Origin of the sequence: Latilactobacillus fuchuensis (assembly GCF_900258455.1) — a bacterium.
GTDB lineage: Bacteria > Bacillota > Bacilli > Lactobacillales > Lactobacillaceae > Latilactobacillus > Latilactobacillus fuchuensis.
In genome coordinates this window covers 633053-690723 of the sequence record NZ_LT984417.1, presented here as the reverse complement: position 1 = coordinate 690723, position 57671 = coordinate 633053, and the positions used below count along the sequence as shown (strand labels likewise).

60 protein-coding genes (2 of these 60 running past the window's edge) are annotated in these 57671 nt (G+C 41.6%); 26 read left to right on the top strand and 34 right to left on the bottom strand.

The genetic code is table 11. From position 1 onward, the window contains the following. Nucleotides 1–194: the 5' end (the start) of a peptidylprolyl isomerase gene (locus LFUMFP_RS03200; protein ID WP_025083483.1), read on the bottom strand. The gene continues 391 nt to the left of window position 1, outside the view; the window shows 194 of its 585 coding nt (coding positions 1–194); it begins with the start codon at nt 192–194; its stop codon lies off the left edge, out of view. 153 nt (nt 195–347) lie between these two features. Between LFUMFP_RS03200 and LFUMFP_RS03195 the strand changes: the two genes are divergently transcribed. Then, nucleotides 348–1334, top strand: a complete 987-nt coding sequence (locus tag LFUMFP_RS03195; protein ID WP_106483053.1) for an NAD(P)/FAD-dependent oxidoreductase — start codon at nt 348–350, stop codon at nt 1332–1334. Between the two features lie 314 nt (nt 1335–1648). On the opposite strand, the gene LFUMFP_RS03190 is transcribed toward LFUMFP_RS03195, so the two are convergent. The 7 genes from LFUMFP_RS03190 to LFUMFP_RS03160 all read right to left on the bottom strand — a co-directional run bounded on the left by LFUMFP_RS03190 (nt 1649) and on the right by LFUMFP_RS03160 (nt 6807). Further along, the gene (locus tag LFUMFP_RS03190) at nt 1649–2302 is read right to left on the bottom strand and encodes a VTT domain-containing protein (protein WP_106483052.1); all 654 of its coding nucleotides are present in this window, start codon (nt 2300–2302) and stop codon (nt 1649–1651) included. Between the two features lie 104 nt (nt 2303–2406). Next, on the bottom strand, nt 2407–3042 hold the full coding sequence (locus LFUMFP_RS03185) for a TIGR01906 family membrane protein (protein ID WP_106483051.1): 636 nt from the start codon (nt 3040–3042) through the stop codon (nt 2407–2409). Beyond that, a complete protein-coding gene (locus LFUMFP_RS03180) occupies nt 3030–3815 on the bottom strand; it encodes a TIGR01457 family HAD-type hydrolase (RefSeq protein ID WP_106483050.1) in 786 nt (261 codons plus the stop codon). Before LFUMFP_RS03180 ends, LFUMFP_RS03185 begins: the two co-directional genes overlap by 13 nt. A 20-nt stretch (nt 3816–3835) precedes the next feature. Further along, on the bottom strand, nt 3836–4453 hold the full coding sequence (locus tag LFUMFP_RS03175; protein WP_106483049.1) for a YutD family protein: 618 nt from the start codon (nt 4451–4453) through the stop codon (nt 3836–3838). Beyond that, the gene (locus LFUMFP_RS03170; protein WP_106483048.1) at nt 4428–5849 is read right to left on the bottom strand and encodes a bifunctional metallophosphatase/5'-nucleotidase; all 1422 of its coding nucleotides are present in this window, start codon (nt 5847–5849) and stop codon (nt 4428–4430) included. Before LFUMFP_RS03170 ends, LFUMFP_RS03175 begins: the two co-directional genes overlap by 26 nt. A 19-nt stretch (nt 5850–5868) precedes the next feature. Beyond that, the gene (locus LFUMFP_RS03165) at nt 5869–6480 is read right to left on the bottom strand and encodes a metallophosphoesterase (RefSeq protein WP_106483047.1); all 612 of its coding nucleotides are present in this window, start codon (nt 6478–6480) and stop codon (nt 5869–5871) included. Between the two features lie 12 nt (nt 6481–6492). Beyond that, entirely contained in the window at nt 6493–6807 is a 315-nt protein-coding gene (locus tag LFUMFP_RS03160; RefSeq protein WP_106483046.1) for a hypothetical protein, read from the bottom strand. A gap of 285 nt (nt 6808–7092) precedes the next feature. Here LFUMFP_RS03160 and LFUMFP_RS03155 point away from each other — a divergent pair, with 285 nt between their 5' ends. From LFUMFP_RS03155 to pepV, 4 genes are all read left to right on the top strand, one after another. Further along, nucleotides 7093–8496: a glycerophosphodiester phosphodiesterase gene (locus LFUMFP_RS03155; protein WP_106483045.1), complete on the top strand. Its 1404-nt coding sequence runs from the start codon at nt 7093–7095 to the stop codon at nt 8494–8496. A gap of 14 nt (nt 8497–8510) precedes the next feature. Then, nucleotides 8511–8843, top strand: a complete 333-nt coding sequence (locus LFUMFP_RS03150) for an ArsR/SmtB family transcription factor (protein ID WP_106483044.1) — start codon at nt 8511–8513, stop codon at nt 8841–8843. Nucleotides 8844–9056: 213 nt separating this feature from the next. Then, nucleotides 9057–11135, top strand: coding sequence for a heavy metal translocating P-type ATPase (locus tag LFUMFP_RS03145; protein ID WP_106483043.1), 2079 nt, complete (start codon nt 9057–9059; stop codon nt 11133–11135). A 151-nt stretch (nt 11136–11286) separates the two neighbouring features. After that, on the top strand, nt 11287–12690 hold the full coding sequence (pepV, locus tag LFUMFP_RS03140) for a dipeptidase PepV (RefSeq protein WP_056950250.1): 1404 nt from the start codon (nt 11287–11289) through the stop codon (nt 12688–12690). A 199-nt stretch (nt 12691–12889) separates the two neighbouring features. On the opposite strand, the gene LFUMFP_RS03135 is transcribed toward pepV, so the two are convergent. Together LFUMFP_RS03135 and LFUMFP_RS03130 are read right to left on the bottom strand one after the other, a co-directional pair. Beyond that, a complete protein-coding gene (locus LFUMFP_RS03135) occupies nt 12890–14314 on the bottom strand; it encodes a hypothetical protein (RefSeq protein ID WP_106483042.1) in 1425 nt (474 codons plus the stop codon). 167 nt (nt 14315–14481) lie between these two features. After that, nucleotides 14482–14919, bottom strand: a complete 438-nt coding sequence (locus tag LFUMFP_RS03130; RefSeq protein WP_025083473.1) for a MerR family transcriptional regulator — start codon at nt 14917–14919, stop codon at nt 14482–14484. A gap of 151 nt (nt 14920–15070) precedes the next feature. On the opposite strand from LFUMFP_RS03130, the gene LFUMFP_RS03125 reads away from it, so the two are divergent. Both LFUMFP_RS03125 and LFUMFP_RS03120 read left to right on the top strand, forming a co-directional pair. Next, nucleotides 15071–16546, top strand: a complete 1476-nt coding sequence (locus tag LFUMFP_RS03125; RefSeq protein WP_025083472.1) for an MDR family MFS transporter — start codon at nt 15071–15073, stop codon at nt 16544–16546. Then, entirely contained in the window at nt 16543–17250 is a 708-nt protein-coding gene (locus LFUMFP_RS03120) for a DUF4811 domain-containing protein (RefSeq protein ID WP_025083471.1), read from the top strand. The genes LFUMFP_RS03125 and LFUMFP_RS03120 overlap by 4 nt, the downstream gene beginning before the upstream one ends. Before the next feature lie 266 nt (nt 17251–17516). Here the strand turns inward: LFUMFP_RS03120 and LFUMFP_RS03115 are convergent, their stop codons facing one another. Next, nucleotides 17517–19229 carry a glycosyltransferase family 8 protein gene (locus LFUMFP_RS03115; RefSeq protein WP_233210616.1) on the bottom strand — a complete coding sequence of 571 codons (1713 nt, stop codon included), beginning with the start codon at nt 19227–19229 and terminating at the stop codon, nt 17517–17519. Between the two features lie 490 nt (nt 19230–19719). Continuing rightward, complete coding sequence (locus LFUMFP_RS03110) at nt 19720–20427, bottom strand: glucosamine-6-phosphate deaminase (RefSeq protein WP_025083469.1); 708 nt, start codon at nt 20425–20427, stop codon at nt 19720–19722. Nucleotides 20428–20697: 270 nt separating this feature from the next. On the opposite strand from LFUMFP_RS03110, the gene LFUMFP_RS03105 reads away from it, so the two are divergent. After that, nucleotides 20698–23289 carry a transglycosylase domain-containing protein gene (locus LFUMFP_RS03105; protein WP_082603731.1) on the top strand — a complete coding sequence of 864 codons (2592 nt, stop codon included), beginning with the start codon at nt 20698–20700 and terminating at the stop codon, nt 23287–23289. A gap of 58 nt (nt 23290–23347) precedes the next feature. On the opposite strand, the gene ccpA is transcribed toward LFUMFP_RS03105, so the two are convergent. Further along, entirely contained in the window at nt 23348–24352 is a 1005-nt protein-coding gene (gene ccpA / locus LFUMFP_RS03100) for a catabolite control protein A (RefSeq protein WP_025083468.1), read from the bottom strand. A gap of 217 nt (nt 24353–24569) precedes the next feature. Here ccpA and LFUMFP_RS03095 point away from each other — a divergent pair, with 217 nt between their 5' ends. Beyond that, nucleotides 24570–25667, top strand: a complete 1098-nt coding sequence (locus LFUMFP_RS03095; protein ID WP_106483041.1) for a M24 family metallopeptidase — start codon at nt 24570–24572, stop codon at nt 25665–25667. A 393-nt stretch (nt 25668–26060) separates the two neighbouring features. On the opposite strand, the gene LFUMFP_RS03090 is transcribed toward LFUMFP_RS03095, so the two are convergent. Further along, nucleotides 26061–26546: a YtxH domain-containing protein gene (locus LFUMFP_RS03090; protein WP_106483040.1), complete on the bottom strand. Its 486-nt coding sequence runs from the start codon at nt 26544–26546 to the stop codon at nt 26061–26063. Nucleotides 26547–26548: 2 nt separating this feature from the next. Then, nucleotides 26549–26986, bottom strand: coding sequence for a DUF948 domain-containing protein (locus tag LFUMFP_RS03085; RefSeq protein WP_025083465.1), 438 nt, complete (start codon nt 26984–26986; stop codon nt 26549–26551). 158 nt (nt 26987–27144) lie between these two features. Here LFUMFP_RS03085 and LFUMFP_RS03080 point away from each other — a divergent pair, with 158 nt between their 5' ends. From LFUMFP_RS03080 to LFUMFP_RS03045, 8 genes are all read left to right on the top strand, one after another. Further along, the gene (locus tag LFUMFP_RS03080; protein WP_025083464.1) at nt 27145–28032 is read left to right on the top strand and encodes a mechanosensitive ion channel family protein; all 888 of its coding nucleotides are present in this window, start codon (nt 27145–27147) and stop codon (nt 28030–28032) included. Nucleotides 28033–28062: 30 nt separating this feature from the next. After that, nucleotides 28063–28953, top strand: coding sequence for a DUF368 domain-containing protein (locus tag LFUMFP_RS03075; protein ID WP_025083463.1), 891 nt, complete (start codon nt 28063–28065; stop codon nt 28951–28953). 204 nt (nt 28954–29157) lie between these two features. After that, nucleotides 29158–29958 (top strand): phosphonoacetaldehyde hydrolase, encoded by an 801-nt coding sequence (gene phnX / locus LFUMFP_RS03070; RefSeq protein WP_056950252.1) that lies wholly within the window; start codon nt 29158–29160, stop codon nt 29956–29958. 1 nt (nt 29959) lies between these two features. After that, the gene (gene phnW, locus LFUMFP_RS03065) at nt 29960–31066 is read left to right on the top strand and encodes a 2-aminoethylphosphonate--pyruvate transaminase (protein ID WP_056950255.1); all 1107 of its coding nucleotides are present in this window, start codon (nt 29960–29962) and stop codon (nt 31064–31066) included. A gap of 12 nt (nt 31067–31078) precedes the next feature. Next, entirely contained in the window at nt 31079–32107 is a 1029-nt protein-coding gene (locus LFUMFP_RS03060) for a phosphate/phosphite/phosphonate ABC transporter substrate-binding protein (RefSeq protein ID WP_025083462.1), read from the top strand. A gap of 19 nt (nt 32108–32126) precedes the next feature. Next, nucleotides 32127–32882: a phosphonate ABC transporter ATP-binding protein gene (phnC, locus tag LFUMFP_RS03055; protein WP_056950260.1), complete on the top strand. Its 756-nt coding sequence runs from the start codon at nt 32127–32129 to the stop codon at nt 32880–32882. Further along, nucleotides 32879–33667, top strand: coding sequence for an ABC transporter permease subunit (locus LFUMFP_RS03050; RefSeq protein ID WP_106483038.1), 789 nt, complete (start codon nt 32879–32881; stop codon nt 33665–33667). Before phnC ends, LFUMFP_RS03050 begins: the two co-directional genes overlap by 4 nt. Further along, on the top strand, nt 33664–34506 hold the full coding sequence (locus tag LFUMFP_RS03045) for a PhnE/PtxC family ABC transporter permease (protein ID WP_025083460.1): 843 nt from the start codon (nt 33664–33666) through the stop codon (nt 34504–34506). Before LFUMFP_RS03050 ends, LFUMFP_RS03045 begins: the two co-directional genes overlap by 4 nt. A gap of 397 nt (nt 34507–34903) precedes the next feature. On the opposite strand, the gene cbpB is transcribed toward LFUMFP_RS03045, so the two are convergent. From cbpB to murI, 4 genes are all read right to left on the bottom strand, one after another. Beyond that, complete coding sequence (gene cbpB, locus LFUMFP_RS03040; RefSeq protein WP_025083459.1) at nt 34904–35368, bottom strand: cyclic-di-AMP-binding protein CbpB; 465 nt, start codon at nt 35366–35368, stop codon at nt 34904–34906. Between the two features lie 96 nt (nt 35369–35464). Continuing rightward, nucleotides 35465–35983 carry a metallophosphoesterase gene (locus LFUMFP_RS03035; RefSeq protein WP_025083458.1) on the bottom strand — a complete coding sequence of 173 codons (519 nt, stop codon included), beginning with the start codon at nt 35981–35983 and terminating at the stop codon, nt 35465–35467. 17 nt (nt 35984–36000) lie between these two features. Continuing rightward, nucleotides 36001–37239 (bottom strand): XTP/dITP diphosphatase, encoded by a 1239-nt coding sequence (locus LFUMFP_RS03030; RefSeq protein ID WP_025083457.1) that lies wholly within the window; start codon nt 37237–37239, stop codon nt 36001–36003. Further along, nucleotides 37226–38050, bottom strand: coding sequence for a glutamate racemase (murI, locus tag LFUMFP_RS03025; protein ID WP_025083456.1), 825 nt, complete (start codon nt 38048–38050; stop codon nt 37226–37228). Before murI ends, LFUMFP_RS03030 begins: the two co-directional genes overlap by 14 nt. A gap of 162 nt (nt 38051–38212) precedes the next feature. On the opposite strand from murI, the gene LFUMFP_RS03020 reads away from it, so the two are divergent. After that, complete coding sequence (locus LFUMFP_RS03020; RefSeq protein ID WP_025083455.1) at nt 38213–38878, top strand: YslB family protein; 666 nt, start codon at nt 38213–38215, stop codon at nt 38876–38878. Between the two features lie 110 nt (nt 38879–38988). Here the strand turns inward: LFUMFP_RS03020 and LFUMFP_RS03015 are convergent, their stop codons facing one another. Further along, nucleotides 38989–39663 carry a CPBP family intramembrane glutamic endopeptidase gene (locus LFUMFP_RS03015; RefSeq protein ID WP_025083454.1) on the bottom strand — a complete coding sequence of 225 codons (675 nt, stop codon included), beginning with the start codon at nt 39661–39663 and terminating at the stop codon, nt 38989–38991. Nucleotides 39664–40574: 911 nt separating this feature from the next. On the opposite strand from LFUMFP_RS03015, the gene LFUMFP_RS03010 reads away from it, so the two are divergent. Next, complete coding sequence (locus LFUMFP_RS03010) at nt 40575–40769, top strand: hypothetical protein (RefSeq protein ID WP_025083453.1); 195 nt, start codon at nt 40575–40577, stop codon at nt 40767–40769. Nucleotides 40770–40839: 70 nt separating this feature from the next. Here the strand turns inward: LFUMFP_RS03010 and LFUMFP_RS03005 are convergent, their stop codons facing one another. The 3 genes from LFUMFP_RS03005 to LFUMFP_RS02995 are packed head-to-tail and all read right to left on the bottom strand — an operon-like array spanning nt 40840 to nt 43092. Then, nucleotides 40840–41583, bottom strand: coding sequence for a response regulator transcription factor (locus LFUMFP_RS03005; RefSeq protein WP_106483037.1), 744 nt, complete (start codon nt 41581–41583; stop codon nt 40840–40842). A gap of 10 nt (nt 41584–41593) precedes the next feature. Continuing rightward, nucleotides 41594–42883: a sensor histidine kinase gene (locus tag LFUMFP_RS03000; protein ID WP_158697718.1), complete on the bottom strand. Its 1290-nt coding sequence runs from the start codon at nt 42881–42883 to the stop codon at nt 41594–41596. Nucleotides 42884–42939: 56 nt separating this feature from the next. Further along, entirely contained in the window at nt 42940–43092 is a 153-nt protein-coding gene (locus tag LFUMFP_RS02995) for an EntF family bacteriocin induction factor (RefSeq protein ID WP_106483035.1), read from the bottom strand. A 226-nt stretch (nt 43093–43318) separates the two neighbouring features. Between LFUMFP_RS02995 and LFUMFP_RS02990 the strand changes: the two genes are divergently transcribed. The 5 genes from LFUMFP_RS02990 (at nt 43319) to LFUMFP_RS02970 (ending at nt 45800) form a co-directional block, all read left to right on the top strand. Further along, the gene (locus LFUMFP_RS02990; protein ID WP_106483034.1) at nt 43319–43513 is read left to right on the top strand and encodes a Blp family class II bacteriocin; all 195 of its coding nucleotides are present in this window, start codon (nt 43319–43321) and stop codon (nt 43511–43513) included. 472 nt (nt 43514–43985) lie between these two features. Continuing rightward, nucleotides 43986–44354, top strand: coding sequence for a bacteriocin immunity protein (locus tag LFUMFP_RS02985; protein WP_199190551.1), 369 nt, complete (start codon nt 43986–43988; stop codon nt 44352–44354). 473 nt (nt 44355–44827) lie between these two features. Further along, on the top strand, nt 44828–45139 hold the full coding sequence (locus LFUMFP_RS02980) for a hypothetical protein (protein WP_106483033.1): 312 nt from the start codon (nt 44828–44830) through the stop codon (nt 45137–45139). Between the two features lie 25 nt (nt 45140–45164). Continuing rightward, entirely contained in the window at nt 45165–45461 is a 297-nt protein-coding gene (locus tag LFUMFP_RS02975) for a bacteriocin immunity family protein (RefSeq protein ID WP_106483032.1), read from the top strand. 18 nt (nt 45462–45479) lie between these two features. After that, on the top strand, nt 45480–45800 hold the full coding sequence (locus LFUMFP_RS02970; RefSeq protein WP_106483031.1) for a bacteriocin immunity family protein: 321 nt from the start codon (nt 45480–45482) through the stop codon (nt 45798–45800). 346 nt (nt 45801–46146) lie between these two features. Here the strand turns inward: LFUMFP_RS02970 and rfbB are convergent, their stop codons facing one another. From rfbB to LFUMFP_RS02945, 5 genes are read right to left on the bottom strand one after another with little or no spacing between them, the layout of a single operon-like run. Further along, nucleotides 46147–47175, bottom strand: coding sequence for a dTDP-glucose 4,6-dehydratase (rfbB, locus tag LFUMFP_RS02965; protein WP_106483030.1), 1029 nt, complete (start codon nt 47173–47175; stop codon nt 46147–46149). Between the two features lie 3 nt (nt 47176–47178). Continuing rightward, on the bottom strand, nt 47179–47949 hold the full coding sequence (locus LFUMFP_RS02960; RefSeq protein WP_106483029.1) for a DUF4931 domain-containing protein: 771 nt from the start codon (nt 47947–47949) through the stop codon (nt 47179–47181). A 12-nt stretch (nt 47950–47961) separates the two neighbouring features. Then, entirely contained in the window at nt 47962–48333 is a 372-nt protein-coding gene (locus tag LFUMFP_RS02955) for a methylglyoxal synthase (protein ID WP_106483028.1), read from the bottom strand. After that, complete coding sequence (galE, locus tag LFUMFP_RS02950) at nt 48330–49322, bottom strand: UDP-glucose 4-epimerase GalE (protein ID WP_106483027.1); 993 nt, start codon at nt 49320–49322, stop codon at nt 48330–48332. The genes LFUMFP_RS02955 and galE overlap by 4 nt, the downstream gene beginning before the upstream one ends. Nucleotides 49323–49337: 15 nt before the next feature. Next, nucleotides 49338–49895 (bottom strand): NAD(P)H-dependent oxidoreductase, encoded by a 558-nt coding sequence (locus LFUMFP_RS02945; protein WP_106483026.1) that lies wholly within the window; start codon nt 49893–49895, stop codon nt 49338–49340. A gap of 106 nt (nt 49896–50001) precedes the next feature. Between LFUMFP_RS02945 and LFUMFP_RS02940 the strand changes: the two genes are divergently transcribed. Beyond that, a complete protein-coding gene (locus LFUMFP_RS02940) occupies nt 50002–50952 on the top strand; it encodes a helix-turn-helix domain-containing protein (protein WP_106483025.1) in 951 nt (316 codons plus the stop codon). Between the two features lie 641 nt (nt 50953–51593). Here LFUMFP_RS02940 and LFUMFP_RS09800 read toward each other — a convergent pair. Genes LFUMFP_RS09800 through LFUMFP_RS02920 form a run of 5 tightly spaced genes read right to left on the bottom strand, consistent with a single transcriptional unit; the run spans nt 51594 to nt 55529 of the window. Next, entirely contained in the window at nt 51594–51749 is a 156-nt protein-coding gene (locus tag LFUMFP_RS09800) for a hypothetical protein (protein WP_158697717.1), read from the bottom strand. Between the two features lie 20 nt (nt 51750–51769). Beyond that, a complete protein-coding gene (locus LFUMFP_RS02935) occupies nt 51770–52732 on the bottom strand; it encodes an NAD(P)/FAD-dependent oxidoreductase (protein ID WP_106483024.1) in 963 nt (320 codons plus the stop codon). An 11-nt stretch (nt 52733–52743) separates the two neighbouring features. After that, a complete protein-coding gene (locus LFUMFP_RS02930) occupies nt 52744–53751 on the bottom strand; it encodes a FecCD family ABC transporter permease (RefSeq protein WP_106483023.1) in 1008 nt (335 codons plus the stop codon). Beyond that, nucleotides 53744–54739, bottom strand: coding sequence for a FecCD family ABC transporter permease (locus LFUMFP_RS02925; protein WP_106483022.1), 996 nt, complete (start codon nt 54737–54739; stop codon nt 53744–53746). Before LFUMFP_RS02925 ends, LFUMFP_RS02930 begins: the two co-directional genes overlap by 8 nt. After that, nucleotides 54732–55529, bottom strand: a complete 798-nt coding sequence (locus tag LFUMFP_RS02920; RefSeq protein WP_025083964.1) for an ABC transporter ATP-binding protein — start codon at nt 55527–55529, stop codon at nt 54732–54734. Before LFUMFP_RS02920 ends, LFUMFP_RS02925 begins: the two co-directional genes overlap by 8 nt. A 186-nt stretch (nt 55530–55715) precedes the next feature. On the opposite strand from LFUMFP_RS02920, the gene LFUMFP_RS02915 reads away from it, so the two are divergent. Continuing rightward, nucleotides 55716–56645, top strand: a complete 930-nt coding sequence (locus LFUMFP_RS02915; RefSeq protein WP_025083965.1) for an ABC transporter substrate-binding protein — start codon at nt 55716–55718, stop codon at nt 56643–56645. A gap of 474 nt (nt 56646–57119) precedes the next feature. Here LFUMFP_RS02915 and dltD read toward each other — a convergent pair whose 3' ends face one another. Next, nucleotides 57120–57671, bottom strand: the 3' portion of a protein-coding gene (dltD, locus tag LFUMFP_RS02910) for a D-alanyl-lipoteichoic acid biosynthesis protein DltD (protein ID WP_025083966.1). The gene runs 717 nt beyond the window's last position; only the last 552 of its 1269 coding nucleotides appear in the window; its start codon lies off the right edge, out of view; the stop codon is at nt 57120–57122.

Genomic DNA, 57671 nt, shown 5'->3' with positions numbered 1-57671 from the left:
TGAATCATGAAATCATTGATGACCCGGTGAAAAACAATGCCGTCGTAATAATCTTTTTCAGCTAAACCGATAAAGTTTTCAACGGTTTTAGGCGCTTGTTCTGGGAATAATGCGACTGTAAATTCACCGTGGTTAGTATCAAAAGTTGCTGTTGGACCTGCAAAGTTTTCTAAATCTAATTGTGGATATGCCATGTAATCTACCTCCAATTTTTTAATTCAATTTATATCATAGCGAATTGTGTCTTAAATTACTATTAATATTTATTGCTTTTATTGTGCTTTCCTAATTTCTTTTTAGTATACTAGCTTAGGAAGTCTACTATATAAGAGTAAGGAAGTAATGAAATGCTCGATTCAAACCATTTATTTGATATCACCATCATCGGTGGCGGCCCTGTCGGAATCTTTGCCGCTTACTACGCCGGCATGCGCAAAGCCGATGTCCAAATTATTGAAAGTCTCCCAGAATTGGGGGGGCAAGTCGCAACCCTGTATCCGGAAAAACAAATTTTCGACGTCGCTGGTTTCACCGGCATCACCGGTGCCCAACTCACCGCTAATTTAATCGAGCAATTAAACCTGTTCAAACCCACAATTCAACTATCAACTGCCGTCAAAAATATTCAGCCCCAAGCTGATGGCACTTTTATCCTTGAAACCACTAACGGCAAGACGCACACTCGCGGTGTGATTGTCGCCATCGGTAACGGCGCCTTCACTCCACGCAAACTGGCAGTCGACTATAACCCTAATTGGGATAATCATTATGTCCACTATTTCGCCAAACAGATGGACCAATTCAAAGACCAAGTCGTTGCCGTTGCTGGTGGTGGTGATTCCGCGATTGAATGGGCCTTAATGCTCGAAAAAGTCGCAAAGCAAGTCTATTTAGTCCATCGACGTGATCAGTTTCGCGGTTTAGAAAGCAGTGTCGACGCCCTCAAAACCTCATCAATTAAGATTAAAACCCCATTTTTAATTGATGCTTTAACCGAAACTGAGCAACAATTAACGTTAAATCTTAAAAAGATGAAATCAACTGACCAAGAAACCTTGACCGTTGATAAGCTACTCGTCAACTACGGCTTCATCTCCGACACTAAAATTCTACGTGATTGGAACTTAACCTTGGACCACCATCAAGTCAGCGTTAACCAACAGATGGCGACTAACATCCCGAACATCTATGCAATTGGCGACATTGTCACTTATCCTGGTAAAGTTAAACTAATCGCCAGCGGTTTTGGTGAAGCCCCAATTGCAGTCACCGAATTATTAACCAGTCTGTTCCCTGAAAAGCGTCAACCGTTGCACAGTACGTCAATCATGTAATTTAAACAAGCTGTGACAGAAATTGATGTCTTCTGGTGCGCGTCAAAGAAGTACACGCTTTTCTGAAACGTGCTTTTGAACTAGCCTCTTCCGTCTAGCTACGATTAGCAAACTATGCCCAAAATCCGGTCATAATTCACTAATCTAGGCTATACTCAGAAGCTGACCAGTTCAGTCAACACTCTTTTCTGAAACGTGCTTTTGAGTCGCAATAATCTCCGCTTAACCTAAAATCCCCCAGTTATCTTAAAATCAAGATAATTGGGGGATTTTCTGTTAATGCTCGGTTGCTACCCGCAACTCAACGCACTTATTTAAGAATTCACTTTTCTTTTATTCAGTTGCCCTTTAACGGCCGTGACAACCATCGGAATCAATGACACTGCGATAATCCCGAGCACGACTAATGAAAAATGTTCCTTAACGACTGCGATATTACCAAAGAAGTAACCCGCGCCGCAACAGAGCACTACCCAGAGCACACTACCCATTACATCGTAACGGAAGAACCGTTTAAATGGCATTTGACTCCCACCGGCCACAAACGGGACAAACGTTCTGATAATCGGCATAAACCGACCAATCGTAATCGTCTTACCACCGTATTTGTCGAAGAAGACCTGGGCCTCTGCAATTTTCTCAGTATTGATAAATTTACCAAAGAACCGATTTTTCGTAGCGGCCAGTCCTAAACGTTGACCGATTTGTTCATTTAATGAATCGCCCGCAATCGCCGCAATTAAGAATAACGCGGCAAACAACCAAATATTCAAATCATTATCGGTCCGCGCCGCTAATGCTGCTGCGGCAAATAATAATGAATCGCCCGGTAGAAACGGCAAAATGACCGCCCCGGTTTCAATGAAGATAATGGCAAACAAAATGACATATGTCCAATTGCCAAATTGGTTGACGATATTGACCAGATGCGCATCAATATGTAAAACAAAATCAATTAACTGCGTCATGTTGACACTCCTATACTCTTTTTCATTTAACACTAACTTCTCTAGCATACCGAATCGGCCAGCCAAAGCAATCTTTTTTAGGCTTTCTTAATAAAAAAGTTGGTTTAACGCAACGACCGTTTGCCCCGCCATAATAACCAGCCAAAGCTACCTTCAATCAGGATAAAAAACAGCCCAAAACAGATGGCAAAATAGCTCGCGGGTAACACGAGGATGATCGGGTCGACCGCCGGATCAAACTGCCAATCCAAATTACGGAATAGCAATTGATGAAAGGCAATAAAAAAGCGTTCAAAATTCATACTCGCGATAAAGCCGAGTACGAGTGGTAACACTAACGCGATTTGCATCGGTGCGATGTATTGCCATAATTTTGCCTGTTGTTGTCGCCGTCGCCATTGCCAAATCGCTGGCCAAAACGTTACGAGACAAACGACTTCCGCCAATAAAAAGAGCCGTTTCACCTCAACAAAATGTTGGTATCCATTGGCTGACATCGGAAAATCGGGTAGTCGCAACTGACCACCCGGTAATAATAGATAACGCATTAATTGATTAAAGTTTTTGAGTAATTGTGGTTGGCTAAGCTGTTGATTGGCCGCTAAATGACCACTACTACTGATTAGCGGATAAATCAGCCAACTCAACAAACACGTTAAGACAACCGCCCCACTCAGTAGCGCTAACCACGTCACGAGCCAACCGCTCAACGAAACAACGCACCGTTTTAAGCCTGCCATTCAGCTAGACTATTAATAATGTGCGTCGGTTGGTCTGCTTCTTTGGCCACATCGGCTGGTGTTGAAACCCCCGTGTAAACCAATAAGGTGGCCATCCCTGAATTAAGGCCGGCTTTAATATCCGTATTATAGTTATCGCCGACCATCACGACTTGTTCTTTGGTTAAGCCGAACTGTTCTAACGCCATATCCATAATAATCGTTTCGGGTTTACCAATGTATAAGGCTGAACGTTGTGTCGAACGTTCCACTAAGGCAATCACTGAACCAGCGCCTGGCACTAAACCGCGTTCATTCGGTAAATTGGTATCAGCATTGGTCCCGATGAAAAGTGCGCCGCGTTTAATCGCTAGTGTCGCTAATTCAAACTTATGGTAGGTCACGTCATAGTCTAAGCCAACAATCACATAGTCAGGATCGTATTCATTGGTTCTAAACCCAGCATCTAAAATCGCTTGTTTCAACCCAATTTCACCAATCACATACGCTGTTTTGCCGTTAGCTTGACCGCCGTTTAAGTTCAATAAATAGCGGGCAGTCGCTAACGATGGTGTGTAAACTTGGTCAGCGGTTGCGTGAATATCGTGGTTGTCTGCCAAATTTTGAACGACTGCTTCTGGTGACTTAGTCGTGTTATTGGTTAAGAACATAAAATCTAAATGCTTCGCCTGCAATTGTTCAATAAAGGCCTTCGCTTCTGGAATCCGTTCTTTGCCACGGTACATCGTGCCATCTAAATCAATTAAATAACCTGCATATTTATTATCTGTCATCTGTTTTTAAACGCTCCAATTTACTTTTTAGTGTCACTTTCTAGTGGTCGAATCTTAAAATGGCGCTTATTAACGGATTTTTTATTCGTGGTGACGGCCTTTTTAGGTTCTTCTTTAACCACCTTTTGGCTGTCAACGACTTGGCGTTCCGTGAAAGCTGGTTTCTGTTGACGCCGCCGCTTTTGTGAATTCCGTTGGCGGTTGTTGTGGCGCCGGTTTTCATTTTTAATGATTGGTTTACCTTGGCGTTCAATGACGAAGTAGGGACAGCCAAAATTACAATATTCATAAAGATAGTCTTCCAACGTATCAATCAATTGATCTTTATTAGCCCGCCGGTTTGTTGTCTTATAGAATCCGCGTAACCGGAGTTGTTCAAAACCCCAATCAGCCACAATATAATCATATTTGGCTAACACATCGTTATAGCGTTCATTTAATTTATCTGGTTGGTAACCGTCGCGGTAATCAACCACCACTTCATAGGCGCATTTATCAATTTCTAACGTCGTTTCACTTTTAACCACGACATGTTGTGGGACTTCTGGTTGTTTTTCGACTGGCGCACTTTCCGTTTCCTTGGCCAACGCTTGTGTGACTTTTTTAGTCAATTTAGGATTTGGTTTGGTTTCTGTCACCTTGGTCCTCCTTTTCCCGTTGTACGGGGTATTCTTGTGCTAAATAATGAGCAACTGCGTTTCTTAAAAAATCAGGAAAGACAAATTCAGTTTCGCCGACAATCTCAATCGTCGGGAAAAACGGAATGAATAAATAGTGATCGACCGTTGCAAACGTGTACGTCTGATCGGGTTGCACTTCTTGACCGTGCCAAAAGACCCGGCGTAAATTCAGATCAACTGCAATCCCGTCATAAACAACGTCTCCAAAGATTTTACCACGAAAACTCATCCCTTTAATCGGAAACTTACGTAAAAACAACCGATTCTTTTCCATTTCGAGCACCATTCGCCATAAATCATAACCTTTGAGCGTGACTTTAATCAGGTGCATCGGATGGGGCAACTGCGTTTGGACGTCATCTTTGGTGATGACGCCCGCCGGCAAATCCGTTAAAAATAACCCGGTGTTTAAGATGGCCGTATCCGTCTCGGTCGCTGTTTCCAACGCTTTAAGTCCAGTCGTCATCATCGGCGATTCCCCGACCGCTTTGATCGGTAAAATTTCTGGTAAATCAGCCACTGTCTGGGCCTTCAGCAACGCATGGCCCCGCCTCAGATAACCTTCGATTTCAGCTTTATCAGTCTTTTCAACTGGTAAATCCGCGGTTAAAACGGTGCGGGCCACTTGGTCGATAATCCGATGGTCTTCTAGCGTCAACGTAATGTCGCCGATGTAATGGCCGTACTTTTCAGCCGCAGTTAACAAAGTCTGATTGACCACCAAGCCGTCTTTCAATAGATGATGGGTGTGTGCGCCACAAATGACGTCGATTTCTGGAAACTGTTGGGCTAACCAATTATCCGTCGTAATCCCTAAATGCGACAATAAAATCAAGATATCATATTGGCCTTCTAAAGTCGCCAATAACTTGGGCATTTCTTCACTAATCGTCACGGGATCCCAACCGTTCGGCCGATACGTTAAGAAAAACGGTGCGGTCAGCCCAATCACGGCCACTCGCGTCCCAGCTTCCGTCGTCATAATTTGATATGGTTGCGCAAATTCAGCTAATTGTTCATCGGATTGTTCGAATAAATTAGCCAACAAGACTGGAAAGTTTGCGTGATCATACAGATGTTCTAAATCAGCATGACTGTTGCCAATGCCTTCGTTATTACCGATGGTGACCCCATCGTAACCAATCTGATTCAACAATTCGGTATTGATTTGACCATTAGTCGCTTCCGTTAAAGGATGACTGCGATCCATCGCATCCCCAATATCAAACGTATAGACAGTCTCGTTTTGTTGACGATAGGTTTGTTGCTTTTCTAATAGGAAACGGCGCATTCTCGGCCAGTTTTCAAAATGTGAATGTAAATCATTCGTGTGTAGAATATGAATTGTTTCCATCTGATTACCCTCTTAGTGTTTAACGCTGCTCGTCTTGTGCTAATACCGCTTGTTTCCGTTCAAAAATCAATTCAATCTCAGCAACTGATAACGGCGTCCCAAAAGCGGGTGACTTCGGTAATAGATCCCGTTCAGGCGCATCTAACCCGACATTAATATTTTCCGCAATTGGTAACATCGAATGATGAATGTGACCGTGTAAATTAAATGTTTGCTTAACACGCCCTAATAATAACGGATAATGCGTTAAAAAATACTGATGATGATTGACCTTTATCAACACTCCCACTGATTCAAACTGGTAATGCAATCGACCATCCGATAACGGTTGATTATGTTGCGCTAAATATTTCAGAAATGCCCGATTATCATGGTTACCTTTAATCATAATCAATTGTCCGTTAAGTTGCGTCAACAATTGATTGACCTGCGCAAACGCTGTCGGTTTGTTCGGCACAAATGCAATATCTCCCAATAAATAAACCCGATCAGTCGCTTGCACCCGCTGATTCCAATTCGTAATGATAGTCTGATTCATTTGATCAACTGACGTAAACAGGCGTGGTGCAAAATCATTATCGCCTAATAACGCTTCGTGAAAAAAATGCGTATCCGCCGTGAAATAAAGCACCAGACATACCCCCTAGCCAATATGGTTTGCTTTTAATATCTCATTAAACGCCTGTTGAATCAATCCGTCCGTCTTAAGCCATTCTTCCCACCGATCAAAATCAACGGTCGGCATCGTGTAAGTGTCATTAATATACCGTTCATAAGTCTGAACCGCATTTGAATGAGGAATATTCAATTGTAGAATGCGAACTTCTTTAATCAAACCCCGATTAGCAGCCAATTCGCCCCGACCATTCATGAAAATATTAGCCAATTCATAATACGTTGACCCATCTATCCGTGTGATTTCTTCGATGATGTCAAATACCTGGTACTTCTCCGCCATATCATTACTTCCTATTCTTATCCGTCTTAAACTATGTTTATTTTACCAATATGTACACAAAAAAACCACTATCCGTAGACAGTGGTTGGCATAAGAGAGAAAGAGAATTGATAAAAAGGTAATTGCATAAGTACCTTACGAACATAATATACCGCTTAATGTAAGCGTTGTCAAATATATTTTCAATTTTTTTACCTTTCACTTAAATTAATCTCCTCATCTGGGCTTTTTTTCAGAATAATGGTATCTTATTAACTAGCTTTAAAATGTTAGGAGGTTGCTGATTTGCTTAAAAATAATCAGCATCGTTGGCTATTAGCCTTCTGTTTCACTTGTTTTTTCTTATTATCAGGTTTTACCGTCATCGGCCATCGTGGCGATCCCATCAATGCGCCCGAAGAAACGTTTCAGAGTATTGACATGGCCTTTTCGCAAGGTGCTAATTACGTCGAACTCGACTTACATGAATCCCAAGATGGTGTCTTAGTTATCTCTCATGACCGCAATTTACAACGGGTAACCGGCGTTGATACGATTGTTTCGCAAAATACATTCACCAAACTCAGCACGCTTAAAATGAGTAACGGCGAATCTGTCCATAGTGTCGGACAACTTTTTGAACATTATCAAAATAATCCGAATGCTAAATTCTTAATTGAAACTAAGAAAACTAAAAAAGGCAATCCGAAAAATATGGAAGCCGAATTGGTCAGATTGATTCAACAATATCATATGCAAGACCGGATTATGGTTCATTCTTTCTCAATTAAGAGTCTGATGAACATGCAAAAATTAATGCCACAGATTCCGCGGATTTTTATCGTCGGCAGTCTTAAACGAATTTCATTTGAAAGTTTTAAATACGCCGACGGTATTAATATCTCATCTGAATTAGTCACCCCCACCATCATTAAACAACTCCACTATCTTCATCAAAAAGTTTATGTTTGGAATGAAATGGCCGAAAATCAAACGACTTGGAATTGGTTGGTCAATCTAAACGTTGATGGGGTCGTCACCAATTATCCTGCGCTTGGCCGCCATTACCAAGCCGCCCAGGATCAAGCCGATATTAAAAATCTCGATACAACGGGGCAAGTTAATAGTTTAACGAGTCTCCCGACCATCGAAAACCCTTACGAATTAACCACCGCTAAAAACCCGGCGAAAGCGGGGCATACCTATCAAATCACCCAAACCATTACGATTGACGATCAAACTTACTATCGGATTGGTACCAATCGTTTCGTTTTAAGTGATACAATTAACGTTGGACAAACTGCGCAAGCAGCAGCACTTTTAGTTGGTAAATCAATTCAAGTTAAAAATCAACCCCTAAGCATTCCAACTTGGAATAGCCCGATTCATCCCACTCAAATGACCGGCCATTTAATCGCCAACAGTCCCCATCAAATTCTGGCAGTCCGCTACGTCGGCAACCGTGTTTGGTTTAAGGTTAAAGACGGCTGGATTAAGAGCCAACAAACGCAAATTAATTTAGCGCCCAATACTGATCAAAGCCAACTTGTTTGGTATTTCTATCGACAACTGCCCGCACAATTACGGCAAACAAACTTAACCATCCTGCCGACACCCCTGACCTTTTTAAACCCGGTTAAATCAGATCTGACTCCCAAACCGTTGTTTCAATTTGCAACCGCTTGGTCAAATCCTACTATTAAATCCTAACGGAGGCTCTCCCTATGACAATTGATCACGATCAACTGATTCGCTCTGTCCAAAAGACACTTCCTAAAGAAGACACGTTGGATCACATCTCAACCCTTTTCAAAATACTTGGTGATAAAACCCGCGCGAAAATTCTCTACGCACTATTTCAATCAGAATTACGGGTCTACGATATCGTCAACGTATTAGAAATGTCGCAATCCTCTATTTCTCACCAGTTACGCGTCTTAAAACAAGCGAAATTAGTTAAAAGTCGTAAAGAGGGTAAAGAAGTCTACTATTCTTTAGCGGATAATCACGTGATCAATATCTTCTCGCAAGTCATCGCCCACGTTAATGAACATTAAGCGTCAAAAAGCACCCAGCGTAAGCCTCTCAAAGGCTTGCGCTGGGTGCTTTTCTTTTGGTGGCAATCAACGTTAAAATTAATCGACATTAGTCTTGCATTCTAAGCATTTTGGTGTTATCTTTTAGATAACGTATGAATATATGCTCATATGTCCATTTAAAACATTCATCCGAATTAACGGTTGTCTTAAACCAATAAGGAGGTTTCTATTATGAAACAAGTTCAATTAACGGGCATCGATTGCGCAGCCTGTGCCATTAAGATCGAAAGTAACGTCAAACGATTGCCTAACGTTAAAAGTTGTTCAGTCAACTTCGCCACCCAGAAATTAAATTATGAATTAACCGGTAAGCAAGCGGCAACCACTTTTGAAACCGAGCTAGCGGACTTACTCAAAAAAACGGAACCCGATGTGACGGTCCAATCGGCTAATCAACCCGAACCGACACCTCAAAAATGGTCGTTTAATACTAATTTAATCCGAATAATCGCTAGTGCACTGCTCCTTGGTCTTTCTTATCTGCCAACAGTCCACACAACTGGACAGGTTTTATTACTACTAAGTGCTTTTTTAATCATCGGCTACGATATTATCTGGAAAGCCATTTTTAATATTTTCCACGGTCAATGGTTCGATGAAAACTTTTTAATGTCAGTTGCAACCATCGGGGCCTTCGGAATTGGTCAATACGCTGAAGCGGTCGGCGTCATGCTTTTCTATCAAGTTGGTGAATATTTCCAAACGTTGGCGATTAACCATTCGCGTCAATCAATCGCTAGCCTAGTAGCCATCAAACCGGCCTTTGCCAATCAAAAAACGACCACCGGTCTGCAACGCGTCGCCCCAGAATCCGTTCAAGTTGGGGACACAATCGTGGTCAAACCCGGTGAAAAGGTGCCCTTAGACGGGATTGTCATTGATGGCACTAGCTTCGTCAATACAGCCGCGATTACCGGCGAATCAGTGCCACGCGCTTTCAAATCCGGCGACACCATCTTAAGTGGTGGCATTAATCAGTCTGGTTTACTCAGTATCGAGGTCACTAAACCTTACGCGGATTCAACCGTCGCTAAAATCTTAGATCTCGTTGAAAATGCTAGCAGTCAAAAAGCCCCTACGGAAAACTTCATCACGCGGTTTGCTAAAGTTTATACGCCAATCGTCGTCGGTTTCGCACTCCTATTAGCCATTGTGCCACCCTTATTTTTCGGCGGGGTTTTCGCTGATTGGTTATACCGCGCGCTCATCTTCCTAGTCATCTCGTGTCCTTGCGCCTTAGTGATTTCAATCCCGCTAGGTTTCTTCGCCGGGATTGGCACGGCTTCTAAAAACGGGATTCTGGTCAAAGGGAGTAACTACCTTGAAGCCTTAAACGACGTTCAAACCGTCGTCTTTGATAAAACCGGCACGTTAACAAAGGGGACGTTTACGGTCACCGCAATCCATCCGATTGGCGTGACTAGCGATCGTTTATTGCATTTAGCAGCCTTGGTCGAACAAAATTCGAACCATCCGATTGCCCAATCAATCCTGGCGGCTAATCAGGCCGCACTGACAGAATCAATCAGTGCGGTTCGCGAAATTGCCGGCCACGGTGTTCAAGGTCAACTTGACGACCAATTATTACAAGCCGGTAAAGCCAGTTGGTTAACTGAAAGTGGTTTAACACCACTTGAACCAACTGAAATTGGGACGAGTATCCACCTCGCTTACGCTGGACAATATCTAGGTTACTTAGTGATTGCCGATACACTCAAACCTGATGCCCAAACAGCGATTCAACAATTAAAAACGGCTGGCATTCGCCAAACCATTATGTTGACCGGCGACAACCAAGCTGTCGCAAGTGCAGTTAGTCAAACACTCGGCATTGATCGCGTTGAAAGTGAACTACTTCCACAAGATAAAGTCGCACTCGTAGCAGCGCTCACCGACGACCGCGCCACCAACGGCAAAATTGCCTTCGTTGGCGATGGGATTAACGACACACCCGTCTTGGCACGCGCCGATGTTGGGGTCGCAATGGGCGGTTTAGGCTCAGACGCAGCAATTGAAGCGGCCGATATCGTTTTGATGTCGGATGAACCAACTAAACTCGCCACCGCAATTTCGATTGCGCGTTTTACCCGTAAGATTGTTTGGCAAAACATTATTTTCGCACTCGCTGTTAAAGGACTCTTCCTATTATTGGGTGCCTTTGGGATTGCGACAATGTGGGAAGCTGTTTTTGCCGATGTCGGTGTCACTTTAATCGCGATTTTAAACGCCTTACGAATTATGAAAAAATAAGTAAAAAAAGCCTATTAAATTAGGCTTTTTTCATGCTTATTTTCACTTTAAAGGGCTGTCTAAATTCGGTTTGATATGCTAAGATTAGAGTAGTTTCATTTTACATTAACCAAATCTTGGTTAAAATTTAACAAAGAAAGCTGGGACTCCAATGACATTGAATTGGCAACAAGAAGCAGCTAAGTACAAAGATCAAATGCTAGCTGACCTAACTACTTTATTAAAGATTGATAGTGCACGCGACGTTGAACACAAAACTGACGACGCACCACTAGGCCCTGGACCACGTGATGCCTTGCTACAAATGCTTGCAATCGCAGATCGTGATGGTTTCACCACTAAGAATATTGAAAATGTTGCTGGCCGTATTGAAGCTGGTCATGGCGACGAAATCTTCGGTATTTTAGGTCACATGGATGTCGTACCTGCCGGTGAAGGCTGGGAAACAAACCCATTTGAACCCGTGATTAAAGATGGCAAAATTTACGCCCGCGGTTCTTCAGATGACAAAGGCCCTTCAATTGCAGCTTACTATGCGCTTAAATTATTAAAAGACAACAATATCGAATTAAATAAAACCGTCCATTTCATTATTGGGACTGATGAAGAAAGCGAATGGGTTGGTATCAACCGTTATCTAGAAGTTGAACCAAAACCTGATTTCGCAATTTCACCAGACGCTAACTTCCCAATCATCAATGGTGAAAAAGGAATTGTGTCATACGTTGCAACGTTCAAACCAGTCGATGGTGCTGATGGTGATATCACACTAATCAGCTTCAAATCTGGCCTACGCGCTAACATGGTGCCTCAAACAGCTCAAGCAGTTGTTGCTGGGACATTACCTGCTGATTTCGAAGCACAATTTAACGCTTATTTGGCAGAACACAAACTCCAAGGTTCAATCACTGCTGAAGGTGCCAATACTAAGATTAACTTAATCGGTAAAGGCTCACACGCCCAAGAACCAAAGGCTGGCGTGAATGCAGCTACTTATCTAGCAACTTTCTTAGCTGATTTTGCATTCGATGCACAAGGTGGCAACTATGTTGGCACAATTGCCCGTTTAATGCACAAAGATTCACGTGGTCACTTGTTGAACATCAACTACACTGATGATGTGATGGGCGATTTAACCATCTGTCCAGCAGTCTTCAACTACACACAAGATGGTGCCGCAACCGTTCTATTGAACGTTCGCTATCCAAAAGGTGTCACTGATGAAAGTACTCGCGAAACATTGGCAACAACCTTAGCTGAAATTGCTGACGTTGTGATTGACGGTCACGCGCAAGGGCCTCATTACGTTGCTGGCAACGATCCATTGGTTGCTACTTTACTTCAAGTCTTTGAAGATCAAACGGGTCTTAAAGGTCATGAACAAGTAATCGGCGGCGGCACATATGGTCGTATTCTTGAACGCGGGGTTGCCTTTGGTGCCCTTCCTGAAGAACGCGAAAACGTGATGCATCAAGCTAACGAATACATGCATATCGAAGATATCATGAACGCAATCGCCATTTATGCAGATGCAATCTACCGTTTAACACGTTAATATAACTTTAAAAAAGTAACAAGCTGTGACAGAACTCTGTTATCAATTGAGTATCAAATTGAAAAAGCTGATTATCCCGAACTATCAGGATAACCAGCTTTTTTGATTTGAACGGCAATTGATGCGTTCTGGCGCGCGTCAATGCAGTATGTTCTTTTAATATCAGGATACTATGACGGATGTAACGCCCGCTTTTTGATTACCTTAAATAGTGATCACGGACCGCGTCAATGCCCGCCACTAACTCATTAAAAGGCCGTTCAACCAATCCCGGTATTGGTTGTTGATCTGAATATAGACTATAAACCGTGGTTACCGGTCGTTTTAAGCATTGCCCAACCTGTCGCTCGATTGGTGACAATTGTGGTTTCGCAGAATCATGTTCCAGTGCTAAATCAATATTAGGGACGCCATCGACTAATATTTTCTTCCGCTTCGCACAATGGACCGTCAAACGCGTCCCCACTAATGCCGTCTTTAGTGCGGCGAAGATTGCCGATTCAAAAACAGTTGAATTCACTTGTCTTACTTCAGGGTCTCGCTGTGCAACGGCTTCAGAGAACGCACGACGACCTAACGGCTTCCCATAACGGTCTAAAAATTTAGCCGTACAAACATAATAAATTCCTCGTCTGCCAATTGGCGTCGTATTATGAAATAACGTCGTTGGCACCATCTGCAAATCGCTAAGCGTTTTAATGGGTAACACTTCAGATTGAATAAACCGATCATACCGGTACGTACTGTACATCATTGGCAGATCCGCCGGTTGATTTTCTAAATAGGCTTTTTCAAGTAAAGCAACGTCGATTTGGTGAATGAGGCCAAATAAAATGGCGCCTAAATTCTCAATGGTCACATCGAAGCAAATCAGATTGCCTTCTGCATTCTTAATTTCAAAATAATAACAATTATCATCAACTGATTCTTCCGCTTTGATTTGAGTAAGAATCGGCGCCTGAAATTCAGGTGTCGTGTAACTAAATTGATGGTCGGTAATGGCCACTGGTTCAAATGCAGTAATCGGTTCAAAACTAAGGTCCTTTTTCACCAATGAACGATCCACATAATATTTTAAAATCTCCGGTTGTTTAACCTCATAAGAATCTTTGTAACACAACCAATAAGCAGCTATCGAAAATCCGAGTTGCGAAGCTTGTTGAATCAACTTAAAAAGTCCTTCTAAAAAACGGGGACCTTCATCAATTGGGGTCAAGTCTTCAAGCGTTAACTGCCGCAACGCCTCTTGCGTAATGTCGTCTGTCCATCGACAACCGTCAATATCGTATATTTCATAACGCGCTTGTTGCGCTATAAAATCGGTCGAGCCACTGGGGATTTCGGTCGTGGCATTGATCATGGCTGTTGCCGTATAGTAATACTGAATTTGGTTAGCATATAACGCTAACTGATCAAGTCTCGCCTGCATTGGCGTAATTTCTGGTGATTGCGCCAACATTTCAGGAAATTGTTCTTTCATTTCTGCTCGGATTAATTCTGTATATTTAATCCCATTTTGTAACAATAAACGATTAAATTCACGTTCATTAAAATAATGTTGCGTACTTTCCTGGTTCATTAGTAATTGCCGAACAATTTCGCGATAATTTTTTGGAATAAACACCCGACCAGCTCCCTCTTTTTGAATGGTTCACGTTAACTTTAGTATAGAAAATAACCGTGACACCATTCGTCGTTTCAATTGTTATTTAAAAAATAACCTAAGATTAATCACCCAGTCACTGCACAACAGTCATTCTGGAATTCTAATCTTAGGTTATTTAATTGGTCTTAATGCTTGGGTGCGTCGACCAATTTAAAGGTCGACTGTCCATCTTTAACGATTGCGTACAAAATTTGCCGTTGGGTATCATCGAAATAACCCAAATTAACGGCGGTCTCCCCGTCGATTTCTTCGATTCCTTCAAAATGGTCTCGCACAACGGATTTCACCAATTCCATATTCGTCATATGTTTTTGGATTTTTTGGACCGCGACCGCCAACGTATACCCTTCATCCAAAAAATGTTTGATTAAAATCGCTTTAATCGTTGTGTGCGCATCGTATTCACGCGCCTTTTGGTTAGCCGTTTCGCGTGATTGTAAATAACCCTTTTGTTCCCAATAGCGCAATTGACGGGGCGTTACCTTCGCCATCTTGCAAACTTCGCTAATCCCAAATATCAATTGTTCGGTACTTATTAATTTGAGAAAGAAATCCTTTTGCACATCACCAGCTCCGTTCTTACTTCTAAACACATTATATGAAACTGGTTACTTTTGTCAAGTCAAATGACACTCTTGTCAACTTACTTGACAATGTTTTCTGAAAAGTCTAAACTTTAAAATCGAATCACTAAACGTAAAGGAGATTTTTATCTTGGCTAATTCGCAACCATTAGACATCCACGGTAAACCGTATAATCGGACCGTCCTAGTCTTAGTCTTATTGATTGGGACTTTCTGTACAGTTCTTAATCAAACTATTTTATCCACCGCTTTTCCCACTTTAATGAAAGCTTTCGATGTTTCGACGTCTTCCGTTCAGTGGTTAACAACCGGGTTCTTACTGGTCAACGGGATTATGATTCCAATCAGTGCTTGGTTAATCAACCGTTTCAATTCTAAAATTCTCTACATGTCAGCCATGAGTGTGTTCTTATTAGGGACCATCATCTGCTACATCGCACCAACGAGTTCATTTGCGGTCCTCTTAATCGGCCGTTTAATCCAAGCTGCTGGTGTCGGGATTTCGATGCCAATCTTGCAAACGATTATGTTAACGATTTTCCCACCCGAAAAACGGGGCACTGCCATGGGGATGTCCGGGATTGTCATCGGACTAGCACCCGCCTTAGGACCCACCCTCTCTGGTTGGATAATCGATTCTTACAACTGGCGCGTTTTATTCGGCATGATTATTCCAATCGTCATCTTGGTCTTAATCCTTGCTAGTTTCCAAATGAAGAGTGTCATCGAATTATCTAAACCTAAGATTGATATGTTATCGATTATTCTTTCGACCATCGGATTCGGAAGTTTACTCTACGGTTTCTCAGCAGTCGGCGATAAAGGTTGGGGTGATACGCTCGTCTTGGCCACTTTAGCCATCGGGGTTATCGTGATTGGCCTCTTCATTTGGCGTCAATTAACCATGACCAATCCGTTCTTGGAACTGCGGGTTTTCAAATCACCCGTCTTCACGATTGCAACCATCTTAAGTGGTGTCACTAATATGGCGATGGTCGGCGCTGAAATGGTCTTACCTTTATACATCCAAAATATCCGGGGCGAATCGGCTTTCCATTCCGGTTTAACCTTGTTAGCCGGTTCATTAATGATGGGGATTATGATGCCCATCACCGGTCGAATTTTCGATAAATACGGGGCTAAACGTTTAGCCATGACCGGGATGTTCCTGTTAATGACCGCAACTGCACCGTTCATCTTCTTAACCGCCCAAACACCAATCATCTACATCGTCGTTTTATACGCCGTCCGGATGTTCGGGATTTCAATGGTCATGATGCCGGTTACGACTTCTGGGATGAATGCTTTACCAATGAACTTAATCAGTCACGGAACCGCCGTCAACAATACGTTCCGTCAAGTCGCAAGCTCAATTGGGACTGCCGTTTTAATCAGTGTGCTTTCAAGTGTGACGAAGAATAATGTGCCATCAAATCACATGCTTAAAACATTACCATTGGCGTTCCGCGATAAAGCGATTGATGCCACACTTTCAGGTTACCACGCGGCGTTCATCGTTGCCGTAATTTTCTGTGTGATTGGCTTCATCATCACGTTCTTCTTAACGTCTAAAAAATCAACTATTCAAGGGGGGACTCAAGCATGATTATCATCACCTTAATTCTTTGTACCCTCGGCTTATTCCTGGCTTCCGTCTTTAGTAACGGCCTTTCCCGCGGGGTTTTAATGACCGTCTTCGGTTTAGGGTTCATCGCTTCAATCTTTTTCATCGTGCAAAACGACTATAATCATTTCGGCATGAAAACCGTCACCGAAACGAAAACAACGTCACTAGTCTCCACCGCCGACAGCCAAGGTCCTTCAATGCTCCTCTACCATCCACTTGGTAACGGCACTGAAAAAGTCTATCTTTATCGGACTGACATTCACCAAAGCAAACCGAAAACAACGCAGACGACTAAAACCACCAATACGGTCAAAGTGGTCAGAACCAGTCCTAAATTAGTCACAACAACGAAATACAGGGTCTACAAAAACGGACAAGCAAAATTCTGGTTTGGTTTAGCTGGTAATGATCATCAATTCGTCAGCCGGCACAATCAATTCGACATTGGCCAAAACTGGTTAACACTCAGTGATGTTCAAGCTAAAAAGTTAGCTAAAACACTTAAGAACCAACAAGCAAGTCTCAAAACAGCAGCGACCGCCTATGCTCAAAAAGCGGTGCTGGCTGCTATGCAACAAACACCAACGATGACGACTGCGCAACAACAAGCGGTTGCTAAAAAAGCCGCCCAACAATATCAACGACAAGTGATTGCCAAAGCAGTCGCAACATTAAAGCAGTAAGTGCATTGAGTTGCGGGTAGCAACTTCCGTTCAAATTCAAAAAATCGTCTATCCTCTGGTTTCGGGATAGGCGATTTTTTAACTTGATACTCAATTGATAACGTGCTTCCCGGCCAACTTGAGTAGCACTCAAATCATAACGTGCGTCTCAAGTAGCCTTTTCCGGTTAACTACAAAATCACCAATTATCTTAAGTTCAAGATAACTGGTGATTTTTTGTTAATGCTCAATTGCTAACCGCAACTCAACACACTCAGCTTTTTTCGTTATTCACCTTGATTTTCACGGTCGCGCATTGCGCGATACCGCGGATAATTTTGTTGTTGCCATAACTGTTGCGTATAACGATACGCCGGTGCAAACGGATGATTCGACTGACCTTGCCACGGTTTAGCATGACCACAAAAATGAATCAACCCCGGTGATTGACGCGCTTCAATGTAGGCTTTAGCGCCCGCCACTTCAGGATGCGGCACTTCATTAAGCATCATATAGGTCTGGGCATTCCATTTCGGATGTAACGCCAACCAGCGATCATGTAACACGGCATTTAACGCGTCTTGATCGTGAAAACGTAATTTCTCAGGATTTTGATTAATATAATCAACCACCTGTTGGCTAATATTAGCCGCCCGCCACTTCGCTAAATCAATCAATAACATTCCGGAATTAAAATACCGATCACTTTGATAATCGACTTGCATCTGTGCCAAGCGATTATGGAAACCGGCATCCTCGACGGCCGCCAAATAATGGTCGCCTAATGCCGTTTGCCATAACGCACCTAAATCCGTCTGGCATAAGAAGTCACAGTCCAGATACAAAATCCGGTCAATGGCCGGATCAGTGATGATTGTCGGAATTAAGATTCGATAATAAGCCGTTTTCGTAATCCGCGCACTTTCAACGGCTTGTGCCAATAATTGTTCATCAACTTGGACAAACGTCACCGGCACTTGATAGCGCCGCGCGACTCGTTCTAAGAGTTGTCGATCAACCATCGTCAAATGATCTTCCATCACATAGAATTGGTATTGGTGACGACCAGTATTGTGGGTCATAATCGAACACCACAGGGTTGCTAGATGGGGTACAAATTCTGAATTAGTCGCTGAAATCACTCGGATTGTTGGATTCATTTGAATTTTTGGCTGACCATCATCTTGATTTAATACCGCTAAATAACGACTGGTATAGGGATGACCTTTAAGCGTGTTCCACGGTTTATCGTGTCCGGTAAAATGGACAATCGCCGGTTGCTGAATGGCCGCTTGATACCACTGCGCATACTGTTGATTAATCGGTTGATGGCGTTGAAATATTAACGATGTTTGGACGTTCCATCGGGGTTCAAGCATCTCGGTACTGCTGGCTAAAATCGCATTCAAGGCGTCTTGATCATGGTAGACAATCCGTTCTGGAAATTGATTAATGTAATCTAACGTCCGCTCACTGACTTGTGCGTCCTCCCACCGATCAATATCAATCACCATCACGCCAGAATTAAAATACAGTGCCTGCCGCGCTTCAGTTTTAGAATACCCGAGTCTTTCCAACGTTAAAGCCTGTCCTGGATCAATCACCGCACCGATAATGTTGCGGTGCAGCGAACTTAGCGCTAATGGGGTCACATCGGTTTGAATAAACGTATCCGCATCTAGGTATAATACCCGGTGCCAACCCTGTTTTGCTAGAATCTTAGGGGCGACAATCCGGTAATAGGCCGTTTGATTAATATGATCACTTTCGGGGCAATTGACAAATAATTCGGCATCTACGTTGATAAACGTCAATTGGTGGCCTGCGTTTTCGACTAAAGATTGCAATTGTTGTTTAGCAACTGGTGTCAAATGATCATCAATAATGTAAAAAGCGATCTGAGTGTCCGGCGCAATCGTTGTGATTGTTGAAATCAGCATGACTCTTAAAAAAGGTACATATTCTTGATTAGCTGCTGATAAGATGGCAATTTTTGGCAATTGAATCCCCTCCTTTAATCAATATCAAAATCCGTTGTACTATCTTCAGTGTACAAAATTGCTAAAAGCAGCGACAAGTTTATTGCCTAACCTAAAATAACCGATAATCTTAAACGTGCTTCTCAAGTAGCCTTTTCCGGTTAACTACAAAACAGGCATCATGAGCAAAAAAGCGCTCATAATGCCTGTTTTTAGGTTAATCCTCAAAGCCTAACCAACTTGAGTTAGCACTCTAGTCAAAACGTGTTCTTCTTCATAGCCTCTTGTGCTTAGCTACGTTTCGCAAACAAAGTCCATAATCCGGACTTTATTCACGGAACTAGGCTAATGCTCAGAGGCTGACCATGAAGAATCACACTCTGATCAAAACGTGCTTCCAAGCCAACTTCTTCCGTCTAGCTACAAATAAAAACGGGTATGACTAAAGTACCAGTCATACCCGTTTCTATTTTAGGCTATACTCAGAAGTTAACCGGCTTGGTCAGCACTCTTATTTGCTTAATAAGCTTGCTGCTGCTTCGTCTACGATGATTGTAACGTCATCGTGTAATTGAAGTGCACTTGCTGGTACGTCTGTTGTTTGTGGGCCTTCAACTGTGCCTTTGATGGCTTCAGCTTTAGATTCGCCGTAAGCGAATAGGACAATTTTCTTAGCTTTTAAGATTGAGCCAATGCCCATTGAGATTGCTTTAGTCGGTACGTCAGCTTCGTTTTCGAAGAAACGTGCGTTAGCTTTAATCGTTGATTCTGTTAATTGAACTTCTTGTGTGTTGCTATCAAATGATGAGCCGGGTTCGTTAAAACCGATATGCCCATTTTGACCAATCCCCAAAATTTGGATATCAACTGGGTTATCAGCAATCACTTGATCATAACGTTTTAGTTCGGCAGGAATATCACTTGCAAGACCATTGGGTACGTATGATTTAGCAAATGGTTTCTTATTAAATAAGTTTTCTTTCATGAAATAATGATAACTTTGATCATTTTCAGCTGGCAAGCCAACATATTCATCTAAGTTAACTGACGTACATTCTGTGAAATCTAAATCGCTAGCAACCACTTTTTGGTAAAAAGCAATTGGTGAACTCCCTGTTGCTAAACCGAAAACTTTGGCATCGTTAGCCAAACCTTCTTTAAAAATTTCAAAGCCTTTTTGAGCGCCTTCAACTTGATCTTTTACTTTAATAATTTTCATCATTATATTCTCCCTTTGTCCAGAATTCAAAGAACCATTGGTATAGTCCAATTATAAACGCCCCTATTTTAAAATGCAAGCTTTTTTACACTAAAAAGCGGCGGATAAATTGGTATACCTGGGAGTTAGCGTTTTCTCAATCATCCCCGATTTTTGGCAACTGATGGCCAGCCAAATTTTTCATTTATCTTACAAATTGAAAATCGGGTATGATAATGTGATGAACTATTATATAATATTGGACAGTATGAGAAAAAGGTGGCGTATTATTTGAAAGAGCCAAAGCAGCGTTCTGACCAATGGCAGCAACGAGCACGCAAGTTTCTCGAAGCAAGCCGTACTAAAGTCAATCACTTCAGCCAGAAGGCTAAAGCTAAATTACAGCGAATTTTTCATGTACCGTCTAACCCAAGCCGCAGTCAACAAACTAAAGCGCAAAAAAAGGACTACATTCAATCACTTAGCCAATCCAGTTGGTTATTTAAGATTAATGTCGGTCTGGCGGCCATTAAAAGTATCATCCTTTATGGAATCTCAATCGGTTTAATTCTGTTTGCCTTAGTGGCCGGGATTGGTTCTGGTTACTTCGCAGCATTGATGAAATCTGAAACGATTCCCAGTTATCAAGTCTTGAAACAACAACTCGATAACACGGATCAGGCGGCCGGTCTATATTTCGATCAAAACGTTAAATTTGGGTCGATTAAAACCGATTTAGTCCGGACACCCGTTAAAATTGATCAGATGTCCCCTTATTTAACCGATGCGATTGTTGCAACCGAAGATGAGGACTTCTATCAACATTCCGGAGTTGTGCCTAAAGCGCTCTTACGTGCGGTCATTTCCGAAGTCACTGGTTTTGGTTCACAAACCGGTGGGTCGACACTAACCCAACAATTGATTAAGATGCAAGTCTTAACCTCACAGGTGACTTTCAAACGAAAAGCAACCGAAGTCCTCCTTGCGTTACGCGTGGACAAATATTTCACTAAAAAAGAAATTTTACAAGACTATTTAAACGTCGCCACTTTAGGCCGCAACAATAAAGGCCAAAACATTGCTGGGGTTCAAGAGGCAGCCTTAGGCTTATTCGGTAAAAATGCTAAAGACTTATCGTTAGCAGAAGCAGCCTTTATCGCCGGCTTACCCCAAAGTCCTTCAGTTTACACCCCTTACGATCAAGATGGCACTTTAAAAGATCCTGAATATTTAAAGTACGGACTAGACCGGAAAGACACTGTTTTATTCCGGATGTATCGTGATCACCGAATTACCAACGCCGAATACAAAGCCGCTAAAAAAGTGGATTTGACCTCGGAGTTTCAAGCAAAAACGGAACCCGAATCAACTTCGAAGCGTTACGGCTACGTCTATAATTTACTTGAATCACAAGCCACTGATATTATGACGAAACAATTAGCCAAAGAAGCTAATATTTCAACGCAGAAACTGAACAGTGACAATACGTTATACCAACAATATCAAACACAAGCAACGGAACTATTAAGCACGAAGGGTTATCAAATCCATAGTACAATCAACAAAGATATTTACGATTCAATGCAAAATATTGTTAAAGAACAAAGTAGCACTTTTGGTTACACCTATACCGACACCGAAACCGACGCCGTGACTGGTTTACAACAACAAGTCTCCTCCCCCGTTCAAAATGGGAGTGTCTTGTTAGACAACCAAACTGGTAAGATCATCTCATTTGTCGGTGGTCGTGATTTCTCATTGAAACAAACCAATTACATGTTAACGAAGCGCTCCCCCGGATCAACCATCAAACCATTATTGGTTTATGGTCCCGCAATTGATCAAAAATTGATTGGTTCTAAAACCATGCTTGCCGATTTTAAAACCAACTTTAAAACTTACGCGCCGACCGATTACGGTGGCACGATTCAGAACAAATTCATCCCAGCTGACACGGCATTAGCCCAATCGCTCAATATTCCGACCGTTAACTTGTACAATGAACTTCGTAAAACAAGTGATCCATCTAAATATATGAGCAAGATGGGGCTCAACCTGCCCGCCACCGACTATAACCAACTCGGCCTTGCCCTTGGTGGGACGAGTGACGGGGTCAGCGTCTTAGACCAAGCCAGCGCCTTTTCAACGTTTGCTGACCAAGGTCAACACGTTGATGCTTACGTCATTGATAAAATTACCGATCCCGCTGGTAACGTTGTTTATCAACATAAGTCTCAGAAAACAAAAGTCTTTTCAAAGGCGACTTCCTATATTATGAACCAAATGTTATCCGGCGTATTGACTGACGGGACGGCCTCAACGTTGTCTGATCAGCTCTACTTCAACACGAATAACCTGGTTGGTAAAACCGGGACTTCTAATGATAACCGTGATATCTGGTTCATCGGGAGCACCCCCGGAATTACCCTCGCTTCTTGGATGGGCTACGACAGTACTGGTCGGAATTTAACCGATAGTGCCAGCAGTATCAACGAACAATATTGGGCTAAATTAGCCAATAGCGTTTATCAACTCGATCCAGATTCAATGAAGCTCGAAGCTGACCGGACAAAACCTAGCACAGTGATTTCAAGTAAGGTGCTTAAACTCACCGGGCAATTACCTGGCTCAGTTTCACTCAATGGTAATACCAAAGCGCTAGATGGCACCACGACAACTTCGCTTTATAATAATTGGACACCACCGGCTACAACGTATGAGTTCGGGATTGGTGGTTCAACTAAGAATTACGAAACGTTCTGGAATCATTATTTAGGCTATAACAACGGCTACGGTTCAATTACTTATAGTACAGCGGATGAACTCGATCCAACGGCGGATAATAAGACAACCACTAGCACGAACAATTCAACTTCCGATTAATCAAAAAAGAGCCTCCTCACAACTAATCTTGGTTGTGAGGAGGCTCTTTTTAAGTCGCTTAATGTTTCGTTGATTGACGATCGACAATGCTGTATGGCAATAGAATCGTCTTATCAGTAATTTCTTCTTTGTTCATCATCTTTGTTAGAAGACGCATCGCTACGGCCCCCATATCGTACAAGGGTTGTGAAATTGACGTCATTTGGGGACGGAGCATTTCAGTTAATTTCGTATTGTTACTTGTAATTAATTCGAAATCAGCTGGGATTTGGACACCCGCATCAACAGCACCGTCAAGCACACCAACGGCTAATTCGTCATCACTAACGACCGCCGCAGTTGCGCCAGCAGCTTGCACTTTAGCAAATAATGCTTCGCCAGCATTGTAGCTGTATTCCGTTTCGAAGATTAAACTTTCGTCATAGGCAATCCCAGCTTCGTTCAAGGCTTCTTTATAGCCGTGTAAACGATATTTACTATTGATTGGGAATTGGAGGTTACCACAAATGAAGGCGACCTTCTTGTTGCCATTATTGATTAATTTCAACGTTGCATCCTTAACAGCATCAACGTAATCAATATTCACACTACCAACTTGTTCGTCTGGATCGATTGAACCAGCAAGCACGATTGGTGTTTTAGAACGTGAGAATTCAGCCCGGATTTCATCCGAAATACTGTGGCCCATGTAAATTAAACCGTCGACTTGTTTCGCCAATAGCGTATTTAACACTTGTACTTCTTTTTGGTTGTTTTCGTCTGAGTTCGCTAGAATGATGTTGTATTTGTACATTGTTGCGACATCGTCAATCCCACGCGCAAGGGATGCAAAATAAATATCACTAACGTCGGGAATGATGACCCCAACTGTCGTTGTTTTCTTACTTGCTAAGCCCCGGGCAACGGCATTTGGTCGGTAATCTAAACGATCGATGACCTCTAGCACTTTTTTACGTGTTGCTGGCTTCACATTCGGATTGCCATTGACAACTCGAGAGACGGTTGCCATTGAAACGTCGGCTTCACGAGCGACGTCGTAGATTGTAATTGTTTGTTTTTCCATGATAAATGATTCCTTTCATTTGATGAAATTAAAAAATATAATATATTGATTGTTTTCATTATTCTTCTTGATTAACTTAACAAAGTTTTAAAGCAAATGCAAGCGGTTAACAACTTTTTTCATGAAATTTACATTTTTGTTTTCATTTGGAGTTTACATTAACGTTTACATTAACTGTGATATACTAAAATTATCAAATGTAAAGGAAGTGCTTTAGATGAACAATCAATTAGCTCAATTACAAAATTGGGTTGTCGAACAGAACTTAGATGTGGCTTACATCAGTAATCCGACCGACATCCTCTATTTCACAGGTTTTGAAAGCGACCCCGCCGAACGTGTTTTAGCGTTATTCGTATTCGCTGACAAAGACCCATTCCTATTTACACCACAACTTGAAGTTGAATCCGCTAAAAAAGCGGGTTGGAAGATGGACGTCTACGGTTATCTCGACCATGAAGACCCATACGCCATCATTGCCGACCAAATTAAAAAACGCGTGGCTAATCCCACTCGTTGGGCCCTTGAAAAAGCTGACCTACCCGTTCAACGTTATGAAGCAATCTTAGGCCAATTCCCAGATGCAACCTTCCCTGGCAATGCCTCACGCTTCTTAGAAAACTTAAAATTAATCAAAACACCTGAAGAAATTGCTTTAATGGAAGCAGCCGGCCGTGAAGCCGATTATGCTTTTGAAGTCGGCTTTAACGCCTTAAAAGCTGGTAGAACGGAACAAGACATTGTTGCTGAAATCGAATATGCGATGATGCGTAAAGGTGTTATGCACATGAGTTTTGATACCATCGTTCAATCAGGCATTAACGCAGCTAACCCACATGGTGGCCCTGAAGCCAACATCTTAACCCCTGACGCCCTCGTCTTATTCGATCTTGGGACATTGCATAAAGGTTACATGAGTGACGCTTCTCGGACTGTCGCTTTTGGCAAACCAGATGCAAAATCATTGGAAATCCATAAGGTTTGTCTTGAAGCCAACTTAACCGCCCAAGCAGCGATTAAACCCGGCGTCACAGCAGCTCAATTGGATAAAATTGCCCGTGACGTGATTGCCAAAGCCGGCTACGGCGAATACTTCATTCACCGTTTAGGCCACGGGATTGGGACTTCAGAACACGAATTCCCATCAATCATGGAAGGCAACGACATGTTGATCAAACCTGGCATGTGCTTCTCAGTTGAACCTGGTATCTACATCCCAGGCGTCGCTGGCGTCCGGATTGAAGACTGCATCCACGTCACAGAAACAGGCTCAGAATCGTTCACCCACATGACAAAAGAACTACAAACATTCTAAGAGTGCTGACTTGAGCGCTTAGACTTTGAGCATAACCTAAAAATATCCCGGATGGTTGCTTTTTAACCATCTGGGATATTTTGTGGTTAGGCGGAAAGGTCTGCTCAAGAAGCACGTTTAAATTAAGAGTGCTTTTGGTTGCGGGAGCAACTGAGCATTAATTATAAATAACCGGTAATCTTGCACTTTAAGATTATCGGTTATTTTAGATTAAGCGGAAGTTGTTGCAAACAAAAGCACGTTTTGACTAGAGTGCTTGGGCCTCACGGTAGGTTCTGAGCATTAGCCTAAAATAGCGAATTATGACTGATTTTTAGTCATGATTCGCTATTTTTTAGGCTAGACAGCAAAAAAAGCCTAATCAAAATTTGATTAGGCTTTTTAACATATCGCTTATTTATCTGTTGGTTCAACTGTTTCGGTTGGTTCAGCCGGTTGAGTTGCTTCTTCTGCCACGGTTTCAGCAGTTTCCACTAAATCATCTTTGGCTTGACCAAAAGCACTCTTACCGTCGATTACGATATCATCAAAATCATCTTTAGTTGGGTCTAAGCTACTACCAAATTGTGATTTTAAATCAGCCGTTTTTTCATCGAAATGCGCTTTGGCTTGTTCTTTAATGTCGATGGCATTATCTTGCCAGTCATTTGCATAGTCTTGCGCGCGATTAACGTGAACCTTGGCCCCGTTTTTTAAATCTTCGGCAGTCTCGCTCATTAAATAATAGTAATCTTGGGCACGGTCGGCTAAGTCGTCACCTAAATCGGCTAACTTAGCTTGTAATTCCTTGCCAGTCTTGGGCGTTAACAATAATGTTGCACCAATGGCTGCTGCGCCACCTACTAAAACACCTAATAGAAAATGTCCTTTTTTTGCCATAATTATGACTCCTTATCCGTTGTTTGTTTTTTATTTTGATAAAACTTTAACGCGCTCGCACTAATTTTAGAAGCCATTGTTGCTTTAGCAGCGGTCTTGCCCACGCTAGAGACCTTCGTGGTTAAATTCCGACTAGCCGCGTTTAAATCTGCGACACTTTCACCTAAATCACCGGCCGCCTTAAAAACAGGATCTAAGTTGGCTACTTTACCATTCACATCATCTAACAATACATTGGCTTTGTTTAATAAGCCTTCAACTTCTTTTGCTAATATATCCACGTCTTCAGTAATCACTGTGACACTTTTATTGGCTTCTGCCACAGTTTGCGTTACCTGCGTCAGGACCTTTGTGATTTTTAATAACATCACAATGAGAAAAACAACTAAAACTGCAAAAGCCCCTGCTGCGATTAACGCAGCAATTTGACCACCCGTCATTGATTTGTTCCTCCTATTTTTGTCATCTATTATCTCGGTTCTCAATCTATAGAATAGCATTAATTAAAACAACCTTCAATTATCCGCTTTATTTTTGGTGTCATTTTTTCAAACATTTGCTAAACTAGGACTATGTCCAAAAAAGGAGTCTGCACAAAATGCCCATCTATTTATTAACTGCGACACCGGTAGCCGCTGTTCAACGGCAATCGAATATTCTGATTCGCTACATGACCAGTATCGATTGGGATCATCTGTTAAGCACTTTTGTCACCGGGCTTTTACAAATTATCTTCTTATCGATTTTATTTTATTTAATTAATCGGATTGGTAAATTTGCGATTCGCCGGACTTTTCGTAAATATCGCCAATCAGATAATTTGGCCAGTAACCGGATGAACACTATTTTCACGTTGACGATTAACGCGTTTGCCTACCTGCTGATTTTCTTTTATCTGTATGCACTACTCAGCGTTCTTGGCGTTCCCGTTGGTACGTTAATTGCCGGGGCCGGGATTTTCAGTTTAGCGATTGGCTTGGGGGCCCAAGGATTCGTCAACGACATCGTGACCGGCTTCTTCATCTTAGCCGAACAACAATTCGATGTCGGTGATATCGTCAAAATCGGTTTAGTCGAAGGCACCGTGACTGCGATTGGCTTGCGAACGACGCAAGTCCAAAGTTTAGACGGTACCTTGAATTTCATCCCCAACCGTAACATTTCGATTGTTAGTAACTTATCCCGTTACAACATGCGCGTGTTAATCGAAATTCGAATTACCCCTGAAACTGATTTACAACAACTCGTTGAGGTGATGCACACAGTCAACGAGCGTTTAGTCCCCGAACATCCCGAAATCAAAGATGGCCCCACCAATCTAGGCGTCACCACTTTAAAAAACGGGCTCTTAACCTATCAAGTGGTCATGCACACCCTCAACGGATCGCAAACAACGATTCAACGTCTCTTTTTACAAGCGTACCTTGAAGCTTTGCAAGCAGCCGGTGTTACTTTGCCTGCTAGTCCGCTAACACTAACGAACTAACACTCAAAAAAAGGAGCAACACTCATGCCCATCATTAATCTAATTAAAGGCGCGCTAATCGGCGTCGCCCTCGTCATTCCTGGTTTATCTGGTAGTATCTTCGCCGTGATCGTCGGTCTCTATGAACCATTACTAGCCGCCATTGCCCAATTCAAAAAGGATTGGCGCAAGGCGATCATCTTCTTAGGCCCAATCGGCATCGGTGCCGGCATCGGGATTTTATTATCGACCAAGATTGTTTTATGGTTATGCACCGCTTATCCACTGGCCGCTTATAGTTTCTTTATCGGTCTCGTGATTGGCAGCCTACCATTCATCTGGCGCAAAATTCACGGTTTCAATTTTTCAAAAATTGCGATTCTAATCGGTGCTGCACTGATTATGTTGCTCCTGACTAAAATCGGTGGTCATCAAAGTGAATCCGACATCGCGATTCGCCAATTAAGTTCACTCGCCGATTTTGGCACCTTACTCTTCGCCGGTTTCTTCTCCGTATCATTAATGCTGATTCCCGGTATTTCAGGTTCTATCATGTTGATGATTATTAAACAATACGGGACCGTTTACCACGCGGTCAGTCAATTGCTCGATCTACTGGTGTACCTCGTGACCGGACGATGGGCGCAAGCACAACAAGCCGGTCAAAGTGTCTTGTTATTGTTACCATTCATGATTGGGGCCTTAATCGGGACCGTCATCGTCGCTAAGCTCATGCACTACTTATTAGCGCATTATGCGGAACACGTATATGCAGGCGTCTTAGGCGTCGTATTAGCGGCCATCTGGATTCTCGCCGAAACCGGCGTCGCACCTGCATGGCCAATCGGCTTAACAATATTGTCACTCATCGGAATCATTTTGTTAATCTTAGTAATGATTATCGTAGGCGCGATCGCAACGATTTACTTTGATCGGGCTTAGGTGCTGGCATTCACGGTAATTCTGACAAACGGTAATAACAGCCCCAAAGACCAATTCGTTCATAACGGATTGGTCTTTTTTGATGCCCTTAACTAGTATTTTCAATAACATTACAAAAGCTTTACGCAAATTACCCACGGTTTTTACAATGCTATTGCATACTAGAAATTGTTCGATGAGACTGACTTAAAAGGAGATCATTCAATGTCACAGATTAAATGCGTCATATTCGATTGGGCTGGAACGACTGTCGATTTCGGTAGCCTAGATCCCGTCATGGCTTTCCAAGCAGCGTTTGAAAAAGCGGGTATCCCGGTTAGTAGTGCCGCGATTCGCCAAGATATGGGGATTGAAAAACACGAACACATCGCGCAACTCTGCCAACAACCAGCCATCCAAACCGCTTGGCAAACACGTTACCACCGTTTGCCGACAATTGAGGATCAACAAACCCTCTTCAACGATTTCGAAACGGCTTTATTGAAACGCCTCTCAGAACAAACGCAATTAACCCCCTTTGTTTTAGAAACGCAGGCTAATTTACGCCAACAACACATTCAAATTGCGACGACCACCGGTTACACACGGCCAATGTTAACCTTAGTCGCACAACAAGCGGCTAAATTAGGTTACCAACCAGACTTAATGTGCTCTAAAGAAGATGTCGCACAAGGCCGGCCTAGTCCCGCCATGATCAACCACATTCGGCAAACCTTGCAACTGCCCGATTCGCAAGCAGTCATTAAAGTCGGCGATACCGTCGTTGACATGCTTGAAGGTCAAAATGCCGGTGTCATTACGGTCGGCGTACTCGAAAGTAGTAGTTTAGTTGGCCTTTCGGTAGACGAATTAGCGGCCTTATCCCCTGACCAACGAACCGCCTTACTCGACCAAGCCAAACAAACCTTATTGGCTAACGGCGCAGACGCTGTGATTCTCAATCTTAGCGAACTAGCACCACTGATTGCCAGCTACCAAAACACAGCCGTTCAGGAGGGCCAATAAAATGCCACAACCTTACTTACTATTAACGCCCGGACCACTGAGCACCTCCGACACCGTCAAAGCCGCCATGCAAGTCGATCTCAGCACTTGGGATAGCGATTATCTGGCGATTACCGAACGGATTCGCAGCCAACTCTTAACCTTAGCCGGTGTGAGTGCGCCCGATTACTCAGCCGTTTTATTGCAAGGTAGTGGCAGTTACGGCGTCGAAGCCGTCCTGAATACCCTCTTACCCAAACAATCAAAAGACGCCTGCCTGATGGTCGCTAGCAACGGCGCTTACGGTGCTCGCATTGCGGAGATGGCCGATCGACTCCAAATTAACCACGTCGATTTAATCGTCCCTGAAACAAAACCCGTCACCGCGGCATTAGTCACCGCCTTTTTAGACCAACACCCCGAGGTCACCCATTTTGCAATGATTCATTGTGAGACGACGACCGGCATTTTAAATCCGATTGAAACGATTCTACCTCAAGTGAAAGACCGTGGGATTATCACGATTGTCGATGCAATGAGTAGTTTCGGCGGCATCCCCATCAACTTACTTGATTTAAAAATTGATTTTCTAATCAGTAGCGCCAATAAATGTATTCAAGGGGTTCCCGGATTCGCCTTCGTGATGGCCAATTGTGCGATTCTCGAAACTTGCCAAGGTCGGTCGACCTCTCTATCGCTCGACCTTTATGACCAACACATGAGTTTCAAAATGCATCCCGGTAAATGGCGATTCACTTCCCCAACCCATACCGTCTTGGCGTTCGATCAAGCCTTAAGTGAACTAATCGCTGAAGGTGGCGTGGCGCAACGTTACCAACGTTACACTGCCAATCAACGTCAACTGGTCAATGGTATGCAAGCCCTTGGTTACCAAGCGTTGTTGCCGACTGCGGTGCAATCACCGATTATTACCACGTTTAAAACCCCGAATCCCGATTTTGATTTCAACCGTTTCTACCAAGCATTAAAAGACCGACAGTTCGTGATTTATCCCGGTAAAACAACCGCTGCACCGTCTTTTCGGATCGGCACGATTGGCGTCGTCGATCAACCTGAAATTTCAGCATTATTAGCCGCAATTGAAAGCACCCAAAAATTAACCCACTAAGGAGTTCCTCTCGTGAAAAAGAAAACAATTCTAACCAGCCTATTTTGTCTATTGGCGCTTTCAGCCGTTTTAATCGGTTGTGCCAAGAAAAACGACCAATCGACGAGTCAAAAAACGTTAACCATGGTTTTCTATCCGAACGAATCCGCTAAGAATTTCAACGCCTCACGGGCCGAAATTCAACACCAAATCGAAAAAGCAACCGGCAAAAAAGTCAAAATTCAAACGACGACCGATTATAACGTCGCCATCGAAGCGATTACTTCTGGCAAAGCCCAACTCGCTTTTATGGGACCTGAAGGCTATGTCCAAGCTAATAACCGCAACAAGGCCGTTCAACCCTTAGTCGCCCTCTCTGGCGCATCTGGCACGCTCAAAGATGCTAGTTACCGTTCGTATTTCATGGTACCCAAAGACAAGGCCGCTGATTATCAAAAGGACGGCCAGTATTCAATTGATAATATTAAAGGCAAAAAGATTTCGTTTGTCTCCGTCAGCTCCACATCAGGTTACATGATTCCGGTCGCGACCATCAAACAACAATTCAAACTCAAATCGACCGATGAATTATCGCAAAGCGGCCATTTCTTCAAATCCGTTTTATTCGGTAATTCGCACCAAGGTTCGGCCGTCAACCTCTTTAAAGGCGATGCCGATGTCGCCGTCTTCGATGATATCGATACGAGTGCTTACATCGATGTCGAACAAGGCAGCTGGTCTAAAGTCGGTTCAACCTTCAAGGTCAAAGCCAACGCCACAGCACCGTTCACCGATGTTCGCGGTCTTGAAAGTGTTTCGATTGCCGTTAATCCCGTCCAAAATGGGCCCTTTGTCGCTAACACGAAAGCCTTGAGTGCTGCCGATCAAAAGAAGATTACAGCCGCCTTTACCAGCAAAGAAATGACGGCGAATACGAAGATTCTATCGCCAGTTAACGCTAAAGTCCCCGCTATCTGGAAAAAAGAATCGACTAAAACCAAATTATTGAAAGTCACTGATGACTGGTACAAACCAACGCACCAACTCGTTCAAGATAACTAAATTTGAAAGGCGGTCCATTATGCTATCCGTTAAACATCTCAATAAAACTTTTGCGACGGGCCAACAAGCCCTAACCGACGTTTCTTTTGACGCCCAAGCTGGCGAATTCCTAGTGATTATCGGGCCATCTGGTGCCGGTAAATCCACCATTCTCAGAAGTATCAACCAATTAATCACCGATGATTCTGGTGAAATCACCCTGGCCGACCAAGATATTCGCCACGCTTCTAAATCACAATTACGTCATATTCGCCGACAGATTGGGATGATTTTTCAAAATGCTAATTTAGTGGGCCATCTAACCGTCCTCGAAAACGTCTTACACGGTCGTCTAGGGTATCAATCCACCCTAGCCGGAATTCTCGGCCGTTACACGACCGCTGAAAAAGAAACCGCCGTTGATTTGTTAACCCAAGTCGGTTTAGCCGATTTTATGTATCACCGTTGCGATGAACTCAGTGGCGGTCAAATGCAACGAGTCGGGATTGCCCGGGCCTTAATGCAAGACCCCAAAATCCTCTTGTGTGACGAACCGATTGCTTCACTCGATCCGAAATCAGCGAAAGTCGTGATGGATTACCTCCACTTTCTCGCCAAACAACGCCACATCACCTGCATTGTCAACCTGCACCAAGTCGATGCGGCCCGCGAATACGCTGATCGGATTTTAGGGATTAACCAAGGCCAAGTGGTTTTCGAAGGCACCCCAGATCAATTATCCGACGATGCTTTGGAACAACTTTACCAAGGTAAACGGGAGGTCCAACACTCATGACCGTTCAAACCTTCTTTCACCGGCGCCGCAGTCGTTTTTTATTCGGCTTGCTCTTCTTTAGTGCCTTATACTACGGTGCGGCAACCTTAGTCGATTACCATCTGTTAAACTCCTTTCAAGCGATTCCAGCGGCCTTTGCTTGGTTAGCCACCAACTTTATGCCAACCACCCGCTCAATGGCCTTCTTACCTTTGATTCTGACCAAACTCGGACAAACCATCATCTTATCAATCACCGCGACCGTCATTGCGGCGATTCTCGCGCTGGCGTTAGCGATTATCGGTTCGAGCACCACCGGTCTGAATCGCGCAACCAAACTGTTAGCGCGGGTCATCGCGTCGATTTGTCGCAATATTCCATTGGTCGCTTGGGCGATGATCTTATTGCTCTCGTTTAAACAAAGTGACTTCACCGGTTTTTTAGCCCTCTTCTTCGGTTCATTTGGTTATCTGACCCGTTCGTTCATGGAACTGATTGAATCCGATGCCACCGCGATTTACGAAGCACTCAGTACGACCGGCGCTAGTTATTTACAAGTCGTCTTACGCGGGATTATCCCCAGTATTTCAGCGTCATTACTCAGCTGGTTGTTATATATGATTGAAAATAACATCCGCGATGCGACCTTAGTTGGGATTCTAACCGGGACTGGGATTGGTTTCTTATTCGATCTGTATTACAAAAGTTTCCGGTTCGACTTAGCCGGCATGACCACCGTAACGATTATTGTCGCCGTCGTTTGTCTCGAATTATTAGCCAATCAAATTAGGAGGTTAATCCGATGATTGAACCGATCACTGATCTGACCAATACCGCCAAAAAGCCCCCGATTCGCGTCCATCTATGGAATCGTCGTCAGAAAACGATGACCGCTACTTTTGCAGTCCTCGGCCTGATAACCGTCTATCAATTAGCCACGATTTCATCCGCCAACATCCATTTCTGGCCGGCGACTATCGCCTTTTTCAAAAACGCGCAATTGATTTTTCTCCAACCGGGCTTATCGGGAACTGATAGCTTTGGTTCACTGTTGAGTGCACTCGCCACCAGTGCCGCTTTAGCGACGTTAACCACGCTATTAGGCGCGATTGTTTCCTTCTTTATCGCCCTCTTCGCCGCGAGCAACCTCGCAAATCGTAAAATTGGCCTCCTGATTAAAACGGTGATGGCGATGATTCGCGCCATTCCAACCATTCTGTGGGTGCTCATTTTTTCCATTGTAATTGGGCTTGGCGCAGACGCCGCTGTGATTGGCTTGAGCTTTCACAGTATCGCCTATTTAACGAAAGCCTACGCTGAAAGTTTTGAAGATCTCAACCCAGAAGCCATCGAAGCCTTGAAGGCGACCGGTGCCAACTGGTGGCAAATCGTCTTCCAAGCGGTCTTACCGAGCAGCTTGCCGATGTTGTTGTCTTGGACCTTCATTCGTTTCGAGATTAACTTTACCAACGCGATTGCAGTCGGCGCAGCAGCCGGTGCCGGTGGGATTGGTTACCAACTCTTCACGGCCAGCAGCTTCTACTTCGACTTCCACGAAATCGGCGTCATCATCTACCTTTGTTTAGCAGTCACCGCCTGCTTAGAATTTATCTCGGTCAAACTACGGAAACGTTACTTGAAGTGAGCGCTGACTGGGAAACACATTATCTAACATGCCATAAAAAAAGGTCTATTAGTTAGTCTCACATGAGACGGCTAATAGACCTTTTTTAGCGGATTCGATTATAATTAGCATTTTTTATTAATGCTCAGTTGCTGACCGCAACCCAACGCACTCAGCGCTCTAAACGCGCTTCTCGAGTAGCCTTCTCCGGTTAACTACAGGATACAAATTATGGTTAAACCCGACCATAATCCGTATCCTTAGGTTAATCCTCGAAGTCTGACCAACTCGAATCAGCGCTCTTCTGCTAAACGCGCTTCTCGAGCAATCTTCTCCGCCTAACTACAAAATGCCAACCATGGTTAAGTTCAACCATAATTGGCATTTTTAGGTTATGCTCGAAGATTAATCGCTCGAGTTAGCGCTCTTCTATTTTGTATTCTTTTTCGATATTGTGAGCCACCCGATTAAAGCTTTTCATCATCTCACGGCGGGTGACGATGCCGGTGAAGTCGCCTTCGTCTGAGATAACCGGTAAATACGGGTGATCGACTAATAGGTGCAAGGTTTCTTCGATATCGTAGGGATCTTTAATCGTTACGACATCGGTTTGCATGACGTCTTTAACGGTCATTTTGCGTAGGCTATCAAAACTCAGATGATCGAGTCCCAACATCGTTTCGGTAATCAGCGGCATCGTCAACATCCCTTTGAACTTCGAATGATTGTCGAGCACCGGAATACTCGAATATTTAACCGTCGTTAATAGAATAAACGCGTGTTCTAGTGAATTATTTTCTTGAACGCTGGCAACCACTTCACCGGGAATCAAGAAATGTTCTTTGTTTTCTAATAATAAATTTTGAAATGCATCTGCTATCATCACTAACCTCCATTGGACCACTTTACCTTGTTATTGTATCAAACTGAATCAAAAAAAGACTATCCATTTGCTGTAATCTTTGGATAGTCTTTACCTTTAACGGTTGAATTTAAATTTTAGGCGTTCGACCGCTTCAAAGTCGCGGTTATAATATTGCACCTCATAAGCTTGCTCGGAAACATCAACCACGGCGTATGTCCCACCGATTTTCTGGAATTGCCCGCGTGGCTGTGAAATGCTCCCCGGATTTAACATCAAAATGCCTTCATGGGTAGCACACGCTAATTGATGCGTGTGGCCGTAAAAAATCAGATTAGCATCTTCGGCTTGTCCAGCCAATAATAAGTTGGTTAAGCCGAAATTAACGCCATATAAGTGGCCGTGCGTCATTAGAATCCGCTGTTGTTCAATTGATAACATCACTTTATCTGGAAACTGGTCGTGCCAATCCATATTCCCTTCAACGCCGGCCATCTGTTCAAAGACCGCATCGTCTTGTCTTAATTCGGAATCGCCACAATGTAAAAAGGTCACGTCTTGTCCTTGATAATGGGCTTGTAGCTGTACCAAAATATCCCGATCACCATGACTATCACTAACGACTACTAAACGCATCAAAAAGCCTCCTTTAATTAATCCGCTAACCAATCACGCCAAACGGGTTCCAAATTCGCAATGGCCCGCGCCCGATGGCTGACTTGATTTTTTTGAGCTAACGATAATTCTGCCATACTGGCATCTAATTCAGGAACGTAAAACAAGGGGTCATAACCAAAGCCATTATCGCCCCGGGGAATCCCGAGTATCCGCCCAGCAACGTTGCCTTCAACGACCAAATCTTCGTTCGGGCGATCGGGTTTAGCAAAGGCCAAAGTTGAATGGAACGTGGCGGTCCGCTTCTCAGTCGGTACACCGGTTAATTCAAACAATAACTTCGCATTATTGCCCGCATCGTTATGGTCACCGGCAAAACGGGCCGAATAAATCCCGGGCCGACCATCAAGGGCATCGACCATTAAGCCAGAATCATCCGCCAGCACTGGCAATTTCAAAATGGCGGCGATTTGATCGGCCTTTAAGCGCGCATTGGCTTCAAAGGTCTGACCGGTTTCATCAATCTCGGGTAATTCAGGATAATCCAACAAGGTTTTAACCTTGAGACCAGCCTTTGCAAAGACCGCTTCGAATTCGCGCGCTTTCCCCGGATTCTTAGTCGCAATCACAATCGTCCCGACATCCGGTATCCCCGCTGCCATGACCGGTTGAACAGCTTGTTGAAAACTGGCTTGGAATTGGGCGGTCGTCCGCGTACAACCTTGACTCGCGCGTAGAATTAATTCATTAAACAGACTGCTATCCACAGGTTGTCCACTTAACGTCAACGCGCCAACTTGTTCCTGCGCGGTGGCAACCATCGTCATTTGACTAATGGCAATTTCTTCTTCAGCTAAGGTTAAATCAACTAATGTCGTTTGATCTGCCATCACGCCAACACTGACCGCGCACGGCACTTGTTGGTCCAGCAACGTATCTGGCAACAATTGTAAGGCACCAATCGTGGCGTTAAAGGCTTCGGCCAATTGACCGCCATCGTTTTCTAAAGTTGTGATAGTGACCACTAATTGTTGTTGCGTCAAAGCCTCCGCAGAGACTAACGGTAATAGCGCCGCTTGTAACCAGTCTATTTGGCCAGCAGTCAGGCCAGTCCCCGTGACCACTAAACCGGCAGCCTTAGTTTGCCAATAAGCAGCAACCATTATTTTAGTAATTCCCCGTTGCCATAAAACAGAAGCCGGTTGTTGCGTTAAATAACGCCACTGCACTTGCAGCGGCCGGACATCATTGACTGCTCGATTATCAGTTCGGACCATCATTTTTTTCTCCTTGAATTGTGACTTGTTGGGCGTTTAAATCAGGTAAGCCCAACCATTGACGGGCAATTGGTGTGAAGTCGCTGACTTGCCCCGTCGTGAATGTTTGGAGTCGACCAGCTTGTTGTGTGTCGGCCAATACTTGTCTGTCGGATAGCACCTGCACTAAATCGGCAACCGCCGCTTTCGCTGGATCGACTAACGTCACGTTTGGACCGACTGCCGTTTGAATCGCCGTTGCTAATAATGGAAAATGGGTACAACCCAAGATTAACGTATCAATTTGACTCATCTTTAACGGTGCCAATAACTGATTAACCTTTTGTTGGACCGCAGCACCGTGACGCTGATTGGCTTCAATCATCATCACAAAATCGGGAACGGCCAATCCGTTGACTGTCATTTCTGGCACTAACGCTTTTAACTGTTGCGAATAGGCCCCGCTTTGAATCGTCCCGGTCGTCGCAATCACGCCCACTTGTTGATTCTTGGTGACCGTACTAGCCAACTGACTGCCCGGCGCAATCACACCAATCACTGGAATGGCTAATTGCGCTTGTAAATCGGGCAAAGCCGCAGCCGTCGCCGTATTGCAAGCTACGACCAATGCCTTGATTTCATGGCGCACTAAAAAATTGGTCATCTGCCAAGCAAAACCTTTAACGATTTCTGCAGGCTTTTCACCGTATGGTAGGCGCGCTTGGTCGCCAATAAAAATGAGGTCTTCATTGGGGAGTTGACGCATCGCTTCTTTTAACACAGTCAGCCCGCCAACCCCTGAATCCATAAAACCAATCGGTTGTTTTTTCATGCAGCAAATCTCTTTTCATCTCAGAATTCATTCGTAAACTCTATTTTCTCTTTTTTTTCATTAAAATTCAACCGACTAGCCTTTAAATACTAAAAAATAATTGTATTTCGCGGTATAATGACCATAACTTATTAAAAAATTGTTCCTTAAAGGAGTGCCACCGTGACTCATTCACTTTATTCACAACTAACGCACAACGACCAACCAACTGCTTATTTAAACCAAGCCACCTTACGCGACGTCCTATTACCCGCAATTCTGGGCAGCGAAAATTCGGAAATCAGTTATTGGGCCGGTAAACAACTCGCAACCCAATTTCCGCTCGCCTCGGTTGACGACTTATGCACATTTTTCGCACAGATTAACTTCGGTCAATTAACATTAACCAAACATAAAAAAGAAACTTACTTCTTTACACTAACCGGTCAAATCGTGACTGATCGCCTTAACGATTTCGATGAACCCGATTTCCAATTAGAAGCCGGCTTTATTGCTCAAACGGTCGAAAGCCAACTCCGAGTGGTGACTGAAGCCAAAGCAACGATTGATAATCACAAAAACGTAACAATCTTTGTCCAAACTGATTCAAAAGCCCCGATTGAAACGGAAGCAACACCCGATTCGATTACGTTAACTGATGCACCCGCACCACCAACGGCCGCTGCCAACCAGCCCATTGCTGAAGTAGTGCCCACACCAGTCCAACCTGAACCACCCATTGAACAACCAACACCAACCACGCCGCAACCGGCCGAACCCGCCGCAGCACCTACGCAAAGCGTCAGTGACCTACCAAGTCGACGTGAATTACACCGCAAGAAACATTAAAGAAACACCTAAAAAGGACCACGATTATCAGCAACTTAACGTTGAATAATCGTGGCCCTTTTTAGCACCAACTATTTTATGGTCTGCTGTCTTGTATTTACAATAAGGCCTTACACTAAAAAACTAGCAATCAGGTTATTCATCATATGTAGTACAATTGGGATTTCTATATTTTTGTAGTAAATAAAATTGATTGAAAATATGATAGCGATTAACATGTACGGGATAAAATCAAAAGATACACTACTGAGATGTGGCACTGCAAAAATGATTGTATTTAAGAATATTATCAAAAACAGAACCCTTTTTTTAAATTGGTCCGCGTCGATGGCGTTAAATAATAATTTATAAAATAGCCCCCTAAAGATTAATTCTTCTATAAATGGTGCCATTACGTTTCCTGAAATTAACATATAGATAGGATAATCATCAAATTTCTTTAAGAGTTCGGTTTGGTTTTGTGTATTTGAAATAATTCCTTTGGCTATTAAAAATGAATCTCCCCATTGTAGAAATAATAATATCCATATCGAAATAACCAAAGGCAGCCAACTGTGTTCTCTTTTTTTGAAAAGGCCTCCTTGCCAATAGTTAATCTGATTAACGTAGTTATAGGTGTAAAAAATGAATAGGGTCGCTAGAATTAGCATCGTGCTTTCTAGAAGCTTACTGACCATTGTATTATTAATAATAGTCAATATACTTTCAGGTGCAATCATTAATTGATACACGATAAAAAACATAAAGACAGTCCCTAAACCTGAATATTCTAATTTGATTCGCATGGCAAGACCTCCCACTTTTAATGCTTTATTGCCGAATTGATTTTTTCTAAAATTTTATTAGTCACAACTCCTTTTTGCTAAAGTTAATATACCTTATTTTGCACCCCGCCAATAAAACCATTCCCGAGCCCTATCCAAAAGCTTCATGAACGTAAAGCCCAACAAATTATCGGGCTCAAGAAACTTTTTAATATGGTTCAGGAAGCTTTCGCTCACAACTAAATAAATTCTGCTATGATTCACTTGTACAAAAAATAAATAGTGACAAAGGCGCATTTTAGATAGGGTGGTGAGCTAAAATTAAAAACATTAAATTATTTGATTTCAATCAATATAACAAACATGACAATTATCGTTTATTATTTTTATTAGGAGCGCTAATAGTTACTGAATTTAAAAGTAATACGACCATGAGCCTTATTTTTTTAAAAAGTTTACTTTTATTATTGGCCTATCGCTTATTTTCGATATTAAAAATTAGGTTTTATCGAAAGAAGGATCGTAATTCGGATAAAAACAACATTACGATGTACCTTTACTCTACTTTGTACATTATTTGTCTGAGCGGTTTAGCCTATATCGTATTAATACCGATTAAAAATATGATTAAATTAGATTATATTTCACTAGCCTATTCAATCGCTTTGGGTGTGCTTATCGGTGGTTATCAATTGATAAAGAATCGATAGAATATACTTAATCATTCGGCATTCCACAATGTCTTAGCGTACGCAGCCCTGTAAACATGATACATGGCCAAACATGATAGTCATAGACCTGTAAATGGCGCAAACTGAATAGAACTAAGTTAGCGATTAACCAATTAGACAGACCTGCTTTAAATCGACTTGCAATTGATTTGTTCTAAATTTTTGCACGATTAATTCAAACTCATTATTGGAGGCTTTTCAATGCCCGTCATCCCTAAACGAATCACCTTAATTGCCGCTCAAATCACCAATGCCTTATTAGTCATTCTGTTATTCCTACCGGCCTTTTCTACTCAAGAATATACCGGACTTATTTACTGGTTGCTTTTATTAATGGTTATCAGTAATAGCATTGTTATCTGGAATTTACAACGAAATCTGACGTGTCATAATTGACACCATGTAAAAAGCCCACAATTTGTGGGCTTTTTATTTTTTATACGCTCTAGCACAACGTAGTCACCAACTACAGCTTTAACTGTGCCTTAATCTTTTTAGCCTTGCCAATCGAAAACTGTCTTGATAACTCAGCGCCAAAATGAATCTCACGTGACTTAAAATCAATCTCTGTCATGTTGTTCAGATTTGCTAGACAATTCCGATTGATTCTAAATAAATAGGGATATTTCTCCCCTAGTTCATTTAAATTACCGTAGAATTCGTAATGCCCATTCTTGGTATTCAACAGCACCCGATGCGGTAAGTCTGACGGTTCGATTAGCTCAATCTCCTGTTTATCAATTGAAAAAGTCTGGGAACCAATCGAAAATGTAAAGGCCTGTGATTGACTCTCCCTGGTCGCATCAATTCGCTGTTGCGCCAATGTTAACAAGTCAACAATTTCAGTTCGATAATCATCTAGTGGTTGATCCTTGGTCACAAACCCCAGCGCTTCAACCCGCCGTCGTAGCGTCAACGGCATCATTTCATCGTGGGTGGTTACAAAGATAATCTTGGCCTGAACATCACTTGCTCGAATCCGTTCAGCCAAGTCGATGCCATCCAGTGAACTCGCCAAATCAATATCTAAAAAATAAGTCCCCTGTTTCGGATTAAATTTTTCTAGATATTTAAGTACTTCCAATGGGCTTTGCGTTTTTAATTGGATTTTAAATAAATCCGTATGAAAAAGGATATAGTTCTGAATAATGGTTTCTAGTTGATTCAATTGTACAATTTGGTCTTCGCAAAGAATAATGGGATAGGACATCTGTTCGCCTTCAATCTTTCATTAAAATAACTTGGGTTGAGAATACTGAATCTACTCGTTGATATTGAACAAATAGATTAGTGTATTTTTGTTTGAATTCCTGAACCGTATTCAGGCCAAGTCCTGAATGGCCCGCTTTTGTTGAATGGCCCTTTTGTTGTAACTGATCAAGTGCCAGACTGACATCTTCGTAAGTGTTCTTAATTAGAAATTCAATTTGCGAATCATCTTGATAAATCATAATATCAATCACTTTGTTCTGACTTTCGGCAGCAGCTTCTAGCGCATTATCCAATAGAATTCCCAGCATTCGGACACCGTCAAAAATCGGCATTGGCAACGTCTCGATTGGTTTTTGACATTCAAAATGACATTGAATTTTCAATCCCTTTGCTCGATGGAGCTTCGCAATTAAGAGACTTTTGATAAAACTATTTTGGATATTATAGAGCGCCTTGTAATCAAACTCATCTTGCGGCAGACTTTGATTCGAATAATCTTCAAGTGTTTCAATTTGCTCGGTCAACTTAGCATTTTGGCCGGTGCTACTCGCTTCCTTAAAACTCAGTAATAGGTTTTTATAATCGTGTCTAAATTTAGCAATTTGTTGTTGGTTTTTTTCTAAAACTTCCGTATACGCCTTTAAATGATCGAGTTCTTTTTTAGCGATTTGTGTTTCATATTTTTCTTTTTGTTGCTTGAGGGCTCGCGTAAATAGAAAGACGACAAATAGGGTTTGAATAATTAAAAATATATCAATCCCAATCACAAAATGATCATAGGCATCGTAATAATGAGCGGAATATGCGATTAATAAGGTCACTAAAAATAAATACCCTATCAAAAACGATATTGTCTTAGAACTAAATTTTTCAATCTGTGTATGCAAATTTTTTCTTTGATAAATTAAAATAATGGTACTAATGACAAATACTTCAATGAATAATTGAATAAAAACTTCTCTAAAACCAATCATATATCCCTTGGGTACCGTTAACAACATTATTGTCGAACTAAAAGTAGTAGCACTATACAAAATTAACATAGATATTAACAAATCATTTAAGAGTGTATAATCAATTTCCCTCTTTAATTTTAATATAATATATCCAGATAAAATCGGAATAATGTCTGATAGTCCACTATATAGTTCTACAAAAAATGTAGTCGGCAAAAAAATCATAATAAATAGTAACCTTTTCTTTTTCGTACCTTGTTTATTGATTTTAAAAAATAATACATAAAACAATATGTCATCCACTAAAGATCTTAAAATATATGCCTTTGTATCTATTGTCAATAAAATCCCCCCTTTTTACAAAGTATATCAAATTGAGAAGATATTATTAGGAAATCCTAGCATTTAGTAAATAAAGATAAAACACATTTAGCAGTATTTTTGAACGGATGCCCACCTGTTTTAACAGATGTTCCGCCCTTTGTTCCACCCTTAATTTGTTTTAATTGCTCTTTTGTTAATTGTTTATTTTGACTGTTTTTAAGTTCCATTATTAATACCTGCTTTCTTTTATTAAGTCTAATATGCCATAGTTTCTACACCTATCAAGGAATCATTCCTGAACCCTACCGTAACGCTTCCTGAATGGTCAGCTTTATAAATTAGTCAGTTCAAGACTATTTTGACTACGATTCAGGAATCTTTTAACCAGCAAAAAATAGTTATGTTAAGCTTCACTTGTACAAAAAATATTGATACCAAAGGAGTGTATTAAACATGAAGAATGTAAAAGAATTAAATCCAACAGAACTACAAAAAATTAGCGGTGGTGGTTTAGGACAATGCATGATGGATTCTTATGGACATGCAATTGAAGGATGGAGTGTAGGCGGATGGTTTCATCCAGTTGCGGGAGCCGTTACTGGTTTAGCTAATCAAGCCCTCCACATAAAAAAAGATTGCATGCGTTAATAACTATCAAAATGATGCAGTTTGTAAAACAAAATAGACGTAATATAATATTTATAATTAGCGATTTCACTATCATGACTGGGCTATTGGTTAATGGGATATGGACAGTAATCTTGTGTTTAGTTGGGCTTATATTTTTCTATTATGGTAAACAATTTACTACTAAAAATAATACAGTATTACATTACATCAATTTCTCTTTAAGAATAATAAACCTAATTATATTTATTGTACAAAGTGCGTATTTACTGTAATTTGTACCCCTAAAACCATAAATAGGTTTTAGGGGTATTTTTTATTCTATTAATTTCTTATTTCAACCGAAATTTTTAGTTATTTATAAGACGACAATATAGTAATTTCAACTATAACGGTTAATTTATATATCACAAAAAAGAAATCAAAATAATTAGAGAGTATCTTAAAAATATGAAGACTATGGAAAAATATCAAGCTCCAAGGGAAAATCCTTTTGTTTCTTAATCAATCAGAAAATAAAGTAGTTTATGATTCAATTAAATCAGATATTCATGAATTATATTCACTTTTAAATAACCGTAACGATCAGTCTCCGGAGTTATTAGATATATTAGACGTTCTAGGTCAAGTCTACAAAAATATTGACGATTCTAAACATCCCGAAGCACTCGTTAATCGGTTGGTCAATTTCATTAGAAGTACGGCGATTAGAGGACGTCTTAATTTTCCAAAAAATCAGGAAACCTTAATCATCAACCTATCTGCGCTTGGCCAAAAAGCCGGTTTGAATGGTAATGAACTCGGCAATACTTCCGATAAATCGCAATTTTATAATTGGAATGAGCAAATTCCTAAGCACTAACAACCATTTAGCTAGATCGTCCACCCGCGATTATATTTTAAAACTAACATTATAGTAGTCATTATTTTATGTGAAAGGATAATCCATTATGCTAAATCTCAAAAAAATGCTGCCCTTTGTCGCCTTTCCGGTATTAATCGGCTGTATTATTCTGGTATTTCTTAAAGGCAACCATTGGTATCCCAAAACGATAGATACATTAATCATTGTGACCACGGTGATTCTGATTAAGCTATAGATCAAACCATGAGTGCTAACACCTATGGTTTGATTGGGACATGTTTATTTTGCTATCGTCACTTCAGCTTAGGAACGTTTTTAATCCCGTTCAGGAAGTCTTCAACCCAGAACAACTGAATTCGATTAAACTTCACTTGGGTCCTGAATTAATGTGCGTCTAAAGAACGCCTGATAGTAATTTCACCAGACCTTCAATCGAAATTTTTCTAACAGTATGAAAGCGAGGACCTATTTTGAATTCAACAGACGACCTAAAAAATAAACTGATTGCCTTTCATAGGGCACTCGAAACCTTAGCCAATTCGTCCGAAAAACAACAAGCATTAATTGCGACAACTACTTTCTTTAATCTTGTTAATGACGACAACAATCGCTTTATCGTTGCGACCGGCGCTAGTGACTTTATCAGTCAAATTATTCTTCTAAGGGGTGGCTTTAGCGGTCAAAAAATGATTTTATCATCAGAAGCCAACAATCTTTTTGACCAGATTCAAACCAGCAGCCCCTACGATCGCACTAAAATGGTCACGTTTTACCATAATTGATTAATCAACAAAGGAGTATCAAACAATGGGATTATTAAAATGGTTTTCAGGCGGTACCGACCGTTCTGCGGAAGCAATTAAACTGATTGCGGCATTATTAAACGCCTTGGGGACTGATGCACAAAACGCGCCATTATTAGTTGTTCTTAATAAATACGAACACGAATTAATCAAGCAAGAATCAGCAGTACCTTTTATTTTAAGTCGCATGAATATTTCAATTGCCAACACGATTCGAAGCAATCAAATGACTTTAAACGCAAAACAAACCGAAAAGTTAAACCAATTACAAGCCCTCTCTAATACTAGATATGGCTACTAAATAAAGGAGTGTTAATCATTGGAAAATAATCAATTATTCGCTTTAATCGACAGTGCTTACCAAGAGGACTTATCGAATCAACCAGCAGCGTATCGTCAAGCACTCCTAAAAAGTGCCGAGGCATTGATGGCCGGTACTGATGAATTTACAGTCTGCGCTGATTTTTATCAGGTCTGCCACAACAACTTCATTGTGCCCATGAGCCTTCCAACTGCCAATCGCAGTCTGTATCAATTCATTGAACAAACTTTAAAAAGCACTGATCAAAAACGGTTACGGGATTTAAATCTAGGTTACGGTTTAATTGCGACCCACTTTACTTTTGGACCGTTGAATTAGGGTAACTCGTATTAGGTTTGACAGATTCACATAATAAGCATAGGGTTGGCGAATTTTATATGAAAGTAAAACTAGACTATTCCGTTCATCTATGAACCATAAGTTAACTTGTTTAGATAACACATCTTCAAAGTAGGATCAGTCCACAATCACCGATATGACACGTATAATACTTAAAGAAACCTTTATTGAATACGACGACTATTATAATAACCGCCATATTAGAACAAATCTGGCTGGCAAAATATCGGTACAATACCGGAATTTCGCCAGCCAGTTAGCTGTATAAAATTATCTCCAATTATTGGGGACAGTTCAAAAATAAATCTATTCGAAAAATGACCATTTATTGGCCATTTTTCGAATAGTTAGCTTCCACACCAGCTTTTTGTCTTTGCCACCAATCCGCATGTTCCTGATACCAATCTATTGTATTTTGCAATCCCACTTTAAAATCGGTGTATTTTGGTTTCCATCCCAATTTTTTACGCAGTTTCTCTGAGTCTATGGCATAGCGTAAATCATGACCAGCACGGTCTCTCACTATTTCATAGTTTGTCTGAGGTTGATTCATTAATTCAAGAATTAACGCTAATACTTCTCTATTATTTTTCTCTCCCTCAGCACTAATTAAATAAGTCTCTCCAATTTCTCCCTTCGTCAATATTGTCCATACTGCATTCGAGTGGTCATCCGCATGAATCCAATCACGTACATTTTGACCGTTTCCGTACAATTTAGGTTGAATACCACTCAAGATATTCGTAATTTGCCGTGGAATGAACTTTTCAACATGCTGATATGGCCCATAATTATTCGAACAATTTGAAATAGTTGCTTTCAATCCAAACGAACGAACCCATGCACGCACTAACATATCAGAACTTGCTTTTGAGGCTGAGTATGGACTACTTGGATTATATCTACTATCAGGAGTGAATTTTTCACCGATGCCATCACCATGACCTGGTAGCTCTTCACGTAGTGGTAAGTCGCCATACACTTCATCAGTTGATACTTGATGAAACCGTACATTATATTTACGACATGCTTGAATTAAAACATAAGTCCCCATGATATTGGTTTCGATAAATGGTGCTGGATTTACCAATGAGTTATCATTATGACTTTCAGCAGCATAATGTACGACTGCATCAGCTTTTTGAACCAATTTATCAACTAACTCAACATCACAAATATCTCCTACTATCAGTTCAACTTTATTAGAAGGTAAATTGGCTAAATTCATCACATTTCCGGCGTAAGTTAATTTATCCAAAACTGTCACGTGAACGTCGGAGTGATTGTTCACCACATAATGTACGAAATTAGCGCCTATAAACCCTGCCCCACCAGTTACGATAATATTTTTCAATTCCTATGCCTCCTGTAAATTACTAATAAATTTAAGAAATTCATTTTTGATATGCCGTACATAATCATCGTCAAATTTTTGACCAATTCTATAACCAACGAAATAAGGTGATGCAACAAATCTTGGAACGACTTTACAAATATATTGATTATCGATTTTATAGAAAAAAAGATTATAGGAGTTACAGAGACCTTTATAATATTTATTCAAAACGAACTTGACCGTCTCTTGTATTATTCTTGCTGCTACAGGCATTGCTTGTTGCGTATTCCAAATAATATTTGTCTCGAAAAAGCCCATGATAGGATATGTCGATATATTTGCTATCACGCCAGCTTCTTGATAAAGGATCGAACCACCGAAATCATCACCTCTAATGTTTTTATAGCCATTTGTATTCTTTAATCCAATTATCTGCATGTGCGGGTGCGTTTGTGAACCACCCGATTCTGGTCCAAAATTTTTATACAATAAAACACTTTTGAACTCTCCCGAATTTAGTAACCCTTCCCAACTACATATAGCATATTTCAGTATATGCTCCCATTCATTTATTTCATAATTCGATATATCGCCATCATGCTTTTTCGACTCTATCAATACTAATTGACTAGCCTTCTCTAATGTAGGGTACTTATTCTTTAATAGAATCATTTCTCCATGGATATCAATCACATCACTCAAGTGATCGATAGAGCAAAAAGGGCATTCACGACTTAACTTTGTTTTCTGAATTCCAGTCGATGCAACAAATGTCAGAATATTTTTACTCATGAACTCACCTCATTAACAATGCTTTTGTAGTGAATTAAGCACTACTCTTGCTGTTGCACTATTGGTTGCAAACACAACATTATGAAGATTCGATATTCTAACCAACATTTGGATATCATTTTCATGCGGATGAGAGCTGAGCGGATCAATCAAAAATAATAAAACATCTAAATCGTGCTTTAATATCATATTTGCAACCTCAATATCGCCCCCCTCTGGACCACTTTTAAATAACTTGATATCAGAAATACCAATTTTATGGATTTCCATTCCAGTTTGCTTTGTTGAAAACAACTCTTGTTTTTTTAAAACCTGACTATATTGTTGTGCTATATTCAACAGTTCTTGTTTTTTGTTATTATGTGCAATCAAAGCTATTTTCATTTTATATATCCTTTGGGGTTATTTTTATGCCAATTCCAAGCTGTTCTAATAATATCTTTGATATCACTATATTGAGGGGTCCAGCCGAGAATTTCTCTTGCTTTTTTACTATCTGCTACCAATACATCTGGGTCTCCTGACCTTCGAGGTGAAATAGTTGTAGGTATTTTTTTATCCGTAACTTCTCTAGTGGCGTCAAGTATCTCTTTAACTGAATAACCCTGATTAGACCCTAAATTAAATGCTGTACTTGGATTACCCGATTTCATATATTCTAATGCCAAAATATGGGCTTCAGCTAAATCTAAAATATGAATATAATCTCTAACATTTGTTCCATCAGGCGTTTTATAATCATTACCGTAGATATGGAACATAAGACTATCGTCAGCGGCCACTTTTAAAATATTGGGTATGAGATGTGTCTCATTACTATGGGCTTCCCCAATTTGTCCATTTGGGTGAGCACCGGCCGCATTGAAATACCTAAGTGCAACATACTTAATCCCATCAGATTGATCAACCCAATGCATAATACGTTCCATCATTAATTTACTATCACCATACGGATTAATTGGATTTTTAGAACTGTCTTCTAGTATATATTTCGACTCTGATCTGCCATAAACTGCCGCAGTTGTCGAAAATACTATCCGTTTAATTCCATATTCTTTCATTACTTCTAATAGCGAGATAACTCCAATAACGTTATTATCGAAATATTTTAATGGATTTTCGACAGACTCTGGAACAATTGAATAAGCATCCATGTGAATTACAGCATCTATTTGTTCTTTTACAAATAATTTTCTTAAAAACGTTTTATCTCTAGTATCACCTTGATAAAACCTGGCTTTAGGATGAACTGATTCTCTAAACCCGGTAGAAAGGTTATCTGCAACAACGACATCAAAACCTTTATCAATTAAGTAATACACCATATGTGATCCAATATATCCGGCACCACCAGCAACTAAGATTGTTTCCATGATGATTCCCTCCTTTTATTTACTGATACTATTGCTAATAAACTTCTGTATTTCATCGACGTATTCCTGAGTATTGGGATCCTTTACGACATCATGAAACGATAAAGAACGTTTTTGAGGAACCAGTGGTTTAAATCCACAATATTTAAAAGCACAATATAATGGAAATAACACGTCATCTACGTTTTTACCTTCAAAGAATTCATTCACATTATTAAAAGCATACTCTGGAGCGTTCCAAGTGGTAGACATGATGTACTTCGTGTCATTCATCATGCCACCATCACCATAATGAACAGATGAGCCATAAAACTCACTGTACATGAACACATCGTCTAAATATTGTTTTAACTTACCAGGTACTTGAAACCAATAAATTGGAAATTGAAAAAATACTAAATCTGCCCATAGAAACTTATTTACTTCATCAATTGGTTGATATTCTTCAATATTAGAAACTCTAACCTCATTTTCTTTCCTAACACCATTCATAAATGTATGAAACAATAACTTATTTAGTCCTCCATTGCTATCAACATGTTCTGCATAACCATTAACTAATAATATTCTCATCTTCAAATCTCCCTCACCTATCTAACAATTTGCATTCTAAACGAGTATAATCAATTTGTAGAAATACATCATATTACAATAGTAATAATTCGGAGAGGATGCTTGAATGCAAATTGGTGAAATAATAAGTTTCTATCGAAACTATCAAAACCTAACTCAGACTGAATTAGCTCAAGGTATCTGTTCCCAAGGGAATATTAGTCTAATTGAGAAAGGATTAAGAGTGCCCTCTATCGAGATGGTAACAATGATTAGTAATAAATTGGGAATCTCGTTAGATGTCTTTGAAAAAAGTAACTTCTATGAAAATCAAGAACGGCAGGTCAACGTTATATTAAATGAACTAGAGTCTTTAGTTAATTGCCGTAATTACAGCAAAATGGCATTCTTATTAACGAACGATATTTTAAATAAATACTGCAATAATCCAATTTCAAAGCAACAATTTCTTTGCTATAAAGGGATTTACATAAATTATTACGAAAAAAATCCGTCAAAAGCCTTGGATATATATAGACTTGCATTACAGGAAACCAACATAACGTCCTTCCAATCAATTTTTGACTTCCCCAAACATAAAAAACAGTTTTCAAAAATTGAAACACTACTTATTGCTGGAGCTGCAAGTTGTTATTATTTGACTAACAAATATGAGAAAGCTTCCATTTTATTTGAAATTGCCTATAACAATATTGACCATATTAAAATGCAACTTTCAACTCAAACTCTAGGAACAATTTATTACAATGCTTGCAAAAATTTAAAAGCATTAAAAAAATACGAAGACGCTGTCAACCTTGCTGAAAAAGGGATCTTATTTGAATCTTCTCGAAAGACAATATACAGATCAGCAGAGATATACTTTGAGTTGGGAGAAATTATGACGCTTCAAGGTAAGTTGAAAAAGGCCGAAAAATCTTATATACGTTCCATGTACCTGTCTTTCACAACAAATAATAATCATTTTTTACGTTTATTATTAATTGCTTTAAAGCGAAAAAAAAATTTAAGTATACTCCAAGAAAACATTATTATGCTTGAAAAATCATTTACTTAAAAAGTTCATAGATTTCTATTATCTTTCAACATTGACGTTTTATTTTACAAAATCTATAAATGATATTTCTTGCACTTAAATGTTTGAATTTATGGATGATCGTCTAGTTGAATAATCAATTACCACTCCAATTTCAATATTCCAGACACATTCCTTGAAGTTTAAGTTCCCAATAATAAATACTGCTTTCACATATAAACTAAATCTTGAATTATATTAGTCGTTTCTATTCAATTAGTCTTGCACTTAGATTGTAAATTCGGTTTAGTAAAAAAGCCCAAACTAAAAGTAATAAGAATCCAGTTAATGCGACAACCATTAGAATTGCAAGTATTAAACCTGATTTTTTAAAATATCGATGCGTTACTGTTTCCTCTTAAACAAGTACTTGGCTTCGAATGCCACGCTTTTCATACTGTTTAATTTGACGATCTGGTATCGGAATTTCATTCGCTAGCATGTGGACATAGAATTCATTGTAATAACCCTTAGTTAATTTGAACGTAAATAGAGAATATCGGCTATTGTACCATTCAATCGGCTGATTGAAATACAGAAATCTGATTAACAATTTAAACACAAATAAAAGCGGTCAATCCTGAGAAATTAGGATTGGCCGCTTTTATTTTTAAAGTCATCGTTTAATCTTCATCCCCGATTAAATCTTTCATTAGTTCACTCACCTCATTAAGCATTGGCAAACTTGAACTTTCAGTTTCTCGGCGAGCCTGATTACTCGTTTGGTTCACCCTGTTTGATTGATCTTTTTCGATAAGCTTAATTTTATTCGTTTTCACGTCCAGAACCTCCTTGGCCTTTATTCCGCCGTCCAATAAGCCGCATTAATCTGGTCAAAGTCCTGATTATGGGTGGTGACCATCGGGGCTTTTTCGGTTGGGTGCAGTTGTTGGGCAATCGTCGCCATCGCCACTGTGCCTTCCTGGAAGGCATTCGCAATTAAACTAACCCCAATCTTAGTGCCGACTTGCTGGCCAATTGGTTGGACCAAAGGCGTCGCTAGTTGGTCTGGGGTTAATTGCCAATCGGTATGCGTGTCCAATGAACGTCGGTAGCCAAAGCTCGCCACGACCGTATCGACGGCCACGGTTTGTTGATTAGCTAAGGTAACGGCCGTCAATTGACCATTAGCCTGTTGATAACTTAGAATCGGTTGGACTTGGTAATCAATTTGTGGATAAGTTGTTAAGAAGTCTTGTTCCTCTGCTTCGGTCGCAAATGGTCGCTTGGCGACAATCCAATGCACCTCTTTGGCGGTTGCGATTAAATGGGGCGCCAAAGCCATCAAATTATAGCCCGGCCCGACTAATAAAACCGATTGCTCATGATAAGCGGCCGGATTCTGTGGTACGTAACTAACATTGGTGTAGGTCTGTTCTGCTAATAACGGCCAAGGCTTATGGCGGACCATCCCGCCACCAATCGCGAGCACTAACGCTTTCGTTTGGTACGTGGTTTCAGCAGTCTGCACGTTGTAAATCGCCGCAGTCGCCTCATAACTGACATCCGTCACGAGGGTTGCCGTCCGCAAGGGCAGCGGATAAAGTTGTACTTGTGCTTGCAGATTCTGAATCAACTGGTGTCCACTGATACTCGGCTGACCCCCGATATCGTGAATCACGCGTTCTGAGTAAGTCACCACTTTACCGCCTAAAGTGGGACTCGCTTCTAGTAATTGCGCTTTCAAACCATATAAACCAGCTTGAAACGCCGCGTATAACCCGGCAGGCCCGCCACCGATAATCGTTACGTCGTATACCATCTAAAGTCTCCTTATCTGTCGGTTTTAATTAATAGGTAAATAAAATACGGGGCGCCAATCAACGCGACTAACACGCCGGCCGGTAATTCAGTGGTTGGACTGAGCACCTTACCGAGTGTATCGGCAATCAATAAAAAACTACTCCCTAACAAACCGGTCAACCACAGTTGATAGCGATGTTGTGATCCGATAATCCGCCGCGCAATGTGGGGGGTGATTAAGCCGATAAAGCCAATCCCACCACTGATTGACACACTCGCACCCGCTAACATCACAGCGGCGCCAATCAATAATAGTCGTTCTTTTTGGAGTTGAATCCCAAGTGATTGCACGCTATCGTCACCAAGAACTAAGACGTCTAAGAGTCGTTGTTTGCTCATGATGAACGGGATTAATAACAGTAGCCACGGTAATAGCGCCCAGACAAACGGCCAACTCGTGCCCCAAATGCTGCCAGCTAACCAGGTCATCACGAATTGATAATTATCTGGTGATAACTTCAAGGTTAATAAGACCATTAATGCCGAAAAGCAGGTGGAGAGTGCAACCCCGGTTAATAATAACCGATTAGGCGTAATCCCCCGCCCTTTTTGATACGCACCCAGAAAGATAATCGCCGCACTGATGAGCGCACCACCTAATGCCAGAATCGGCAGTAGAAATAGCTGACTGCTCTGATTAGCCGCAAAAGCGATGAATAACATGACCGCAATCCCCGCGCCGGCATTAATCCCTAAGAAGCCGGTATCAGCCAATGCGTTTTGCGTGGTACTTTGTAACACTTCGCCGGCCAGTGCTAAGGCAAAACCGACTAGAATCGCGACCACAATTCGCGGTAAGCGAAAATCGACTAGGATTAAGGCGTCTTGCGCGCTACCTTGACCGCGGATTAGTTGCCCAATTGCTTGCCAGCCAATCGTTAATTCGCCCGTCTGCAAACTAATCAGACTGACGACGACGATCAATAGACCGAGACCGATTAACCAACTCGTAAAGCGTTTCGGCTGTTGTTTAACCATGTTGGCGTCCCTCCCGTCGTGCTAAATAAATAAAGAATGGCACCCCGATAATCGCGATGATAATCCCAAATGGTATCTCTTGTGGTGCGTTAATCGTCCGCGCGACTAAATCAGCTAAGACAACTAGACTCGCACCCAATAACAGACTAATCGGCATCACTTTACGTGTATCCGGCCCAACTAAAAAGCGCGCAATGTGCGGGATCATTAACCCGATAAACCCAACCGAACCGACCAAGGCGACCGATGCGCCCGCTAGAATCACGACACAACCAAAACCGATTAAGCGAATCCAACCGGTCTTCCGGCCTAAACTGAGGACTAATTCATCGCCCAATTGCAATAAGTGTAACTGTGGGGCTAATAAGAGACTGATTAACAAGCCACAGACTAACCAGGGGCCTAAGCCACTGAGTTGTGCCCAGTTAATCGCCGCCACGCCACCAAAATGCCAGAAGGCTAAATCCTGTTTGAGTTGCATCACTAGCGCGAGGCCTTCACTCAACGCGACTAAGCAACTACTAATCGCCATCCCGGCTAACACCACGGTCGTCGTTTGACTGCCACTTTTAGTCCGACTAATGGCCACGACTAATAACGCCGCGAATAATGCTCCGGTGAACGAGAATAACGCCGTGCCACCCGGACCCATCTTCGGGAAGAAAATAAAACTGACCGTTAACAATAAGCCCGCACCAGCGTTGATACCGAGTAAGCCAGAATCAGCCAACGGATTATGCGTTAAGTCTTGCATAATCACCCCGCTACCCGCTAAACTGGCCCCAATCAACGCCGCGCCAAGCACGCGTGGTAACCGAATGGTGTGCACGATTGCTTGGGTTAAGGAACTGGCGTGATAATCGACTAGCGTTTGCCAGACCGTTTGTAACGGTACCGTTGCGGCACCCAAACAAATCCCTAACACTAAAGTGATGCCTAACAAAATCAAACTCCCCAGCAAAATAATTTTAAAATGGCGTTTATTCATCTGTTTCGGCCCCGTTCCAGCGATCATACGTCAGAATTAACGGCCGACCATCGTGTTCAACTAAGGTCGCATCAATGTTAAAAATCTGCCGTAAGTTGGTCTGCGTCATGACCTCTTGAACGCTGCCACTGACTTGTAATTGACCGTCTTTTAAGGCAATCAGTTGATCTGAAAAGCGGGCGGCGTGGTTCAAATCGTGGAGCGCCATGATAATCGTCCGGCCTTCGTTTTGATTCAAATCTTGAATCAATAACATGATTTCTAATTGGTGCGTTAAATCTAAATAAGTCGTTGGTTCATCTAAGATTAAAATTTCGGTATCTTGTGCAAGCGCCATCGCAATCCAGGCCCGTTGACGTTGACCGCCTGATAAGGTACTGATGAACCGGTTCTCAAAACCGACTAACCCCGTCCGTTCAATCGCCCAATCAATTTTACGTTGATCGTTGGCCGACAGCGGCATCAGTGGTTTGCGGTACGGAATCCGGCCAAACGCCACTAAATCCGTCACGGTTAGGTCGCTCATTAATTCCCCCGTTTGCGGTAGGACCGCCATTGATTGGGCGAGGGCTTTGGAATTTTGTTCGGCCAAATTTTGGCCGTTAAACAAGACCGTGCCACTGGCGGGCTTCAATAAGCGGGCAATCGTCCGAATTAACGTCGATTTGCCACTGCCGTTGGGACCAATTAACGTCGTAATTTGACCTTTGGGAATTTGAATGGATAATGCTTTTAAAATTAAGTGTTGTTGGTACCCCACACTGACTTGTTCAGTCTTTAATATCGACATGCTGAAGACTCGCTTTCCGTTTTTTAACGGTACTAATTCATTATAAGAAATGGCGCGCGCGTTGACAATCCCTCGCCATTAACCCGTTAGCGCTCTCAATTTGGTAAAAAGCCCTTGACAACAAGGTCTATCACCATTGATAATGAGAATTGTTCTCAATAAATATTTTTTACCTTTGGAGGGTTTATGAAAAAAAGTACACGTTTCTTCAGTTTATTAACGATTACCTTCACCGGCTTATTATTAGCTGGTTGTCAAAATAAAAGCACGACCAAAACGGCGACGACCCGGACTTTAACCGATAGCATGCAACACAAGGTTAAAGTGCCAACGCATCCGAAACGCGTGATTGGTTCGTATCTCGAGGATTACTTAGTCTCACTCGATATTCAACCAGTCCGCCAATGGTCCGTTAAAAACGGCACGAGCCGCCAAGACTATCTTGCTAAATATCTGAAAGATGTGCCATTGATTAATTATGATTTACCTTACGAATCAATCGCTAAGGCTAAACCAGATTTAGTATTGGTTGGCACTAGCAGCACCGTGCAAGGTGGCAAATACGCCCAATACAACAAGTTAGCCCCTACTTACGTCGTTAAAAATGGCGATACCGTCAGCTGGCGTACCCAATTAATGGACGTCGCTAAGGCGGTCAACAAGACGGCTAAGGCGAAACAAGTGCTCAAGAAATACGATCAACAACGCGCTAAAGCCCGTAAAACGGTCCAACAAAAAGCGCCCAATCAATCGGCTGCTGTCTTGTGGGTGACTAACAATTCAGCCTTCATCGTCAACGACCACGCCGCGAGTGGTGCCTTGTTATACCAAGAATTAGGCTTAAAAGAACCCGCACTAGTCCAATCCATTTCTAAAAAAGCAACCGCTGACTGGTCGCCAATCTCACTTGAAAAATTAACAGAACTCGATGCCGATTACATTTTCCTCGTCAACAGTGACAAGAGTGCCGCGATGTTCAATGAACCCATCTGGCAAAATTTAAAGGCCGTTAAGAATCAAAAACTCTTCAGCTACGGTCCCAAAACAAGTTGGATGTACAAAGGCCCAATTGCCTATACCGAAATGACGAAATCAGTGCTTAAGGACATTCAATAATATAAAATCAAGCTGTGACAGAACTCGGTTATCAATTGAGTATCAAGTTGAAAATGCTGGTTATCCCGAACTAAGGATAACCAGCATTTTTGATTTGAACGGAAATTGATGAGTTCTGGCGCGCGTCAATAAATAATGTTCATTTAATATTAGAATACTACGACTTATGTCACAGCCCTTTTTAGTTTGAGGTTAGAAACTGACCACGGCAACAAAGACTCTGGTTTTTAAAACGTACTTCTTGAGCAAACTTTTCCGCTTAACTACAAAATATCCCGAATGGTTAAAAAACAACCATCCGGGATATTTTTAGGTTATACTCAAAGTTTAAACGCTCAAGTCAGCACTCTGGTCAAAACGTGCTTCCAAGCCAGCTTCTTCCGTCTAGCTACAAATAAAGCGGATATGACTAAAAATCAGTCATATCCGCTTTATTTTAGGTTATACTCAGAAGCTGACCGGCTTGTCAGCACTCTAATCAAAGTCTTCTACTTGGTCTCCGCCTACATTTTGCCATGCTCGGCTTAGGAAGTCGTTGTTGATATCGTACTTCACTTTACCGGCTTTTTTCGTTGCCATGAATGGTTTCAAAGCTTGATCGACTTTTAACCAACCGCGCCAGCCTAAATGAATGGTATCTTGCATGAAGTAAGGTTGATTGCCATCCTCAGTCATATCTGTAATATGGTTAAAGCCTTGCGACTGCAGTTGGTAACGAACTTTCTGATCAAAACGATTCAACATCCCTTGTGACAACCCAGTGTAAGAAGCCCAGCGTGCATTGACTGGTGGAATCACGAATTGGACGTCCATTTTATGTTCTGCAAAATAGGTCAACATTAATTGGAAATCCGCAAATTCTGGTGAACTTTCGTAATTAAAATTCCGTTGAACACCCTTTAATTGGGCTTCGTGTGGTAATACCCGTTTTTTGTAGAAATCATCTTTAATGCCAAACGGATTATCGCCAGTTGCTTGTTGACCCAGCGTCGTTGCCACCGTATTCAGCTGCACATCATCCGCTTG

What these genes read in the sequence shown, in the direction of transcription:
- LFUMFP_RS02945 (WP_106483026.1), bottom strand. Translation starts at nt 49,895, where the DNA reads ATGAGAATATTATTAGTTAATGGTTATGCAGAACATGTTGATAGCAAT.
- LFUMFP_RS02955 (WP_106483028.1), bottom strand. Translation starts at nt 48,333, where the DNA reads ATGAAAATAGCTTTGATTGCACATAATAACAAAAAACAAGAACTGTTG.
- pepV (WP_056950250.1), top strand. Translation starts at nt 11,287, where the DNA reads ATGACATTGAATTGGCAACAAGAAGCAGCTAAGTACAAAGATCAAATG.
- ccpA (WP_025083468.1), bottom strand. Translation starts at nt 24,352, where the DNA reads ATGGAAAAACAAACAATTACAATCTACGACGTCGCTCGTGAAGCCGAC.
- phnW (WP_056950255.1), top strand. Translation starts at nt 29,960, where the DNA reads ATGCCACAACCTTACTTACTATTAACGCCCGGACCACTGAGCACCTCC.
- LFUMFP_RS03080 (WP_025083464.1), top strand. Translation starts at nt 27,145, where the DNA reads ATGCCCATCTATTTATTAACTGCGACACCGGTAGCCGCTGTTCAACGG.
- LFUMFP_RS03035 (WP_025083458.1), bottom strand. Translation starts at nt 35,983, where the DNA reads ATGCGTTTAGTAGTCGTTAGTGATAGTCATGGTGATCGGGATATTTTG.
- LFUMFP_RS02975 (WP_106483032.1), top strand. Translation starts at nt 45,165, where the DNA reads ATGGGATTATTAAAATGGTTTTCAGGCGGTACCGACCGTTCTGCGGAA.
- LFUMFP_RS03045 (WP_025083460.1), top strand. Translation starts at nt 33,664, where the DNA reads ATGATTGAACCGATCACTGATCTGACCAATACCGCCAAAAAGCCCCCG.
- LFUMFP_RS03110 (WP_025083469.1), bottom strand. Translation starts at nt 20,427, where the DNA reads ATGAAAATTATTAAAGTAAAAGATCAAGTTGAAGGCGCTCAAAAAGGC.
- LFUMFP_RS02940 (WP_106483025.1), top strand. Translation starts at nt 50,002, where the DNA reads ATGCAAATTGGTGAAATAATAAGTTTCTATCGAAACTATCAAAACCTA.
- LFUMFP_RS03090 (WP_106483040.1), bottom strand. Translation starts at nt 26,546, where the DNA reads ATGGCAAAAAAAGGACATTTTCTATTAGGTGTTTTAGTAGGTGGCGCA.
- murI (WP_025083456.1), bottom strand. Translation starts at nt 38,050, where the DNA reads ATGAAAAAACAACCGATTGGTTTTATGGATTCAGGGGTTGGCGGGCTG.
- LFUMFP_RS03170 (WP_106483048.1), bottom strand. Translation starts at nt 5,849, where the DNA reads ATGGAAACAATTCATATTCTACACACGAATGATTTACATTCACATTTT.
- LFUMFP_RS02915 (WP_025083965.1), top strand. Translation starts at nt 55,716, where the DNA reads ATGAAAAAAAGTACACGTTTCTTCAGTTTATTAACGATTACCTTCACC.
- LFUMFP_RS03190 (WP_106483052.1), bottom strand. Translation starts at nt 2,302, where the DNA reads ATGACGCAGTTAATTGATTTTGTTTTACATATTGATGCGCATCTGGTC.
- LFUMFP_RS02935 (WP_106483024.1), bottom strand. Translation starts at nt 52,732, where the DNA reads ATGGTATACGACGTAACGATTATCGGTGGCGGGCCTGCCGGGTTATAC.
- LFUMFP_RS03015 (WP_025083454.1), bottom strand. Translation starts at nt 39,663, where the DNA reads ATGCGAATCAAATTAGAATATTCAGGTTTAGGGACTGTCTTTATGTTT.
- LFUMFP_RS03030 (WP_025083457.1), bottom strand. Translation starts at nt 37,239, where the DNA reads ATGGTCCGAACTGATAATCGAGCAGTCAATGATGTCCGGCCGCTGCAA.
- LFUMFP_RS02990 (WP_106483034.1), top strand. Translation starts at nt 43,319, where the DNA reads ATGAAGAATGTAAAAGAATTAAATCCAACAGAACTACAAAAAATTAGC.
- LFUMFP_RS03160 (WP_106483046.1), bottom strand. Translation starts at nt 6,807, where the DNA reads ATGGCGGAGAAGTACCAGGTATTTGACATCATCGAAGAAATCACACGG.
- LFUMFP_RS03145 (WP_106483043.1), top strand. Translation starts at nt 9,057, where the DNA reads ATGAAACAAGTTCAATTAACGGGCATCGATTGCGCAGCCTGTGCCATT.
- LFUMFP_RS03180 (WP_106483050.1), bottom strand. Translation starts at nt 3,815, where the DNA reads ATGACAGATAATAAATATGCAGGTTATTTAATTGATTTAGATGGCACG.
- cbpB (WP_025083459.1), bottom strand. Translation starts at nt 35,368, where the DNA reads ATGATAGCAGATGCATTTCAAAATTTATTATTAGAAAACAAAGAACAT.
- LFUMFP_RS02995 (WP_106483035.1), bottom strand. Translation starts at nt 43,092, where the DNA reads ATGGAACTTAAAAACAGTCAAAATAAACAATTAACAAAAGAGCAATTA.
- LFUMFP_RS03095 (WP_106483041.1), top strand. Translation starts at nt 24,570, where the DNA reads ATGAACAATCAATTAGCTCAATTACAAAATTGGGTTGTCGAACAGAAC.
- LFUMFP_RS03005 (WP_106483037.1), bottom strand. Translation starts at nt 41,583, where the DNA reads ATGTCCTATCCCATTATTCTTTGCGAAGACCAAATTGTACAATTGAAT.
- LFUMFP_RS02960 (WP_106483029.1), bottom strand. Translation starts at nt 47,949, where the DNA reads ATGAGTAAAAATATTCTGACATTTGTTGCATCGACTGGAATTCAGAAA.
- LFUMFP_RS03185 (WP_106483051.1), bottom strand. Translation starts at nt 3,042, where the DNA reads ATGGCAGGCTTAAAACGGTGCGTTGTTTCGTTGAGCGGTTGGCTCGTG.
- LFUMFP_RS02930 (WP_106483023.1), bottom strand. Translation starts at nt 53,751, where the DNA reads ATGGTTAAACAACAGCCGAAACGCTTTACGAGTTGGTTAATCGGTCTC.
- LFUMFP_RS03010 (WP_025083453.1), top strand. Translation starts at nt 40,575, where the DNA reads ATGCCCGTCATCCCTAAACGAATCACCTTAATTGCCGCTCAAATCACC.
- LFUMFP_RS03195 (WP_106483053.1), top strand. Translation starts at nt 348, where the DNA reads ATGCTCGATTCAAACCATTTATTTGATATCACCATCATCGGTGGCGGC.
- LFUMFP_RS03050 (WP_106483038.1), top strand. Translation starts at nt 32,879, where the DNA reads ATGACCGTTCAAACCTTCTTTCACCGGCGCCGCAGTCGTTTTTTATTC.
- LFUMFP_RS03150 (WP_106483044.1), top strand. Translation starts at nt 8,511, where the DNA reads ATGACAATTGATCACGATCAACTGATTCGCTCTGTCCAAAAGACACTT.
- LFUMFP_RS03085 (WP_025083465.1), bottom strand. Translation starts at nt 26,986, where the DNA reads ATGACGGGTGGTCAAATTGCTGCGTTAATCGCAGCAGGGGCTTTTGCA.
- LFUMFP_RS03120 (WP_025083471.1), top strand. Translation starts at nt 16,543, where the DNA reads ATGATTATCATCACCTTAATTCTTTGTACCCTCGGCTTATTCCTGGCT.
- galE (WP_106483027.1), bottom strand. Translation starts at nt 49,322, where the DNA reads ATGGAAACAATCTTAGTTGCTGGTGGTGCCGGATATATTGGATCACAT.
- phnC (WP_056950260.1), top strand. Translation starts at nt 32,127, where the DNA reads ATGCTATCCGTTAAACATCTCAATAAAACTTTTGCGACGGGCCAACAA.
- phnX (WP_056950252.1), top strand. Translation starts at nt 29,158, where the DNA reads ATGTCACAGATTAAATGCGTCATATTCGATTGGGCTGGAACGACTGTC.
- LFUMFP_RS02925 (WP_106483022.1), bottom strand. Translation starts at nt 54,739, where the DNA reads ATGAATAAACGCCATTTTAAAATTATTTTGCTGGGGAGTTTGATTTTG.
- LFUMFP_RS02920 (WP_025083964.1), bottom strand. Translation starts at nt 55,529, where the DNA reads ATGTCGATATTAAAGACTGAACAAGTCAGTGTGGGGTACCAACAACAC.